Genomic DNA, 43,170 nt, shown 5'->3' on the forward strand with positions numbered 1-43,170 from the left:
CCACCAGCCGGAACCGGTCCTTGCCGACGAGCCCCGCCTCCAGCGTCCCGTCCACGGCGGCCAGCCGTTCGCGCAACCCGGGGAGCCCGGAACCCCCACCCCCGTGAGGGGTTCCGGCCACCCCGTCGTTCTCCACCGTCAGCACCACAGACCCCTCCTGCACCCGCAGCCCCACGGAACAGCGGCCGGCTTCCCCGTGCCGCAGCACGTTGGTGGTCGCCTCGCGCACCACCCAGCCGAGCGCGGACTGCACCTCGGCGGGCAGCCCCGCGGCCTCCGCGCGGACCTCGCAGTCGATCCCGGCCGCCGCCAGCACGCCCTGCGCACCGGCGAGTTCGGTGCCGAGGTCGGCCGCCCGGTAGCCGCGTACGACCTCCCGCACCTCCCGCTGCGACTCCTGGGCGATGCGCTGCACCTCGATCATCTGCTCCACGGCCTCCGGCCGCCCCCGCCGGGCCAGTTGCACGGCCAGCTCGCTCTTCAGGGAGATCACGGACAGGTTCCGCCCCAGCACGTCGTGCAGATCCCGCCCGAACCGCAGCCGCTCCTCGGCGACGGCGAGCCGGGCCTCGATCTCCCGGGCGCGTTCCGCCTCCCAGACCACGGACAAGGTCCAGCCGCCGGTGCGGGCGGCCAGCACGGAGAAGCTGGTGGAGAAGGCGATCACCACGCCCGTGGCGACGATGCCGAGACCGCTGGGGCGCGCGATCGAGAAGGCGGCCGTGATCAGCGCCCCGAGGGCCGCGCTCCGGCGCAGGAACACCTTGACCGGCACGGTGAACGCGTACGGCAGCCCGAACGGCACGAGCACCGCTCCGATCGTGAGCCGGATGGTGACCGGATCGCTCCCGCCGGCCGTGGCGAGCGCCACGATCAGCGCGAGCGCCAGGCCGAGCAGGACGGCAGGAGCGCGCAGGGCGCGTGACGGCAGTTCGGTGCGCCCGAGGTAGTGGTCGACCGAGGGCCGCAGCACCCGGTGTGCGGCCACGCACTGCAGCAGGTCGACGGCGACCAGCAGCCAGCCGAGTGCCAGCGGCACGGGCCGCCGGTCGGCTCCGCCCGCGAGCGGCAGCATCAGCCAGAAGAGCGGGAACGTCCAGAGGGTGGAGTACCAGGTGACCATGGACTGCAGCTCGACCCGTTCGGCCTTGCTGCGGTCCCGCCAGTACCGCTGGTGCCACTGCCGTATCAGCCTCAGCATGCTGCACGCTCCCCCGTACCTCGGCCCCGTGTCTCAGCGCCGTGGCTCCCACCGGAACCACCGCCGTACAGCAAACACCGCCACGACGATCCAGGCCAGCGCGGTCGCCGTCGTGCCCAGCGCCTCGTAGGCGCTCATCTGGCCGGACCAGCCCGCGCGGACGAGCCGGATCGCGGGGGAGAGCGGGAGGAGTTCGCAGACGGAGGCGAGTGTGTGGGGCATGACCTCGGTGGGGATCATGATGCCGGAGCCGGCCATCGAGACGAACACCAGCGGCAGCGCGGTCACCTGCGCACTCTCGGTGGTCCGGGTGAAGGCCGCGGTGAGCGCGGCGAGCGCCGCGCTCAGGACGAGCCCCGCCGCCACCCCCAGCACGGTCAGATACGGCGCCTTCGGCGCGCCGGTGTGCAGCAGCACCGCGCAGCCCACGCACAGCAGCAGGGCCTGGACGAGGCCCAGACCGGCCGCGGGCAGGGCCGTGCCGGTGAGGATCTCGGCGTCGGAGAGTTCGCCGGTGCGCAGCCGCTTGAGGACGAGCTCCTCGCGGCGGGCGACGTAGGCGTTGACCAGCGAGGTGTAGACGGCGAAGAGGAAGGCGAAGCCGACCGCGGCCGTCATCATCGCCGCGCCGACGCTCAGCCCCTCCTTCTTCAGGTCCACGCGGTCGAAGGCCGGCCCCACGCTGAACGGCAGGATGAGCGGCACCGTCACCGCGGTGAAGACGACACCGCGGTTGCGGCCGAGGAGGGCGAGTTCGGCGCGGGCCAGCGCGCGAAGCCGCCGACCCGCCGGTGCCCAGGCGAGAGTGCTCATGCCCTGACCTCCTGCTCCCGTGCGATCCCCAGGAACGCCTCCTCCAGTGAGGCCGAGCGCACCTCGAGGCGGCGCAGCTCGACCCCGCTCCGCTCGGCCCAGGCCAGCACCCCGGCGGCGGTCCGCTGGAGTTCCCGGGTGCGCAGCCGTACGAGCCTGCCGTCGCTCTCGTGCCCGCAGACGCCGAGGTCGGCCAGGGGCGGCAGGTCGCCGAGGAAGTAGCCGCCGGGCAGTTCGAAGGACATCCGGGAGGGCCGGCCCGCGGTGACCTCGGCCGGGGTTCCGGAGACGGCGATGCGTCCCTCGTGCAGGATGGCGAGCCGGTCGGCGAGGCCTTCCGCCTCCTCCAGGTAGTGCGTGGTGAGCAGCACGGTGGTGCCTGCGTCCCGCAGGCGGCGCACCAACTCCCAGGTGTCCCGGCGGCCTTCGGCATCCAGTCCGGTCGTCGGCTCGTCGAGGAAGAGCACCTCGGGATCGCCGAGCAGCGCGAGCGCCAGGTCCAGGCGCCGTCGCTCACCCCCGGAGAGCTGCTTGACCCGTACGTCGGTCTTCCCGGCGAGTCCGACCAGCTCCAGCACCTCGGATTCCGGCCGGGCCCCGCTGGTGCAGCCCGCCCACAGCCGGGCGGTCTCGGCGACGGTCAGGTCGGAAGGGAAGCCGCCTTCCTGGAGCATCACTCCGGTGCGGGGGCGTACGGCGGCCCGCTCCCGGAAGGGGTCGTGGCCGAGGACGCGGACGTGGCCCCCGGCCGGTGCCGCGAGCCCTTCCAGCAGCTCGACCGTCGACGTCTTGCCCGCGCCGTTGGTGCCCAGCAGCGCGAAGACCTCCCCGCGCGCCACGGAGAAGGTGATTCCGCGTACGGCTTCGAACCCGCCCCCGTAGACACGACTGAGGTCTGTGACCTCGATCACGCGCTCGTGTTCGTCGTTGTTCATGACTTCAGCGTCCCGGCGGGCCGGGAGGATCAGCAGTGCGCGGTGTCATCACTCGGCATGACAAATGTCAGAGACGTCGAGGGCGCACGAAAAGACCCCGGTCCAAAGGACCGGGGTCTCATTCCCGAGCGGACGACGAGGCTCGAACTCGCGACCTCAACCTTGGCAAGGTTGCGCTCTACCAACTGAGCTACGTCCGCACTGCTCCCGACCGGCTCCCACCGATCGGTGCGAGCACCAGCCTACCTGATCCACAAGAGTGGTCGTGACCGATGCCAGAGCGGGTGACAGGAATTGCACACTGCGCCTTCCCCCTGGAAGGGGGATGTTCTGCTACTGAACTACACCCGCATGGTCCGTGGGATCCGGCCTTTCGGCCTCGCCCCTCGGCGTGTCCCAGACATTAGCTGATCAGCAGGGGGGTTGCGCAAGTCGGCTCCCCCCAGGCCAAGTGAACGGCTCCCAGGGTCCGCTGACGGACCCTGGGGAGCTGCCCCTTCGCGGGCTCACTGGGCGGCGCTGAACGCCTCGTAGACCCTCTTCGGGATGCGTCCGCGCGCGGGCACGTCCATCTTGTTCGCCTGGGCCCAGGCGCGGACGGCCGCCGGGTCGGGAGCGACCTCCGTCTGCTTGTACGCCTTGCCGGACCGCGATCGCTTGCGGCCGGCCTCCACGTAGGGCGCGAGCGCCTTGCGCAGTTTCTTGGCGTTGGTTTCGTTCAGGTCGATCTCGTACGACTTGCCGTCGAGTCCGAAGGCGATCGTTTCCGCCGCTTCCGAGCCGTCGATGTCGTCAAAGAGAGTGACCACGACCTTTTGCGCCACGAATATCGGTCCCTTCGTGCGGCACGTCGATACAGCTCATCGGCGATGACGTGCCGAGTATCGGCTATTGCCAATTCATTTGTACAGTGCCCGGCAATGCAAAGTGAAGCCCGACTAAATCCGTCCGCGTGTCCCCGCGCAATAGATGTCGTGGGCGGACCTGTGGAACTTTCCCAGAACTTTTCGTGAGGGTGCCTTCCTGTCACCCGATCGTGATGCGCCTCACGTAGTTTCCTACAACTCTACTCGCGTAGAAATTTTGTGCGGGTAGTCTGAAGGAACCTGCTCAGCACCACACACCGGGAGTGCCAGTGGCACGCGTCGTAGTCGACGTCATGCTCAAGCCGGAGATCCTCGACCCCCAGGGCCAGGCGGTCCAGCGTGCGCTGCCGCGCCTGGGATTCGAAGGGATCTCGGACGTACGTCAGGGAAAGCGATTCGAACTGGAAGTTGACGGCCCGGTCGACGAGGCCGCGCTCGCCCGCATCCACGATCTTGCGGAATCCTTCCTCGCCAACACCGTGATCGAGGACTTCACCGTCAAGGTGGAAGAAGTGGCGGAGGCGGCCAAGTGACCGCTCGTATTGGCGTCGTCACTTTCCCGGGAAGCCTTGACGACCGGGACACCCAGCGGGCGATCCGCCTCGCGGGCGCCGAACCGGTCGCTCTCTGGCACAAGGACAAGGACCTCAAGCAGGTCGACGCCGTGGTGCTGCCCGGCGGTTTCTCCTACGGCGACTATCTGCGCGCCGGTGCGATCTCCCGGTTCTCGCCGGTGATGGAGTCCGTCATCGAGCAGGCGAAGGCCGGTCTGCCGGTCCTCGGTATCTGCAACGGCTTCCAGGTCCTCACCGAGGCGCACCTCCTCCCGGGCGCGATGCTCGGCAACGACCACCTCCACTTCATCTGCCGCGACCAGAAGCTGCGGGTGGAGAACGCGGGCACGGCCTGGACCGGCGACTACCGCCAGGGCCAGGAGATCCACATCCCGCTGAAGAACATGGACGGCCGGTACGTCGCCGACGCGTACACGCTCGACAAGCTGGAGGCCGAGGGCCGGGTGGTCTTCCGGTACCTGGACTTCAACCCCAACGGCTCGCAGCGGGACATCGCCGGCATCACCAACGAGGCCGGGAACGTCGTCGGACTCATGCCGCACCCCGAGCACGCCGTCGAGCCGCTGATCGGTACGGGCCGTACCGACGGCCTCCCGTTCTTCACCTCGATCCTCAAGAAGCTGGTCAACGCATGAGCCAGACGCCTCTGGACACGGTCGAGCACGCGGCCGCGACCCCCGACGTCGAGCTGCCCTGGGCCGAACTCGGCCTGAAGAAGGACGAGTACGAGCGGGTGGTGGAGATCCTCGGCCGCCGCCCGACCGGCGCCGAGCTCGCCATGTACTCGGTCATGTGGTCCGAGCACTGCTCGTACAAGTCCTCCAAGGTCCATCTGCGCCAGTTCGGCGAGAAGGCGCCGCAGAGCGACGCGCTGCTCGTCGGCATCGGCGAGAACGCCGGTGTGGTGGACGTCGGCCAGGGCTACGCGGTCACCTTCAAGGTCGAGTCGCACAACCACCCGTCGTACGTCGAGCCCTACCAGGGCGCGGCCACGGGTGTCGGCGGCATCGTCCGCGACATCATCGCGATGGGCGCCCGCCCGGTCGCGGTCGTGGACCCGCTGCGCTTCGGCGCGGCCGACCACCCCGACACCAAGCGTGTCCTGCCGGGCGTGGTCGCCGGCATCGGCGGCTACGGCAACTGCCTGGGCCTGCCCAACATCGGCGGCGAGGTCGTCTTCGACGCCTGCTACCAGGGCAACCCGCTGGTCAACGCCGGTGCCATCGGTGTGATGCGGCACGAGGACATCCACCTCGCCAAGGCCTCCGGCGCGGGCAACAAGGTCATCCTCTACGGCGCCCGGACCGGCGGCGACGGCATCGGCGGCGCCTCGATCCTCGCGTCCGAGACCTTCGACGACGCCAAGCCCTCCAAGCGTCCGGCCGTCCAGGTCGGCGACCCCTTCCAGGAGAAGCTCCTCATCGAGTGCACCCTGGAGGCCTTCCGGGAGAAGCTGGTCGTCGGCATCCAGGACCTGGGTGCGGCCGGCCTGTCGTGTGCGACGAGTGAGCTCGCCTCCAACGGCTCCGGCGGCATGCGCGTCACCCTGGACGACGTACCGCTGCGCGACTCGACGCTCTCGCCCGAGGAAATCCTCATGAGCGAGTCGCAGGAACGCATGTGCGCGGTGGTCGAGCCGGAGAAGGTCGACCGTTTCCTGGAGATCTGCGCGAAGTGGGACGTCATCGCCACCGTCATCGGTGAGGTGACCGACGGCGACCGCCTGGAGATCTACTGGCACGGCGGCAAGATCGTCGACGTCGACCCGCGGACCGTGGCCCACGAGGGCCCGGTGTACGAGCGCCCGTACGCCCGCCCGTCCTGGCAGGACGAGCTCCAGGCCGACGACGCGAACAAGCTCCCGCGGCCGACGACCGCCGAGGAGCTGAAGGACCAGGTCCTGAAGCTGGTGGGCTCGCCCAACCAGGCCTCCAAGAAGTGGATCACCTCGCAGTACGACCACTTCGTACAGGGCAACACCGTCCTCGCCCAGCCCGAGGACTCCGGCATGATCCGCGTGGACGAGGAGACCGGCCTCGGCGTCGCGATCGCCACGGACGGCAACGGCCGGTACGCCAAGCTGGACCCGTACGCGGGCGCCCAGCTGGCGCTGGCGGAGGCCTACCGGAACGTGGCGACCACGGGCGCCAAGCCGCTCGCGGTCTCGGACTGCCTGAACTTCGGCTCGCCCGAGGACCCGGCGGTCATGTGGCAGTTCGCGGAGGCCGTGCGCGGTCTGGCGGACGGCTGCCTCCAGCTCGGCACCCCGGTGACCGGTGGCAACGTCTCGCTCTACAACCAGACGGGCGAGGCGGCCATCCACCCGACCCCGGTGGTCGCCGTCCTCGGCGTCATCGACGACGTCGCGCGCCGCACCCCGGTCGCCTTCCAGGAGGAGGGCCAGCTGATCTACCTCCTCGGCGACACCCGTGAGGAGTTCGGCGGCTCGGCCTGGTCCCAGGTGGTCCACGACCACCTCGGCGGTCTGCCCCCGAAGGTCGACCTGGAGCGCGAGCGGCTGCTGGGCGAGATCCTGATCTCGGCCTCCCGCGACGGCATGATCGACTCCGCGCACGACCTGTCCGACGGCGGTCTGGTCCAGGCGGTCGTGGAGTCGGCGCTGCTCGGCGGCAAGGGCGCGCGTCTGGTCGTACCGGACGGGCTCGACGCCTTCACCTTCCTCTTCTCCGAGTCGGCCGGCCGCGCGATCGTCGCCGTGCCGCGCTCCGAGGAGGTCCGCTTCAACGACATGTGCGGTGCGCGCGGCCTGCCGGCCACCCGTATCGGTGTCGTGGACGGTGACTCGGTGGAGATCCAGGGCGAGTTCGGACTGCCCTTGGCCGAGCTGCGCGAGGCCCACGAGGGGACCATCGAGGCGCTGCTGGCGTAATGCCGTGCCTGCCCTGTGCGGGTGGGGGCCCCGTCCGGATTCCGTTCCGGGCGGGGCCCCGCGCGTTCGGGGCCTACGGGTTGATGCCGTCGAACTGGCGTACCCCGTAGTAGTCCCGCCCGCTCCACTGCGACACCATCAGCGTCAGGGCCGTCGCGCTCGCGCTGCCGGGGTGGATGTAGCCGCCGTAGAGGTTCGGCACCTCGAGGGCGGTGATCTGCGGGACGGGCATGCTCCACGGGGCGTCCGGGCGCGGGGCGGTGCGGGTGACGATCGCACCGAGGACCACGTCGAAGTAGCTCATGCAGTACGTGGCACCGATCCGCTTGACGGAGAACTCGCCGGTGTTGTTGCCGGAGAGGATGACCGACGGGGGTGTCTCCGAGGTGGTCCACTGCCAGGAACCATCGACGTAGGCCCAGTTCTGCTGGGCCCCGAAGTTGCCGGCGCGGAAGTCGTCGGGCTGGATCCGGAATAGCTGGACGGCGCCGCCGTCGGCCGAGTTCCGGTGGGTGCCGTTCCAGCGCTTGGAGAAGATGTACAGCCAGCCGTCCGGGTCGATGCCCGCGAACGACCACATGCCGTACATCGACTGGTTGACGCCCCGGTGGTCGCCGTCCCAGTGGTAGTCGTAGTCGGTCCAGGTCACGCCGTAGTCGTCGGAGTAGGCCACACCCGACATCAGCGAGCCGTCGTGACCGTCCTCCCACGGCGGGTCGCCCTCGACGCCCCAGGTGTACACGGACGTGTACTGGAGGTAGGTGCGGCCGCCGAACTCGATGCAGTCGTTGGGGATCCGGCTGATCTCGAAGCCGTAGCCGTTGTCCGCCCGGGACGTGTAGTCGAACAGCTTGCCCGCCTGGCCTCCGGTCGGCAGCGCCCAGGTGAACGAGATCGGTGCGGCGCCGGAGGAGTCGAAGGTGTCCTGGGCCAGCATCACCGGGGACCCGATGTAGTCGCCCGTCTGGTGGATGCCCGTCCACGCGTCGCCGAAGACGTAGCCCCAGGTGTTGTCGTGCTCCCGGTGGTACGGGATGCAGAGGTCGCCGGAGCCCAGGCCCTGCCGGCTCGCGGAGTCGCCGGGCTGGTCGCACAGCGGGGTACCGCGCTGGGCGGCGAGCGCGGGAGCGGCGCCGAGGGCCAGGCCGGCGCCGGCCAGGGTCATGCCGAGGCCGGCCTTGAGGACCGATCGGCGGTTCGGCCGTAAGTGGCCTGAGATACGGGAGGGGTGTGTCATGCGGCTCACCATAACCACGTCCAGAACCTGTTTCTAGAATCTTTTTCTAGAAATGGGGGGTCTCCGTCGTTTCTTCACCGAGGCTCACACCGCCACCGTCTCCCGTGCGGGCTCCGTCTCCCGCACCGGGCCGCCCTTCGGCAGGCGCAGCGCCAGCAGCAGGCACAGCAGCATCACACCGGCCCCGCACAGGAACACCGTGTCCAGCGCGGAGACGTACGCCGTCACGCCCTGCGCGTGCGCGGCGCCCCGCAGTGCCGCGAGGGAGCCGACGTCGCCGGGGCCGTCGTACAGGCGGTTGATCAGGGTGCCGAAGAGGGCGGCGCCGAGGGCCGTGCCGAGGGTCTGGAAGAAGCGGGCGGCCGTGGTGGCGACGCCGAGCTGATGGCGGGGCGCCGCCTGCTGCACCAGCTGGATCAGCTGGCCGAGGAGCTGGCCGAGGGCGATGCCGACGAGCAGCAGGACGGCACGCAGCTGCCACAGCGAGGTGTGGGTGCCGGTGGTGGCCAGGAGCAGGAAGGCCACCGTGCCCGTGCAGGCGCCGCTGATCGTGAACGTCCGCTCGGACCAGCCGCGTTCGGCGAGCCGGCCGGTGACGAGGCCGACCGCCATGATGCCGGCCGCCATCGGGATGAGGAACAGCCCGGCGGAGGAGCTGGCGATGCCGCGGGCGACCTGGAGGTAGACCAGGACGTAGTACATCGCGCCGGTCATGGCCGCGCCGATCAGTCCCTGGATCGCGAAGCCGAGGCGCAGCTCGGGGACGCGGAACAGCGCGGGCGGCAGGATCGGTTCGGCGGCCGTGAACTGGCGGTGCAGGAAGAGGCCGAGCGCGGCTGCCGAGGCCAGGGCCAGGCCGAGTATCTGCGGGGACGCCCAGGCGTACTGCTTGCCGCCCCACTCGGTGACCAGCAGGAGCGTGGTGGAGAAGGCGGCGGCGAGGGCCGCGCCGGGATAGTCGATCGCGTGGCGGGTGGTGTGCCGGGGGAGCTTGAGTACGACCACGGCGGCGGCCAGCGCGGCGATGCCGAGCGGCAGGTTGAGGTAGAACGCCCAGCGCCAGCTCGCGTGGTCGGCGAGGAAGCCGCCGAGCCACGGGCCGACGGCCATGCCGCCGCCCGCCACGATCCCGCCGGTGCCTGCGCCCTTGTTCTTCTTCTCCCCCGGCCCCTTCAGCTGGGCGATCACGACCATCGTGACGCTCATCAGCCCGCCCGCGCCGACGCCCTGCACGGCCCGGGAGGCGATCAGCCAGCCGAGTGACGGGGCCGCGCCGCACAGTGCCGAGCCGGCCAGGAAGGCGCCGAGAGCGCCGACGAAGACCTGCTTGGCGCCGAGCGCGTCGCACAGCCTGCCGTAGAGCGGGAGCATCGCGGCGGAGGCCAGCGAGAAGGCGCTGACCAGCCAGGGGATCGTGGCGAGGCCGTGTCTGGGATCGAGGTCCGTGACGATCGGGACGGTCGCCGCGGACACGATCTGCATGTCCAGGACCGCCAGGACGATCGTGACGAGACAGACGAGGAGGCTGACTTTGCGCTGGGTCTCGGTCATGGGCCTCACCATGCCCGGTGTTCATGTACCGAGTCAATGTTTTAGCTCGGATGAGAATTGAGCCCAGCTTAAATTTCATCGCGGTAAGGTGTCCGCATGGCTGAACCGATGGGGCTGCGCGAGCGCAAGAAGCTGCAGACGGCGACGCGGATCTACCGGGTGGCCGTCGGCCTGTTCGTGGAGCGGGGCTTCGACCACGTCTCCGTGCAGGAGATCGCCGACGCCGCCGAGGTGTCGAAGATGACCGTCTTCAACTACTTCCGTACCAAGGAGGACCTGGTCTTCCACCCCATGGAGGAGCACTTCTCCGACGCGGCCCGCGCGGTGCGGGAACGGCAGCCCGGAGAGTCCGCCGTGGCCGCCGTACGCCGGCAGTTCCTGGAGCTGGTGGAGAGCCGTGACCCCTCGGTCGGGCTGAACCCCGAGCCGCTCTCCCGGCAGGTCAGGCAACTCGTGATGGGCACCCCGGTCCTGATGGAGCGTGCCTTCCTCACGTTCCAGAAGGGCACCAGGGAACTGGCCGACCTGCTGGCCGCCGAGACGGGCGACCTGATGCTGGCCACGGTCGCCGCCGCCACCCTCAGCGCCGCCCGCAACGCCCTCGTCGAGGAGCACCACCGCCGTATCGCCGAGGGTGAAAGCGCGGACCAGGTCGCCGCCGACGCCGCCGAGCGGGCCCGGAAGGCCTTTGACCTGGTGGAAAAGGGCCTGAAGGACTACGCCGTGAAGGCATAGGCTCACCGCCATGCCCCCGGCCAAGAAGCGCGCCCGCAGCTACGACCCCGCCAAGACCCGCGCCGCGGTCTTCGCCCAGCTCGGCAACGTACGGGAGGCCGTGCGCGGCCTCACCGCCGAGCAACTCGCCCTGCCCACGCGGCTCGGCGAGTGGACCGTACGCGAGCTGGTCGCGCACATCGGCATGGCCGTCACGGCCGTCCACCGGGCCCTGGACCGGCCGGCCCCGCCGAAGCAGGACGTGCAGGTCGTCGAGTGGCCCTTCGCCACCGCCGCGAACTCCGCCGCGATCGCCGACTTCACCCGGAACGTCGCCGCCGAGCACCCCGACCTCGACGCCTACCTCGCCGACGTCGAGCAGAGCCTGCACACCCTGCTCGACGCCCACCCCGGCAGCCGGCTCCTGGAGACCAACGCCGGCGCGCTTCCCCTCGACGACTACCTCGTCACCCGTACCGTCGAACTCGTCGCCCACACCGACGACCTCAACGCCGCGGTCCCCGGCCTGGACGTGCCGTACGACCGCCAGGCCCTCGCCGCCGCCACCCGGCTGCTCGCCGACGCGCTCGCCGTGCAGGCGCCCGGCGGCTCCACCGAGGTGCGCGTGCCGCCGTACGCCGTGGTGCAGTGCATCGAGGGGCCCCGGCACACCCGCGGCACGCCGCCCAACGTCGTGGAGACCGATCCGCTGACCTGGATCCGGCTCGCCACCGGGCGGCTGGCCTGGACGGACGCCGTCGAGGAGGCCAGGGTCAGCGCGAGCGGGGAGCGCGCCGACCTCGGGGATCTGCTGCCGCTGATGGCGTGACGGAACCGGCGGCCCCAGCAGACCGTCGAATCCCCATGAACCGGCACAAGCAGCACATGATTCTGACGATGGCCGCCACGCTCGTCCCGCTCACGCTGGCCTGTGCCAGTGCCCAGGGCGCACCGACGGGGCAGCCCGTGACCGGCGTCGACTGGCGGGTCGACAGCCTCACCACCCAGGGCACCACCCGGCACGCGCCCACCGCCGCACACCTGCGCATCGACACGGACGGGAAGGCGGCCGGCAACCTCGGCTGCAACCAGTTCGGCGCCCGGGCCACCGTGCACGGCGACCGGATCACGTTCGGTGACCTCTACACGACCAGGATGGCCTGCGAAAAGGACCGGATGGACTTCGAGCGGGCCCTCGCCCGCACGCTCACCACCGGCACGCTCACCGCCCGGGCCGACGACGGGAAGCTGACGCTCACCGACGGCGACGGCGACCGCGTCCACCTCAGCCCGCGCGCACCCGAATGATGTGCGACACCTCACTCATGCATACGGCGAGCGGGCCCCGGGCCGGCGCCCACCGGCCCGCCGCCACCCTGCCCGATCGCCTCAGCACCTCGCTGACCAGTGGAAACGCAGAAACCGCCAAGGTGATCGACAAGCCCTGATCCGTTACGGGCGCGTATCCCCAATTCGGACCAGTGGTCGACCTCGCCTACACTCGGTGGCGTGCCACGTGGTGACGGTCGACTCAATCACGATCTGCTCCCCGGCGAGAAAGGCCCCCAGGACGCGTGTGGCGTCTTCGGTGTCTGGGCTCCGGGCGAAGAGGTCGCAAAGCTCACGTACTTCGGGCTCTACGCCCTCCAGCACCGGGGTCAGGAATCCGCGGGAATCGCGGTCAGCAACGGCTCCCAGATCCTCGTCTTCAAGGACATGGGCCTGGTCTCCCAGGTCTTCGACGAAACCTCTCTCGGTTCGCTCCAGGGTCACATCGCGGTCGGACACGCCCGCTACTCGACCACCGGCGCCTCCGTGTGGGAGAACGCCCAGCCGACGTTCCGCGCCACCGCGCACGGCTCGATCGCGCTCGGCCACAACGGCAACCTGGTCAACACGGCGCAGCTCGCCGAGATGGTCGCCGCCCTGCCGAAGGACACCAACGGCCGGTCCACCAGGGTCGCGGCCACCAACGACACCGACCTGCTGACGGCCCTGCTGGCCGCCCAGGTCGACGAGGACGGCAAGCCGCTGACCATCGAGGAGGCCGCACACGCGGTGCTCCCGAAGGTGCGGGGCGCCTTCTCGCTCGTCTTCATGGACGAGCACACCCTCTACGCCGCCCGTGACCCGCAGGGCATCCGCCCGCTGGTCCTCGGCCGCCTGGAGCGCGGCTGGGTGGTCGCCTCCGAGTCCGCCGCCCTGGACATCTGCGGTGCCAGCTTCGTGCGGGAGATCGAGCCGGGCGAGTTCGTCGCCATCGACGAGAACGGCCTGCGCACCTCCCGGTTCGCGGAAGCGAAGCCCAAGGGCTGTGTCTTCGAGTACGTGTACCTGGCCCGCCCGGACACCGACATCGCCGGCCGGAACGTGTACCTCTCCCGGGTGGAGATGGGCCGCCGCCTGGCCAAGGAGGCGCCCGTCGAGGCCGACCTGGTCATAGCGACCCCGGAGTCCGGCACCCCGGCCGCCATCGGCTACGCGGAGGCCTCCGGCATCCCCTTCGGCGCCGGCCTGGTGAAGAACGCCTACGTCGGCCGCACCTTCATCCAGCCCTCGCAGACCATCCGCCAGCTCGGCATCCGCCTGAAGCTGAACCCGCTGAAGGAAGTCATCAAGGGCAAGCGCCTGGTCGTCGTGGACGACTCGATCGTGCGCGGCAACACCCAGCGGGCGCTCGTGCGGATGCTGCGCGAGGCCGGGGCCGCCGAGGTCCACATCCGGATCTCCTCGCCGCCCGTGAAGTGGCCCTGCTTCTTCGGCATCGACTTCGCCACGCGTGCGGAGCTGATCGCCAACGGCATGACCATCGAGGAGATCGGCACCTCGCTCGGCGCCGACTCCCTGGCGTACATCTCCCTCGACGGCATGATCGAGGCGACCGCCATCGCCAAGCCGAACCTGTGCCGCGCCTGCTTCGACGGCGAGTACCCGATGGAGCTGCCGGACCCCGAGCTGCTCGGCAAGCAGCTCCTGGAGACCGAGCTGGCGGCCGGTCCGGCCGGCACGGCCGCGGCCGACGCGATCCGTCGCCCGTAAGCCCCGTAGAACCCAACCCGAAAGATCCCAGGCAATGTCTGAGAGCCGTTCCACCGGTGCTTCCTACGCGGCTGCCGGAGTCGACATCGAGGCGGGCGACCGCGCCGTCGAGCTGATGAAGGAGTGGGTGAAGAAGACCCAGCGGCCCGAGGTCCTGGGCGGCCTCGGCGGCTTCGCCGGGCTCTTCGACGCCTCCGCCCTCAAGCGCTACGAACGTCCCCTGCTCGCCTCCGCGACCGACGGCGTCGGCACGAAGGTCGACATCGCGCGCCGGCTGGGCGTCTACGACACCATCGGCCACGACCTGGTCGCCATGGTCATGGACGACATCGTGGTGTGCGGTGCCGAGCCGCTGTTCATGACGGACTACATCTGCGTCGGCAAGGTCCACCCCGAGCGGGTCGCCGCGATCGTCAAGGGCATCGCGGAGGGCTGTGTGCTGGCCGGCTGCGCCCTGGTGGGCGGCGAGACGGCCGAGCACCCGGGGCTGCTGGGCGAGGACGACTTCGACGTCGCCGGCGCCGGTACGGGCGTCGTGGAGGCCGACCGGCTGCTGGGCGCGGATCGTATCCGTAAGGGTGACACGGTGATCGCCATGGCGGCCTCCGGGCTTCACTCGAACGGGTACTCCCTGGTCCGCCACGTCCTGCTGGACCGGGCGGGCATGGACCTGGAGACGGAGGTCGCGGAGCTCGGCCGCACCCTCGGCGAGGAACTGCTGGAGCCCACCAAGATCTACTCGCTGGACTGCCTGGCGCTGACCCGCACCACCGAGGTGCACGCGTACAGCCACATCACCGGCGGCGGACTCGCGGCCAACCTGGCCCGGGTCATCCCGGACGAGCTGCACGCGACCGTCGACCGTGCCACCTGGACCCCGGGTGCGATCTTCGACCTGGTCGGCAGGACCGGCGACGTCGAGCGCCTGGAGCTGGAGAAGACCCTCAACATGGGCGTCGGCATGATCGCGATCGTGCCGGAGGAGTCCACGGACGTGGCCCTCGCGACCCTGGCCGACCGCGGGGTCGACGCATGGGTGGCGGGAGAGATCACGGACCGCGGCGACAAGGAGACCGGCGCCGAGCTGGTCGGCGACTACCTGGTCTGAACCTGCGGGTAGCACAGAAGCCGGTCGGTGGCAGTGCCACCGACCGGATAAGTGCTCAGTGCAAGGTCAAGCGCCGCGACGGTGTTGTGAGGGACCTTCGTCCTCGTCCTCGTCGTCGTCCTCATAGAGGTCGGCGTACCGAGAGTAAAGATCGTCCTCGTCATGCTCATCGTCCTCGAACGGCTCGCCGTTCGGCGGCTGGCTCGAAGTCGATGCGCCCAGTTCACTGGCCAGACGTGACAGGTCAGTCCCACCGCTGTTGTACTTCAGCTGGCGGGCGACCTTTGTCTGCTTGGCCTTGGCCCGGCCGCGCCCCATGGCTCGACCCCCTCGGTGACGGGGCTTGACAACCCCAGAGTCTGACACGCGTTCATGATCCGGAACGGACCCTCCGCAGAGAGGCCGGTCCGTAGGGCTTCCACGGTACCTGAGCCCGCGCCCATACGGTACGTCGCCCGCAGCACGCGCGTCTGCCCAGGACCCTCGAGGCGCCCTGTCCTCGCTGGTCAGTGGCGATTTTAACCACTTATCGGGGTGCGACCCGCCGGTGGAAGTGAGAGTTCTCTCTAAGTTCCCGCCGGCGGGTACCGGTCATGTGTGCGATCGGACACCCGGCCGGGGTCCGATCGCACCCGGATCAGCGCGCCGCGCGGGCGTCGGCCATGCGCTGCTCGGCGATCCGGTCGGCCGCGGCGGCCGGCGGAATCCCGTCTTCCTTCGCACGTGCGAATATGGCCAGCGTGGTGTCGAAGATCTTCGCCGCCTTCGCCTTGCACCGGTCGAAGTCGAACCCGTGCAACTCGTCGGCCACCTGGATGACCCCGCCGGCGTTCACCACGTAGTCCGGCGCGTAGAGGATCCCGCGGTCGGCGAGGTCCTTCTCCACACCCGGGTGGGCGAGCTGGTTGTTGGCGGCGCCGCACACCACCTGGGCGGCGAGCACCGGCACGGTGTCGTCGTTCAGGGCGCCGCCGAGGGCGCAGGGGGCGTAGATGTCGAGGCCCTCCACCCGGATCAGCGCATCGGTGTCGGCGACGGCCGTCACGCCCTGCGGGTACTGCTCGAGGATCCGCTGGACGGCGTCGGCGCGGACGTCCGTGACGACGACCTCGGCGCCCTCGTCGCGCAGGTGGCGCACCAGGTGGTGGCCGACCTTGCCGACGCCCGCGATGCCGACCTTGCGGCCGCGCAGCGAGGGGTCGCCCCACAGGTGCTGGGCGGAGGCGCGCATGCCCTGGTAGACGCCGAAGGCGGTGAGCACGGAGGAGTCGCCGGCCCCGCCGTTCTCGGGGGAGCGGCCGGTGGTCCAACGGCACTCGCGGGCCACGACGTCCATGTCGGCGACGTAGGTGCCGACGTCGCACGCGGTGACGTAGCGGCCGCCGAGCGAGGCGACCATGCGCCCGTAGGCGAGCAGCAGTTCCTCGGTCTTGTCGCGCTCCGGGTCGCCGATGATCACGGCTTTGCCACCGCCGTGGTCGAGTCCGGCCATGGCGTTCTTGTACGACATCCCGCGCGCGAGGTTGAGGGCGTCGGCGACAGCCTCGGCCTCGGTCGCGTACGGGTAGAAGCGCGTGCCGCCGAGGGCCGGGCCCAGGGCGGTGGAGTGGATGGCGATCACGGCCTTGAGGCCGCTGGCGCGGTCCTGGCAGAGCACGACCTGCTCATGGCCGCCCTGGTCCGAGTGGAACAGGGTGTGCAGGACATCAGCAGGTGCGCCGGTTACGTCGGTCACTGTGGTGACTCCTGTGTAAATAGCGGCGGGTGGGGCTCAGCCCCCGTGCGGGTGGCGGGTGCTGTGGCATGAGCGTAGGCCCTGTGCCCACCAGCCATCCGCGCAGTGTTCAGGATCACTCTCCCGCGCCTCTCGCGCACGCATCTCCGTGGGACGATTTGCAAGGGTTTCGAGCCGGGTCCGATGGGGAGGGAGCAGGCGTGCCCAAGGTGTCCTCCGTGGTCGTCCCCTATGCCACGTACCTGCGTGTCTACGAGCCGCTGGCCGCCTTCCCGGAGCCGGAGCGCACCCACTGGGCGCGCTACGCCCGGCGCCCCGACCGCCCCTCCTACCAGGACGAACTGCGCCGCTCGCTCGCCGATTTGCTGCCCACGCCGCCGATCGCGGTGCCGGTGCACGAGAGCAGCGACGCCTTCGTGCTGGACGTCGACGGGGTCGTCTGCGTCTGCCCCTGGCGCACCCGGCTGCGCGGCTGGCAGGCCCTGGGCGACCTCGCCGAGGAGCTGCCGCCGCCGGTGCTGGACGCGGTGCTGCCGCCGCTGGTGCGCGACCAGGCCGCGCAGGACTACGAGCGCTGGCTCGCCCGCAACCCCGATGCCCGCCCGTGGATCCGTACGGCGACCTGGCAGATCCCGCTGAACTGGTTCGTGCTGGTCTCCGACGAGGAGCGCCGGTACGAGAAGGGGTCCGGCGAGGTGCCGCCGATGCTGCGCTACCGCACCCCGATGGTGCAGGCCCGGCGCCGCGTGGCGCGGGCGCTGCGCACGCTGAAGGACACCATCGAGGAAGGGCCGCTGATCGACGGCCTGGTGGACGTGGGCCGCTGGCTGGAGGAGTTCCACCCGCGCTCGCTGGTGGAGCTGGACTACGGCGGCCTGGTGCACGCAGTGCCGGCCGGTCAGTTGGCGGACGACCACTCGGCGGCGGACGTGGCCGACGGCATCGAGGCGCTGCGCCGGGGCGACGGGATGGCCGCCGGGGAGGCGTACGGGCGGCTCGTGGAGCGGTGGCGGGCGGTACGGGACAGGCGTTCTGCGAACTGAGTGACGCAGGTCACGGTCAAAACGTCACTGAACGGCGTACGGTCTACCGCACTTGACCACCTGACGGGACGTTGGTCCCGATCCGGGCTTTTATCCCTAAGCGTGACGGACGGCACTTACACGGCTCTTGCGCCTGTTGCCGACCCTCGTGCCAAAATAGGACAAGGAGCCCGGGGAGGGCTCCGTCCGTCCAGCTATGCTCCACTGTGGGCGGAATCTCAGCATTGCACGCTTTGGGGGGTCTGGTGACTCCTGATCGCCCTGTGACTGATCGTCACAGCGGTGTGACTGTCCGCTATGGCATGGTCCATCGGCTTCCGTCGCTGATGAACACCTGGGAGGGCAATTCCATCGGTTTGGCCGACGCGGCTGGACAGATGGTGTAGTTGTAGTGCCGAGGACAAGCCGTTCGTCCTATAACCGACTCGGCCCGCGTCCGCCATTTCGGGCAACGCGGGTCAAGGTGCAGAATTTAGAGGAAAGAACCGAGAAGGTTCGGTTCTCCCGAGGAGGCCGCTCATGACCGCTCGCACCCCTGATGCCGAGCCGCTGCTGACCCCGGCTGAGGTCGCCACGATGTTCCGCGTGGACCCGAAGACGGTCACGCGGTGGGCGAAGGCCGGCAAGCTCACTTCGATCCGTACGCTCGGCGGGCACCGCCGCTACCGCGAGGCCGAGGTCCGCGCTCTGCTCGCGGGCATCCCGCAGCAGCGCAGCGAGGCCTGAACAACTGCATAACCGGGCAAAACGGCTGGTCCCCCACTGGTCGAGGCGCCCGAAACCCTAGCTCCAAGCGACGCGGGACCTGCCCCAACAGGGCCCACGCCCAAGCCGAAGAGAACGTTGTAGGCAGCGACACAGGGTGCGTCGTAGATCGCGCTGGACTCCGCCGGGTCCAGCGCGATCTTTTTTGTGCGCTGGTCGGGGGTGGGGTGGCGGCCCTGTGAGCGGCCTTGTCGGAGTCTGGGGAGGGTTGTCGGAACGCCTGTGCGCGGCCCCTGGGCGGGGTGCAATTGCACATATTAAATTGACCAGTTGTAGGACGGGGGTAAGTGCCGCCGTTTCAAAAACTCATGCGGTGACTCCCGTCACACACCGGGACGCTTGTTGCCGTCGGCATGTGTGCGCTAATGGAACCACGTGTTCCAGCGTGCCACGCCCGGGCGGGTGTTGGGCCCGCCGGGGGGTCACGCGCTTCGAGGACTCTCGTCCTCCAGTACCTCGTCGCTCGCGTCCTGGGGCCGTGGGCCGGCGTCCATGGCCAGCCGCAGCAGGTGATGACAGATCGGGCAGTGGCGGGTCAGGTGCCGGTAGGACGTGGCAGCCGCCAGATGCGCCCTCAGCAGCGCCCGCGTCTCGTGCCGCGCCGATGCCGCCATACGCCACCTCCAGGGGCCGTACAGGGGGGACGGGCCCTGGTTTCTGGGTACCGGTGGAATGTGACGTCGTCAAGGGCGCCGACGGCTGCGCAGGGCTTCGGCGGAACAGAAGAAGGGCCCCCGACCGGGGGCCCTTCTTCAACTGCGGTCCTGACGGGATTTGAACCCGCGGCCTCCACCTTGACAGGGTGGCGAGCACTCCAAACTGCTCCACAGGACCAGGTTTCGCGGCGCTTGTTGCTGCGTTGCGCTGCGAGAAGGACTGTACAGGAGGGTGAGCCCGCTGGTCGAACTCACCCTCCGTACGGGAGCGATTACGGGACGGCCGCGTCGATCGCCTTCACGATCCGCTTGTCGGAGACCGGGTACGCCGTGCCCAGCGCGTGCGCGAAGTAGCTGACCCGGAGTTCCTCGATCATCCAGCGGATGTCCAGCACCTGCTGCGGCACCGGCCGGCCCTGCGGCAGCTGTTCCAGGAGCCAGGCGTACTCGTCCTGCATCTCGTGGACCTTCTCCATGCGGGTGGTGTCCCGCTGGACGCCGGTCGGCATCTGCTGCAGGCGCCGGTCGGCGGCCACCAGGTAGCGCATCAGGTCGGGCAGCCGCCGTATGCCCGCCCACGTCACGAAACCGGGCTTCACAAGGGCGTCCAGCTGCTTGCGGACGTCCGTCAGGTTCGCCAGGAGGACGGGGCTCTTCACGGCCTTCAGGCGGCGCTCACAGGCCTGCCAGGCGGCCAGCACCTGCTGCACCTGCGCGACCGTACGGACCGTCGTGTCCACGATCTCCGCGCGCACCTTGTCGTACAGCTTGCGGTACGACTCCTCGTCCCACACCGGCCCGCCGAAGTCCGCGATCAGCTTGTCGGCCGCGGCCATCGCGCAGTCGTCGAACAGGGCCTGGACGGAGCCGTGCGGGTTGGCGGAGAGGGCCAGCTTCTGGGCGTTGGTCAGCTTGTCGGACGCGAACTTCGCCGGGTTCACCGGGATGTTGCGCAGGATGAGCCGCCGGGTGCCCTTCCACATCGCCTCGGCCTGCTCGGCCTCGGTGTCGAAGAGGCGGACCGAGACCGTGTCGCCGTCGTCCACCAGCGCCGGGTACGCCTTCACCGGCTGCCCGGCCCGGCGTGTCTCGAAGACCCGGGTGAGCGTGCCGATCGTCCAGTCGGTGAGGCCCTTGCGCTCCAGGGACTCCCCGCCCTGCCGCTCGGCGGTCGCGGCCGCCGCCTGCGAGAGGGCCTTGCGGGCCTTCGGCTTCAGCCGGAGCTTCAGCGCCTCCAGGTCCTTGTCCTCGGCGACCTTGCGCCGCCGCTCGTCCACGATCCTGAAGGTGATCTTCAGATGGTCGGGGACCTTCGCCCAGTCGAAGTCGTCCGCCTCGAAGGGGACGCCGACCATGCGCTTCAGCTCCCGGGCCATGGTGAGCGTCAGCGGCTCCTGGAGCGGCACCGCACGCTCCAGGAACGCCTTCGCGTAGTTCGGCGCGGGCACGTAGTGGCGGCGGACCGGCTTCGGGAGGGAGCGGATCAGCTCCGTCACCACCTCCTCGCGCAGGCCCGGGATCTGCCAGTCGAAGCCCTCGTCGGTGACCTGGTTGAGTACCTGGAGCGGGATGTGCACGGTGACACCGTCGGCGTCCGCGCCCGGCTCGAACTGGTACGTCACCCGGAACTTGAGCGGACCCTGGCGCCACGAGTCCGGGTAGTCGGCCTTGGTGACCGCCTCCGCCGACTCGCGGATGAGCATCTCGCGTTCGAAGTCGAGGAAGTCGGGCTGCTCGGTCCGTTTCCGCTTCCACCAGGAGTCGAAGTGGGCACCGGAGACGACGTGCTCGGGCACTCGCTGGTCGTAGAAGTCGAACAGCGTGTCGTCGTCCACGACGATGTCCCGGCGCCGCGCCCGGTGCTCCAACTCCTCGACTTCGCTGAGGAGTCTGCGGTTGTCCGCGAAGAACTTGTGGTGCGTGCGCCAGTCGCCCTCGACCAGCGCGTTGCGGATGAACAGTTCCCTGGAGACCTCCGCGTCGATCCGGCCGTAGTTCACCTTCCGCTGGGCGACGATCGGGACGCCGTACAGCGTCACCTTCTCGTACGCCATCACGGCCGCCTGGTCCTTCTCCCAGTGCGGTTCGCTGTACGTCCGCTTGAGGAGGTGCTCGGCGAGCGGCTCGACCCACTCGGGCTCGATCTTCGCGTTGACCCGGGCCCACAGCCGGGAGGTCTCCACGAGTTCGGCGGACATCAGGAACCGGGGCTGCTTCCGGAACAGCGCCGAGCCCGGGAAGACCGCGAACTTGGCGCTGCGGGCGCCCAGGTACTCGTTCTTGTTGCCGTCCTTCACGTCCTTCATCCCGATGTGGGAGAGAAGGCCCGCGAGGAGGGAGACGTGGACGCGGTCGGCCGGGGCGTCAGTACCCGCCGAAGGCTCCCCGAGGTGGATGCCCATCTGCTTGGCCACCGTGCGCAGCTGGCTGTAGATGTCCTGCCATTCGCGAATGCGCAGGAAGTTCAGGTACTCCTGCTTGCACATCCGGCGGAAGGACGACGAGCCGCGCTCCTTCTGCTGCTCGCGGATGTACCGCCACAGGTTCAGGTAGGCGAGGAAGTCGCTCGTATCGTCCTTGAAGCGGGCGTGCTGCTGGTCGGCCTGGGCCTGCTTCTCGGCCGGGCGCTCGCGCGGGTCCTGGATGGACAGTGCGGCCGCGATCACCATGACCTCGCGGACACAGCCGTTCTTGTCGGCCTCCAGGACCATGCGGGCCAGCCGGGGGTCGACGGGCAGCTGGGCCAGCTTGCGGCCGGTGTCGGTGAGGCGTTTGCGCGGGTCCTTCTGCGCGGGGTCCAGCGCGTGCAGCTCCTGGAGCAGCTGGACGCCGTCGCGGATGTTGCGGTGGTCCGGCGGGTCGATGAAGGGGAACTTCTCGATGTCGCCGAGGCCGGCCGCGGTCATCTGGAGGATGACGGAGGCGAGGTTCGTACGGAGGATCTCGGCGTCCGTGAACTCCGGCCGGGCGACGAAGTCGTCCTCGGAGTACAGGCGGATGCAGATGCCGTCGCTCGTACGCCCGCAGCGGCCCTTGCGCTGGTTGGCGCTGGCCTGGGAGACCGGCTCGATGGGCAGCCGCTGGACCTTGGTGCGGTGGCTGTAGCGGCTGATCCGGGCGAAGCCGGGGTCGATGACGTACTTGATGCCCGGGACGGTCAGGGAGGTCTCGGCGACGTTGGTCGCCAGAACGATCCTGCGCCCGGTGTGCGGCTGGAAGACGCGGTGCTGCTCGGCGTGCGAGAGCCGCGCGTAGAGCGGCAGGACCTCGGTGAAGCGGTACTGCTTCCTGGTGAGGGCGTCCGCCGTGTCCCGGATCTCCCGCTCACCGGAGAGGAAGACGAGGATGTCGCCCTTCCCCTCGCCCATCAGCTCCTCGACGGCGTCGGTGATGGCGGTGATCTGGTCCCGGTCGGCGTCCTCGGACTCCTCCTCCAGGAGCGGCCGGTAACGGACCTCCACCGGGTACGTCCGCCCGCTGACCTCGACGATCGGGGCGTCGCCGAAGTGCCGGGAGAAGCGCTCGGGATCGATGGTGGCGGAGGTGATGACGACCTTGAGGTCCGGCCGCTTGGGCAGCAGCTGGGCGAGATAGCCCAGCAGGAAGTCGATGTTGAGGGACCGCTCGTGGGCCTCGTCGATGATGATCGTGTCGTAGGCGCGCAGCTCGCGGTCGGTCTGGATCTCGGCGAGCAGGATGCCGTCCGTCATCAGCTTGACGAAGGTGGCGTCCGGGTTCACCTGGTCGGTGAAGCGGACCTTCCAGCCGACGGCCTCGCCCAGCGGCGTCTTCAGCTCGTCGGCGACGCGCTCGGCGACGGTCCGGGCGGCGATACGGCGGGGCTGGGTGTGCCCGATCATGCCGCGGACGCCACGCCCCAGCTCCATACAGATCTTGGGGATCTGCGTGGTCTTACCGGACCCGGTCTCGCCGGCCACGATGACGACCTGGTGATCGCGGATGGCCTCGGCGATCTGGTCCTTCTTCTGGCTGACCGGGAGCTGCTCCGGATAGGTGACGGCGGGCACACGGGAGCGCCGCTCGTCCATCCGTGCGGCGGCCGTGCCGATCTCGGCCTCGATCTCGGCGAGGACGGCGGCGCGGGCCTCCGGCTTACGGATCTTGCGCGCGCCCTCGAGCCGCCTGCCGAGCCGGTGCGCGTCGCGCAGCGACAGCTCGGTCAGACGGGGGGCGAGGGGGCCGAGGGCGGGGGCTGGATGCGTAGACATACGCGGTCCAGGATCGCACCTCGGGGAAATCACTGGCGAACGATTTGCTCGGGGGCGCTCAGGGCGTGTGCTGATCGGGCGGGGCGGCCTGCGTGCGCTGCCGGCTGAGCCCGTCCCCGAGGGCGATCGACTTCGCGGTGTTGGACACGGCCTTGATGCCCAGGTAGGCGGTGGTCATGCTGCTCACCGCGGTGAATGCGGCGGTCAGCACCCCGACGATCACCGACTTGTCGCCGTTGAGCCGCCACACCCCGATGACCGCGACCGCGGCGATGGCGAGACTGCTGATCACGACCGCGAGCAGCCCGTACCGCGCCCGGACCTTCTCCAGCTCCGTGTCCGGGGTGGTTCTGGTCTCGTTCCGGCTCATCGTCCTCATCCCCTGCTCCGCAGCTGCTCCACGCGTGCGTCCACCTGCGCTCGGTCGTACCCCCGTCGGACGATGTCGAAAACGGGCGGTGCTCCGGATGCCGGGCTTGTGGTCAGGCGGGCCAGATAGGCGTCCACCTGGGCGCGGTCGTAGCCGCGTCGTGCGATGTCGAAACCCCGGAAGTCGTCTTCCATGGCTGCCTCCCCCGGTGCCAAGGGTCGATACGACGAAGGCCCCGTTCTGCTGAACGGGGCCTTCTGAATTGTGGCTGGGGCCGGGGTCGAACCGGCGACCTATCGCTTTTCAGGCGATCGCTCGTACCAACTGAGCTACCCAGCCACGGGGTTTCACGTGAAACCCCAGCGGTCCTGACGGGATTTGAACCCGCGGCCTCCACCTTGACAGGGTGGCGAGCACTCCAAACTGCTCCACAGGACCAAGCTTGTGTGTGCAACAGTGTCGCACACGGTTTTGCGTGCCCCCAACGGGATTCGAACCCGTGCTACCGCCTTGAAAGGGCGGCGTCCTAGGCCGCTAGACGATGAGGGCTATCGGCCCGCCTGGGCGCTTCTCAGCGCGTCGGGGACGTGAGAAGCATATGGGATGGCGGGGGGTATCGCCAAAACGGTTTACGACCTCGATGGCGAAGGCGAGGAGGGGGCCGGGGTCGCACCTGGTTGGTTCTCCTTGGGCAGGTGGCGGCTGACCTCGGCGGTCGTCAGGCCCAGGCCGCCCAGTTTGATCTCGTCCCAGGCCTGGAGGCGGCGGCTGTCACGGTCGAAGTAGAGGATCGAGGCCTCGATCGGGTCCGGGTGCTTCCCCTCCACCGCGCGCAGGCCGCTGCCGCCCGTCGAGCCCTCGATCCGCAGCCGGGTGCCGTACTTCATGACCTCCGTGCCCTCGTGGTGGAGGTGGCCCGCCAGGACCAGGGGTACCTCGCCGTCCGTCTCCCGGGCGGCGGACGGCTCGTGCGCGATGGCCACGTCCACCGGGGTGCCGGCCGCCCGCTGGTCGCGCAGGGCCGTGGCCAGGCGGTCGCCCGCCAGCTGTTCGGCGGCGTTCCCGCCGGGCGTCACCGAGCGGTCGGGGGTGAACTGGGGGTCGCCGATGCCCGCGAAGCGCAGGCCCGCGATCGTCTGGGCCCGGCCGTCGTCCAGGACATGCACGTTCTTCATGCGCTCCAGGTAGCGCTGGGTGACGCGCGAGTCGTGGTTGCCGCGGACCCAGACGTAGGGCGCGCCCAGGTCCTCGACCGGGTCCAGGAAGCCGTTCTCCGCCGCCGTGCCGTGATCCATCGTGTCGCCGGAGTCGACGATCACGTTCACCTTGTACTGCTCCACCAGCGAGGCGATGATCTTCCAGCTCGCCGGGTTGAGGTGGATGTCCGAGACGTGCAGGACCCGGAGGGTGGCGGGGTCCGGCTGGTAGGCCGGGAGCGTGGACGTGACGTCGTACAGCTTCGTCACGTTCGTCACCAGGCGCGCCAACTCCTTCTGGTAGACGTCGAACTCGGTGACGATGTTGCGCGCGTTGCCGACCAGGGACGGTGCCGAGGACAGCAGGCCGGAGAACTTCGGCTCCAGGACCGACTTCGGGTTCCAGGTGGCGTACGCCGTCGCGCCGGAGGCCGCGAGCAGGGTGAGGGCCAGTCCGCCGGCCGCGAGGGCCCGGCGCGGGCGGCGGTAGACGGCGAGGCCGAGGGCGGTCGCCCCGGAGACCACGGCGACCGAGGAGCGTACGGCCAGGTCGAGCGTGCCGTGCTCGACGTCCCGGGCGACCTCGTCCTGGAGACCGGAGAGCCGCTCGGGGTGGTCGACCAGGGCCTGGGAGCGGAGCGGGTCGAGCTGGTCGACGTTCACGTCCAGGCGGACGGGCGCGACATGGCTGTCCAGGGTCAGCGCGCCCAGCGGGGAGACGTTGATCTTCGTGCCGCCGGTGAGGGACGGGCGCAGCGCCATCGTCGTGTTCATCGGGCCGACCGGCGCCCGTACGTTCCCGACGATCAGCAGGCCCAGCCAGGCGCCGACGAGGACCACCGCGGTGAGGCCGAGGGCGCTGAGCCAGGGCCGGGGGCGGGCCGCCGGCTCCAGGGCGGGGAGGGCGGGCGGGGCGCTGGGGGTACGGCGGCTGCGGAGGGCTGCGACGGGGACGCGGACGCGGGCCATTGGTGCCGTATGCCCACGCTCCGGCGCGGATATGCGACGGTTCGCCACACTCGTACGGCCCCTCGTGCCGGACAATGACCAGGTGCTGGAGATGACGCGCGAGGAGTTCGAGGAACTGGTCGGCGAGGCGCTCGACCGGATTCCCCCGGAGCTGATGCGGCTGATGGACAACGTCGCGGTGTTCGTCGAGGACGAACCGCCTGCGGACGATCCGGAGCTGCTCGGGCTGTACGAGGGAACGCCGCTGACCGAGCGGGGCGAGTGGTACGCGGGTGTGCTGCCGGACCGGATCACCGTCTACCGGGGGCCGACGCTCAGGATGTGCGAGAGCCGCGAGGACGTCGTCGCCGAGACCGAGGTCACCGTGGTGCACGAGATCGCCCACCACTTCGGCATCGACGACGCCCGGCTGCATGCGCTCGGCTACGGGTGACCGGCGCGGGGACGCGGGTGACCGGCGGGGCAGGACGACTCGGGCGCGGCGCGTGTCCTCTTGTGGGCGGCGGGAGTTGGGGAGGTTGACTCCCTTTCTTGCCTCCGGAGGTGGCCGCCGTGCGCCCCTTGTACGTACCCGTCCGTCTGGCCGTCACGGTGCTGGCCCTCACGGCCGCCGCCGGCTGTGTGAGCGTGGGTGACGACGCCGGCCGGGCCAGGCCCTCGCACTCGGCGGGGCAGCGGGGCGGTGAGGCGCCCGACGGGGGTCCGGTGGCGGGCCCGGCCGGCCTCGGCTACGGCGGCCGCTCCGGGGACGGAAAGCGCGGGCACGGCGGCAAGGCGAAGCCGGGGGAGTCGGCCTCGCCCTCGGTCACTCCGTCCGCGACGGACAGCGTGCCGGCGCCGCCGCCGAAGCCGGGGAAGCCGGGAAAGACCGCGAATCCGACTCCTACGCACACGGCCGAGCCGACTCCCACACAGACGCCCGAGCCGCAGCCGACGCCGACCGAACAGCCGACGCCCGCCTCGCCCCCGCCGCCGTCCGCCGAACCGTCCTCCTCGGCCCACGAGGAGACGGGAACCCAGCTGGCCCAGCGTGAGCCGGCACCTGAGGCGGGGTCGCCCGCGTAGGCGGTGACCTGGGGATACGGGCTCGGTTTGCGTTAGGGGGTGGTGGGTGCGTATGGTGGTAGATCGTTTGATCCCATTTGCCCGGCGCCACCACAGAGCGCGCCGTGTGGCGCGTACTCTCCCTTGCCGTGGCGGACCGCATTGAGGCGGTCGTGAGCGAATCACGGAGTTGACGGGCGCGTGCCGAAGAGACTCCGGAAGGTTTCGCATTCGCATGTCCGTGTCCAGTACTGATCACATCGTCATGTCCGAGAACACTCAGGACGACGATCTGGTGACCGAGGTCACCGAGACCACTGACACCCCCCAGACCACCTTTGCCGACCTCGGCCTCCCCGAGGGTGTTGTGCGCAAGCTCGCACAGAACGGCGTGACCACCCCCTTCCCGATCCAGGCCGCGACCATCCCGGACGCCCTGACCGGCAAGGACATCCTCGGCCGTGGCCGCACCGGCTCCGGCAAGACCCTCTCCTTCGGTCTGCCCACCCTGGCCACCCTGGCCGGCGGCCGCACCCAGAAGCACAAGCCGCGCGCGGTCATCCTCACCCCGACCCGCGAGCTGGCCATGCAGGTCGCCGACGCCCTCCAGCCGTACGGCGACGTCCTCGGCCTGAAGATGAAGGTCGTCTGCGGCGGTACGTCGATGGGCAACCAGATCTACGCCCTGGAGCGCGGCGTCGACATCCTCGTCGCCACCCCGGGCCGTCTGCGCGACATCATCAACCGCGGCGCCTGCTCCCTGGAGGACGTGCAGATCACCGTCCTCGACGAGGCCGACCAGATGTCCGACCTGGGCTTCCTGCCCGAGGTCACCGAGCTGCTCGACCAGGTCCCGGCGGGCGGCCAGCGCATGCTGTTCTCCGCGACCATGGAGAACGAGATCCAGACCCTCGTCGACCGCTACCTGAACAACCCCGTCTCCCACGAGGTGGACGCGGCCCAGGGCGCGGTGACGACCATGTCCCACCACATCCTCATCGTGAAGCCCAAGGACAAGGCGCCGGTCACCGCGGCCATCGCCTCCCGCAAGGGCCGCACGATCATCTTCGTCCGCACCCAGCTGGGCGCCGACCGTGTCGCCGAGCAGCTGCGTGAGGCGGGCGCGAAGGCCGACGCGCTGCACGGCGGCATGACCCAGGGCGCCCGCACCCGGACGCTGGCGGACTTCAAGGACGGGTACGTCAACGTCCTCGTCGCCACCGACGTCGCCGCGCGCGGTATCCACGTCGACGGCATCGACCTGGTCCTGAACGTCGACCCGGCCGGCGACCACAAGGACTACCTGCACCGCGCAGGCCGCACCGCGCGTGCCGGCCGCACCGGCACGGTCGTCTCCCTCTCCCTGCCGCACCAGCGCCGCCAGATCTTCCGCCTCATGGAGGACGCCGGCGTCGACGCCGCGCGTCACATCATCCAGGGCGCGGGCACCTTCGACCCGGAGGTCGCCGAGATCACCGGCGCCCGCTCCATGACCGAGGTCCAGGCCGAGTCGGCGAACAACGCCGCCCAGCAGGCCGAGCGCGAGGTCTCCCAGCTCACCAAGCAGCTGGAGCGCGCCCAGCGTCGCGCGACCGAGCTGCGCGAGGAGGCCGACCGGCTGGTCGTCCGGGTCGCCCGCGAGCGCGGCGAGGACCCGGAGACGGCGGTCGCCGAGGCCCAGGCGGCCGCGGCGGAGGCCGTGGTCGAGGCGTCCGTGACCGAGGAGCCGGCGGAGCGCGAGACCGAGCGCGAGGAGCGTCCGGCGTCGTACGACCGCCGGGAGCGGCGCGGCTTCGACCGTGACCGTGGCGAGCGGGGCTTCGAGCGCCGTGAGGACCGCGGTGACCGCGGTGGGCGTTCCTTCGAGCGTCGTGACGACCGCCGCCCGTTCGACCGGGACCGCGACCGTGGCTTCGAGCGTCGTGACGACCGCGGCGGCCGTTCCTTCGAGCGCCGTGACGACCGGGGTGACCGCGGTGGCCGTGGCTTCGAGCGCCGTGACGACCGCGGTGGCCGTTCCTTCGAGCGCCGTGACGACCGGGGTGACCGCGGTGGCCGTGGCTTCGAGCGCCGTGACGACCGCGGTGACCGTGGTGGGCGTTCCTTCGAGCGTCGTGACGACCGGGGTGGCCGTGGCTTCGAGCGCCGTGACGACCGCCCGGGCTTCCGCCGCGACGAGCGAGCCGGGCACCGGGGCAGCGACCGTCCGTTCAACCGCGAGCGCCGCGACGACCGCCCGGGCTTCCGCTCGGCCGGTCACGACCGCCCCTACGGCCGTCGTGACGACCACCGCGGCACCGGCGGCTCCTTCGGCCGCCGCGAGGACAAGCCCCGCTGGAAGCGCAACGGCTGACGCAGCCTGAGGCCACCGGCTGACGCCGAGTGATCTGACAAGGGCCCGTACGACTTCGTTCGTACGGGCCCTTTGCGTTGTCTCCGTGGCCCATCTTTTTACCTACCGCTGAAGGTGAAGCGGTTGCTACCATCCGCTCACTTGGCATGGACAGGGCGGCCGAGGGGGAAAACGCCGCCGCCGTGCCGTTCTCGCTTCCCTGGGGAGGGACCCTTGTCTCGGCGTGCACGCGCCCGCTTTTCCACGGTCCGGCGCGGCCGGATCGCCATCGCCCTCGCGGGCCTGGCCGCCCTGGGCGCAGGCTCGCTGACCACCGCGGGCCCGGCGGCCGCGGACACCACGCCCACGCCCGTCCAGACGGACGGTGTGCGGGGCCTCGACTACTCCGGCGGCTTCCTGACCACCGTGGAGCGCACGGCCAGCGGCGTCCAGTGGGTGATCGGGCGGCAGATCTCGCCCGACGGCTCCACGGTGCTGGAGAAGACCTACCGGGGGTTCGCCGGCCCCTTCGGAGACGGCACGCATCTGCAGCAGGTGCCGTGCGACGCCGGGGCCTGCGTACCGCTGCGCTCCACCGGCGACCGGCACGTGGGCTACTTCCAGGTCGACGAGACCGGCAAGGAGCGGGCCCAGATATGGCTGTCCAAGGACACCTACCACTCGGGCGACGAGCCGGCGGTGACCGGCGGCCGCTTCGTGGACGCCACCGGCCGCTACTTCGTCTACGACGCGGCCTCCACCGGCAAGCAGTACGTCGACGCGGTGAACCCCTTCCGGAACGAGGACGTGCGGCTGACCCGCTCCATCACCGCAGCCTCCGTGTGGGGTTCGGTGCTGTGGACGCCGGGTTCGGGCAACGGGACCGTCACCGGGTACGACCTGGAGACGAAGAAGACGGTCCAGACGCTCTCCACCGGCGCGCCCTGCACGGTCAAGGAGCTCCAGGCCGTCGGCCGCTGGATCTACTGGAACTGCGGTCCGGCCGGTGCCGCGGGCGTCTACGACCGTACGGCGAAGAAGGCCGTCACGGTTCCCTCCGGTCCGGCCCTGGTCGGCGACGGCTACCTCGTGCAGCACGACCGCGGCGCGGGCAGGCTGATGCTCACGGACTTCCACACCGGCTCGGCGTCCGCTGCACGCGCGGTGGCCGACCTCCCGGCGGGCGAGAGTGCCGACCAGCGGCGGCTGACCTGGAGCGTGGACAAGTTCGGCGGCGACATCGCCTACGTCGGCCCCGACCAGGCGATCCGGATCGTCCCGAGCGGTGTGCCCACCCAGCCGCTCGTGAAGATCGAGTCGGACCTGGACGACACGTCCCTGGACGCCAAGGGCCGCAACGGCGCGAGCAGCACCTGGGACAGCACCTGGCAGCTGAACAAGCCGGCCGACTGGACCTTCACCGTGAAGGACGAGCAGGGCCGCACGGAACGCACCGTCAAGGGCAGCGGTACGGCCATCGACGTGTCCTGGGACGGAAAGACGGACGCGGGGGCCTACGCGTACAACGGCCGCAAGACCTGGACCCTGACCGCGAGCGCCGCCGAGGGCACCGGCAGCTACTCGACCAGCGGCACGCTCGCGCTCATCGGCGGCCGGCAGGGCTTCCACGACCAGGACGGCTACAGCTACGGCGAGCTGGCCACCCTCAGCTCCTCGGGCGGGCTGACGCTCCACTACACCGAGGGCAAGGGCACCTTCGACTTCAAGCGCACCGGTTCGGGCTGGCCTGCGGGCACCGTCGCCGTGCCCTTCGGCGACATGGGCAGCGACCGCTGCGCCGAGATGCTGATCCGGATGCCGAGCGGCGAGCTGCGCCGCTACACCGGAAAGTGCGACGGCTCGTACACCCCGTCGAGCGGCCACACCTCCCTCGGCACGGGCTGGAACGCGTACGACGTCCTCACCGCGCCCGGCGACCTCACCGGGGACGGCCGGACCGACCTGCTGGCCCGCAAGGCGTCGACCGGGGACGTGTACCTGTTCGCCAACGACGGCGCCGGCAAGCTCAAGGCCGGCGTGAAGATCCGCACCCTGAACGGCTACGCGAAGATCGTGGGCGCCGGCGACCTGACCGGTGACGGCATCGGCGACGTGCTGGCGCTGGACCGGTCCGGCACGCTGTGGCGTTACGACGGCACCGGGACCGGCGGCCTGAAGGACCGGGTCAAGGTCTTCGCCGGCTGGGGCCGCTCCTACAACGCGATCGTGGGCGTCGGCGACATCACCGGCGACGGCAGGAACGACCTGGTCTCCCGGGACACCGCGGGCAACCTCTACCGGAACGCGGGCACGGGGAAGGGGTCGTTCTCGGCGCGCGTGAAGATCGGCAGCGGCTGGGGCGCCTACAAGGGCCTCTTTTAGCCAACTTGTGACGCATGTCACGCCCCCGGCGAGGGAATTGCTGGGGGCATGACAGATGACGCGAGAGTGAGTGGGCTGTCGGACGAGGAACGGCTGGCCCAGCTCGGTTACACCCAGGTCCTCGCCCGCCGTATGTCGGCGTTCTCGAACTACGCCGTCTCCTTCACGATCATCTCGGTCCTGTCCGGCTGCCTGACCCTCTACCTCTTCGGCATGATCACCGGCGGCCCCGCGGTGATCACCTGGGGCTGGGTCGCGGTCGGACTGATGACGCTGTTCGTGGGCCTCTCGATGGCCGAAATCTGCTCCGCCTACCCGACCTCGGCGGGCCTGTACTTCTGGGCCCACCGGCTGGCCCCGCCCCGCTCCGCGGCGGCCTGGGCGTGGTTCACGGGCTGGTTCAACGTGCTGGGCCAGGTGGCCGTGACGGCGGGCATCGACTTCGGCGCGGCCTCCTTCCTCGGCGCCTACCTGAACCTCCAGTTCGACTTCGAGGTGACCCCGGGCCGAACGGTCCTCCTCTTCGCCGCCATCCTGGTCCTGCACGGCCTCCTGAACACCTTCGGCGTCAGGATCGTCGCGTTCCTGAACAGCGTGAGCGTGTGGTGGCACGTGCTGGGCGTCGCAGTGATCGTCGGCGCGCTCGCCCTCGTCCCCGACCACCACCGGTCGACGTCCTTCGTGTTCACGAAGTTCGTCAACGAGACAGGCTGGGGCAGCGGCTTCTACGTGGTCCTCCTGGGCCTCCTCATGGCCCAGTACACCTTCACCGGCTACGACGCCTCCGCCCACATGACGGAGGAGACCCATGACGCGTCGACGGCGGGCCCGAAAGGCATAGTCCGCTCGATCTGGACGTCCTGGATAGCCGGCTTCGTACTCCTGCTCGGCTTCACGTACGCGATCCAGTCGTACGACAAGGAACTGGCGTCCCCGACCGGCGCGCCCCCCGCCCAGATCCTCCTGGACGCGCTGGGAGCGACGACGGGCAAGCTGTTGCTGCTCGTGGTGATCGGCGCCCAGCTCTTCTGCGGCATGGCCTCGGTGACCGCCAACAGCCGCATGATCTACGCCTTTTCCCGCGACGGCGCGCTGCCCTTCTCCCGCGTCTGGCACACCGTCAGCCCCCGCACCCGCACCCCCGTGGCAGCAGTCTGGCTGGCCGCACTCGCGGCTCTCGCGCTGGGCCTGCCCTACCTCATCAACTCGACGGCCTACGCGGCGGTGACATCGATCGCGGTGATCGGCCTCTACATCGCCTACGTCATCCCGACCTTCCTCCGGATCCGCAAGGGCGCCGCCTTCGAACGCGGCCCCTGGCATCTGGGCCGCTGGTCGGGGATCGTCGGCATCGTCTCCGTGACCTGGGTGGCCGTGATCACGGTCCTCTTCATGCTCCCCCAGGTCTCCCCGGTCACCTGGAAGACCTTCAACTACGCCCCGGCCGCCGTCCTGGCCGTCCTGGGCTTCGCGGCCGCCTGGTGGCTGGCCTCGGCCCGCCGCTGGTTCCTCAACCCGGCCCGGACCCCGGCTCCCGAGCCGGTCGAAAAGTAGCCACACCCACCCGCTCCGCCCACCCGACGCGGCCGTGTCCCCGATACCCGATCGGAGACACGGCCCGCTCCGGCTATGCTCAGACAGGCAACATCGCCTGGGCCCTTAGCTCAATTGGCAGAGCAGTGGACTTTTAATCCATTGGTTGTGGGTTCGAGTCCCACAGGGCCTACGGCTGCAGGAGAGGGGAAACCTCCTCTGACCTGCTGTGCAGCGCTCGGGTCGGCTTCGGCTGACCCGAGCGCTGCTTCGTTTTCGGGCCCTTGCGTGAGCGATGCGTGAGCGGGAGTGCTCGCGGCCTGCGGATCGGCTGCGGTCTGAGGTGGACGGTTCGGTGGCTGCTGGACGAGTAGCCACAGGGCCGTAGACGTGGGCTCCTCCGTGTGTTGTCCCCGGTGTTGGAGGGGAGGCAGAACGGCCAGTTACCCTCCGTGCGTTCCCGGTTCGCAAGCATGTACGGTCTCGAGAGGTGGCGGTGACATGGGGGAACGTTGGATCTTCAGCATCAGACGGCGAACTTCGTCAACGCTTCCTGGTCGATGGTGGGGCTGCGTGACCTCATCTACGAGATGCTGGGTCTGCTCTTCACGGAACTCAGCGAAAACGGCGGCATGGCCGGCGACAACGAGGCGGGGCGGGCTTTCGCCAAGGTGTACAAGGAAGCCGTCACGACAGTGTTCGACAAGTCCGGCTTCGCTCACCAGGTGATGGCCAACGGCGCTGGTGCCCTGCTCAAGGCGTCCGAGGAGTTTCTGAGGCACGAGAGCAAGGTCGCGGCGGAACTCCTGGGGAAGAGTCCGCAGGCCATGGGGATCGGTGCGCAGCCGTCCGGCCCGGACTGCGATCCACGTGCCAGTCACAACGCGGAGGACCTGCCCGAGGTCGTCGGCGAGACCAGCGGCATCGACCAGTACCTCTTCAACGAACGCTTCCTCGGACAGCCTCACAAGCTCCGTGCTGTGGCCAAGACATGGCGCCAGGCGGCCAAGATCCTGGAAGACGCCTACTGGGATTCGGAGACCGCGTGGAAGACCGCGACGCTCGACCAGGCTGGTGAGACAGCGAGCGAGGTCGAGAGCTTCTTCAAGAAGTTCGTCGGCAAGAATCCGCCGCCCTGTGAGGTTGGCGAGGATGAGACCCTCATGGCCAACCTTCCTGTGGCCTGCAAGATGCTCGCCAACGCGTGCGACGCTTATGCCGATCACATAGAGACCGCCAAACGGCGGCTGCCGTACGAGGAGACCTCGCCCACCGAGAACCTTTGGCCGTGGGAGCAGCCGAGTCTCGGAGGAGACGGCCACGACGGTGGCCTGCACGAGCTCATAGCGGGAGACATGCGGATCGCCTCCCTTGGCAAGATCCCGGCGGCACTGGACAGCTCCAAGGAGCGGGTGCCGATGCCGCAGCCGGACAACGGTGGCTTCCTGCCCAGCCTGCCGCCGTTCCTGGGTCCGCTGATCCGTGTACCGACCCTGGTGCCGGCCGCGTACCGCCCGGCAAACGGTCCGCGTGTCCAGCCGATCCCTCCGGAGAACCCGCCGGACCCGCGCTTCCCGCTGCTCAAACCCGGGGAACAAAGGAACTTCCAGACCTGGCTGAACTCCCTGCGTGAGGGCGATGTCTCGGGCGGCAAGCCGGCCGAGGTCGCCTACCAACTGCGGGTGGCCGGCTATCCCGAGTACGAAGTGCCGATCCCGTCCGGGTACAGCGTCAACAGCACGCTCATGGTGGACGGATTTCGCGATGCCGACGGGATGGCCGTCGAGGCGAAGTACGTCAACAAGCCGAACCAGCGGTGCTACCGCTCACTCGAGGAACTCCGTATGAACCACGAGAACGGGTACAAGGACTTCCTCTACCGATCGGATCGTGACGAGCTGAAGAAGTACGCCGCCGCGCTCGGCGACCCGCGTAACAAGGAGATGCGCGGAGTGGAGACGGTCACCAACAACCAGGAAGCCGTCCAGTACTGGCGCATCATGATGGCCGCCTACGGCGTCAAGGGTCATGCACGCTACGTCCCCTGACCCCGGACACCCCCCTCGCACAGGAAGCAGACCCCCATGGAACCGGAGCAGATCGCGGAACTGCGCACCATGTACATCTTCACCCCGTCGAACGGGCAGAGCTGGGGACTGACCTACGAGGGCCTGGAATCCCTGCTCCGGGAACGCAACCCTGACGAGTTCATCCGGATCGACGACGGGTCCGACGGTCCCGTCAGCGGGTCGTCGATGCACTTTGGGATCACCCTGGACGACGAGCAGATGGAAGGGATGGCGCTGCTGTCTCCTGAAGGTGTCTCCGTCAAGGACTGCACCGCACAGTCAGCGGCGAGGTTCGTCCTGTGGCTCAGGAATCACGTGGTGCCATCTGGCCTGGCCGTCATGTTCAACACGGAGTGGGGTCTGGAGGCCGACATCCCGGACGCACCCGTCCCGCATGCCACGCGCCCGCGTATCGCCGCCGCTTTTATGGAGCACCTTGTGGGAACGGGCGACCTCGACTGAAGCTGGCGGTGTGGAGATCTCCTTCTTCTGGCTGGCCGACTTGGCCGTGTTCGGTCGCTGCTTCTGCGGTTGCCCTGTCGAAGAGCGAGGAACCAGCTTGGCTGCCTTCTCGGCGATCTCACGGTCCAGCTCAGGCAGCAGGCTCGTGTACGTGTCCGAGGTCAGGGCGATGGTCGATCACGCCAAGCGGATCATCGCCGACCAGGCGTGGCCCGCGCTCGCCACCCTCCTCGCCGACGCTGAGGCCCGCGGCCATCAACCCCACCGCCTCCTCAAGGAAGCCGCAGCTCATCGCGAGCTGACCACCGCCCGCCAACCCGCCCGCGTCCTGATCACCCGCATTCAGCACACCGGCCGAAACCCAGCACCAAACCGCCGCGCTGAAGCCGCCCGCCGACGCTCCACCGTCGCAAGCCCGGTCCTCACGCAGCAGAGCCGCAACTCCCAGACCGCAGTAGCGGTGATGCCCCCTACCGAACAGCAGCACCGACAGCACCGGTAGGCATCAAGCGCTGTACGCCCTGATCACCGTTGCGCTTGGCCGCCGTCCTCCGACCTGGGGGCCTGGGGTTTGCGGTGCTTGCCGGTGCCGGAGCCGAGCGGCTTCGGCACCGGGCTTGCGGGCGGCGGCTCACTGGCTTCCGGGTACAGGATGGCCTTGGCCTCGGCCAGGGTGGCGGCGAAACCGTACGGCTCCCACATGTGCCCGTTCCAGCGCTCGATGGCGCGGGGTGCATCCGGGTTCAGATGGGATGCCCTGGGGCCGTCGCCGGAGACGACGGGTACGGCGCGAAGTCGGCCGATCTTCGCGTCGCGGCGTTCCGCCCAGTCCCTCAGCGGCTCGTCATCCATCCTGGCCTTCTTCGCGTCTGCGGCGGCTGTGTCAGGAGGGTAGCGGCCACTGCGGGCCGTTCGGATTCCCGAGCCAGACGACCTGTTCGCCGCGGGAGACCGTCACACCGAACGCGGCGGTGCTCGGCGAGCCGTACTCCTCCCAGGTGCCCACCGCGGTCTCGACCCCGTCCCACAGGCGGCGCGGGCCACCTTGGCGGACCTGCCAGCCGCCTTTCGTGGGTGCCAGGACGGCGAAGGAATCGGTGACGCTGTCCAGCACGAACGTGCTGACTGGCCCGCCGTCGACCGCCATGGAGAAGAAGCGGGCGTCCGGCGCCGCGAGCTGCGCCATGAAAGCCGGACCGGAGCTGCTGAGGATCTCTGGCCCGTACGTTGCTTTCCGCGTCGTTCCGTCGTCGGGCGCCGGAATCATGCCGAGGCTCCCCGGCGCGTCCTGCTGGCGGGCGATCATGAAGCTCGGATCGTCCTCGCTGAACCAGCCGCTCGCGCTGTCTCCGGTCACGATGAGTTTGACCAGGCCGAGGGAGCGCATCCAGCCGCGCAGGGTGGTGAGGATGACGCCGCCCGGCCGCACCTGGTCCAGCCAGGCGGGCGGGATGTTGCGGAAGCCGCATGTGGCGATCAGCCGGTCGTACGGGGCTCCGTCCGGGTGGCCGACGCGGCCGTCCTCCACCAACAGCCGAGGGGCGTATCCGGCTGTGGTGAGAGCCTCGCGGGCGCGACGGGCCACGCCATCGTCCGTCTCGATCGAGGTCACGCTCTCGCTGCCGAGCCGGTGGCACATGAGTGCTGTGGAGTAGCCGGTGCCGGTGCCGATCTCCAGGATGTTCATGCCGTCCTGCACGTCCAGGTCTTCGAGCATCCGAACCACGAGGCTCGGCAAGGTCGACGATGAGGTGGGGGCGGCATTGCTGACGGGCTTCGGGTCGGCCCAGTCGATGTCCTGGCTGTCGAACTGGGTCATCCATGTCTCGTCGGTGTAGACGAGACGGAGCCACTCCTCCTGGCCGACGGTTTCCGGTGTGACTGGCTCCCAGGTGGTGACGCCGGGAGCGTTGCTCTCCCGGTAGAACCGCGGGATGAACAGGTGGCGAGGAGTGGCCTCGACGGCGGCACGCCAGGCGGGCGACCGCAGCCAGCCGTCCTCCTGCAGTTGTCCGGCGAGGCGGCGCCGGAGATCGACCGCGACCGTTTCGATGTCGGTCTCACTGGCCACGGATGCCTCCTTCCAGGAGATCGGCGAGTGCGGCGGTCATAGGCAGACCGGTCGGCGGCTCCATCCATGCCCACTGTCCGGAAGGGTTGCACTCGATGAAGATCCACTCGCCGGAGTCGGTCAGAGCGAAGTCGAATGCTCCGAAGACGAGCCCGAAGTGCTTCAGGTAGGCACGCATCGACCGCTCCACCGTGGGCGGCGCGGCAAGCGGCGTGTAGGTGTGCGTGCTGTAGTCCGTCCGCCAGTCGAGGAGGCCGGAGTCGATGCGTACGGCGAAGATCTGATCGCCTATGACCGTGACGCGGACGTCGGCGACCTTGTGCACACACTGCTGGAACAGGTGCATGGTGCCGGTGACGGAGTCGTCGATCTCGTCGACGGTCACCTCGGTCACTGGCACGGTCCGGGCCTTGCCGTCGACCAGATAGAGCGGCACAGAGATCGGCTTGAAGATGACGGTGCCGTGCTCCTTGATGAAGGCCCGCGCGTCGTGGGGAACGTTGGTGATCAAGGTCGGCGGCACTGTGAAGCTGACCGCCGCTGCTGCCGCGAGCCCGGCGGGCTTGTACTCGGCGTCGCCGATGCGGTTGGGGTGGTTGACGTAGAGGCAGCCGGGCAGAGAGGTCAGGATGCCGCCGAGGCCGTAGCGGGCCTGAGCCACGGCGAACCGTTCGTCCTGCCTGTCGAGGTGGGGGAACGCAAACCCGGAGGGGCGCCGGTAGTACACGGACCGCACGCCACCCAGCTCGGCGCGTCGGCTCGGGGTCTGCACGCTTCCCCGCCAGCTGTCGGTGCCGCCGATGGCGGCCGAGCACGACAGCGTGGCGGGGAAGTCACCGGAGTCGAACCGCACGACCGGGACACCCCGGTCGTGCAGCTCGGCGATCACGAAGTCCGCGGTCGGGTCGTCGAGGTTGGTGACGACCAGGACCGGACGATCGTCGTTCGTCACCAAAGTCACTGGTCGGTGTCGTTCCCCGTGTCGCTGTCGGGGGCGTCACCGCCGGCGCGGTCTCCCTGACCCGTGGTGCCGGTCGCGGGGTTGGTGCCGGAGGACGTGCCGTGACCCGGGGACATGGTGGGTGCCCCCGAGGCGTCGAAGTACCGGGCGGTCTGCGTCTCCGGGTCCAGCTTCACCGCCGCGTAGTCCGGGCCCTCGACGGGCGGGTACGGGGCGAGGCGCCGCAGCCCCCATGGAGCTGCGGTCAGGTGTCCTTGTGGCAGCGGGCTGCCCGTGGGGAAGCGATCCATGTAGTTGAACACGGTCTTCCTTCCTGTCGGAAGTTCCTGATCCTTCGATGTGACTTGCTCACCCGCTCGGGCGCGTCCGGGACGGAACCGCCCGAGCGGGGGTCTCATGGGCGCCGGAGGCGCCCGGGTTGCGTCGGAACCGAGTCGAGGCGCCGCAGCCCGTCGAGGACTCGGTGGAGAAGACTGACGTCCGCTGGACGCGCCTCTACGGCCAGCTGGCCGTCGCCGTACCAGTGGCCGAGCTGCCGCTGCCACGCGTTCTCGGCACGCTGTGCCTCCGCGTGGATCTCTCCGAGCGCCAGACTCGAGTCGACGTGGAGCCGCAGTAGATCGACTGGAGTTATGCGGAGAGGTTCCGGCACTGTCGCTGCGTCAGGCACGGGGCCGAAGGCGATTTCTACGCACGCGTCCGGGCGCGGGCGGTCGATGAGCTCCTCCGAGGACATGAGCCGTAAGACCACGCGCGGAGTCAGCACGAGGCCGGCACCCGCAGCTCGGCCCAGACGAGCTTGCCCCAGCGATGCAGGTCGTAGCCCCATCGCCAGCTCAGTGACTCCACGAGGAGAAGACCGCGGCCGTCCTCCGAGTCGTTGTCGGGGTCGGCCGGCTCGGGAGTGGCACGGCACTTGTCTGCGACGCCGATCCGAACCACCTCAGCCGTCTCGCGTCGAATCACCACACGGACCACGCGACACCGCGTGTGGTTGACGGCGTTGGTGATCAGTTCCGACACGACCAGCGTCCCAGCCTCTGCCAGCTCGCCTATGCCCCAAGTGCTCAGAGCGGCGGAGACAAGCAGGCGTGCGCGGCACGCGGATTCCGGTTCGCACGGCACGGTCTCGGTGTAGCCCGGAATGCCTGTCGCTGTCGGTTTGGCGGCGGTCATGGTCACGGGGTCATCCCTCCGAGGCTGGGACGCCCGCCCCCGCGACGGGGTGCGCCGGGGCAGGCTTTCCTCCAGGCCGTCATGGGGCGGGTAGGGGGAACCTCGCCCGCTCAACGGCTGATGCCGAGTCAACGACCTTCAGCTGACGAGGAACAGGAAAGGTCGCGTCCCAACCGCCTGCGGAAAACCGGAAGACTTTACGCTCCGGTGACCTGGGGTCTGGATCGGTCAGTGCACGCGGGACTACGGTCGGTTCCATGGGAGCGAACGCCGCCCTCAAGGGCCGGATGGAGGAACTCGGGCTCACCCAGGACGAATTGGCTGGTCAGATGAACGCTGCGCTGGCAGAGATCACCGGTCGGCCTGGCGACGTCTCCTCCCGCACGGTGCGCAATCTCCTGAACGGAACGTCTCGTCGCCCCATCGGACGTACGTGCGCGGCTTTAGAGAGGGTGTTCGGCTGTTCCGTCGAGGACTTAGGGTTCAGCGCACCACGCACCATGCAACATCCGCAGGAGGACCCCGTGCGGCGTCGCACCTTCCTCGGCTCGGCGACCGGTGCCGCAGCCGCCGCTGTTCCGTTGGTGGCCCAGCGCCGTACGGTCGGCATGTCGGATGTGGCCCGGGTCGCCGCCGGCGTGAACGCCCTTGTCGAAGCCGACGACCGCCAGGGCGGCCACTCAGCGTTGGAGAAGGCCGCCGTGCAGGGCCGTAACAAGGTACTGGAACTACAGCAGCGCAACGCCGGCGAACGTGTCCGCCGGGCGCTGTACGCGCTGGCTGCCGAGTACACCACTATCGCCGCCTGGTCGTGCATCGACGTCCGTAACCTCGACCAGGCCCAGGGCTACCTGAACGAATCGGCGACGTTCGCCGGCCTCTCGCAGGACGGTCCGACCGAGATGCGTGTGTGGGTGAACCTCTCGATGCTCGCCTACCAGCGGCAGAACTGGCCGGAGGCATTGGCGGCGGCACAGGCCGCGCAAGCCTCCTCGGCGGCTCGTCACGACCCGTTCTTCGACTCGCTGGGCCGGGTCCGCGTAGCCCTCGCCTACGCGGCTCTCGGCGACGGACGAGCCGGATTGCGGTCCCTCGGATTGGCGCAGGACACCTTCATCAAGGTGGCGGAGTGCGAGCGCCCGCGCTGGACAGCGTTCTACGGCCAGGCCGAACTCAACCACCTGGCCGCGATCGTGCAGTTCAACAGCGGACGCCACGCCCACGCAGAAGCCATGGCCCACCGAGCGCTGGCAAGGATTCCGAGTGCGTTCCGTCGGAACAGGGCTCTTGCCACCGCTCAGCTCGCCCTTGCTCAGCTCCACCAAGGAGAAGCCGAACGGGGCACGGCCACAGCCACCGCCGTGTTCACGATCATGGACAGCGACCCTCTGCCCGGCCGCATGCGCACCCTCATCGGCGACTTCCACCGCGGGCTGTTCACCATGGCCCCCTCCACCTCTTACGCACGAGACTGGGCAGACCGCATGCGAACCGAATGGAGTCGAGCGTGACCGACCTGCGTCACTTCCAGCACGGAGACCTCCCCGAAGGCTTCCGGCAGATGCTCATCGACGTACATGCCGACGCCTACGCCGACCAGATGGACGACCCCTTCCATCAGCGTTTCGCCTGGTTCGTCGACCACTGGACGGGTATGGAGGGCTTCTCCTGCGTGGTGGCGTACGACATCGAAGACCCGACCGGCTTCGCCTATGGCGCACCACTGGCCCCCGGCCGCGAGTGGTGGCGCTCCACCGGCTACGAGCCGAACAACGGCTACACCTCCACCTACGCCGTGTCCGAGGTCATGGTGCGCCCACGCTGGCGCAAGCAGGGCATCTCCGAACGACTCCACGAAGCGCTGCTGAAAGAGCGCACGGAAGACCTCGCCGTACTACTGGTCGACGTGACGCACCCGAAGGTGCAGGCACTCTACGAGTCGTGGGGGTACGTCAAGGTCGGCGAGCAGCAGCCGTTCGCCGACTCGCCGGTATACGCGGTCATGATCAGGGACCTGCGGACATGAGCGTTCGCCAGCAGCCCAAAGGGCTGAAGCCTGCCCTCGGATCCATGACCCTCCTGGTCGCCGCCGTCATCGTCCACGACAAGGCCACCAACCGCGTCGTCCTCCTCCAGCGCAGCGAGCACGCGAAGTTCGCCCAGGGCATGTGGGATCTCCCTGTCGGCAAGAGCGAGCCTGGCGAGCCCATCACGGAAACCGCTGTACGTGAGCTCTACGAGGAGACCGGGCTGACCGTGAAGCCCGAGTCCCTCAAGGTCGCCCACATCATCCACGGCGCCTGGGGCGTCGAAGCCCCCAACGGCTTCCTCACTGTCGTCTTTGTCGCCCACGAATGGACCGGCGAACCCGAGAACCGTGAACCCCGCAAACACGCCCAAGTCTGCTGGGTCGACACCGACTACATCCCAGAGGAGTTCGTGGACACCACGGCCAGCGCCCTCCGCTGCTATCTCCGAGGCGGCCTTCAGGTGTCGCTCGACGGTTGGAAGTAGTCAGAAGAACAGCAGCTAGAGCCAACGTCCCAGAGGTGTCCCTCGAGCAGTAGCTGTGCTGGTCATCGGTCAGGATGCACGCCGAGTCATCCCCAGGGAGGGCGTGCCCGTCATCGCGCCGACGCACAGCGTGAGCTGCCGGCGGAAGCGCTCGACTTTCGCTATGGAGTGGATGGAGCTGTGGAAGCGAGCGTGCGCCTCGCGGCGGTCGTGAACCGCTCGCGAATACCAGCACGGGCTTCCTGGTTGTGCTTAAGCTCATCGACGATCGCAGTCGCTTGGTCAAGGAACGCGGAAAACTCGTCGCCGTCCTGATTCGCCCGAGCGATTGCAGCGGCGACGAGTTCCTGGGCTCGTTCGGCATTCTCGAATATCGCTGCTGTACGCGGGTCCTCATGGAGCGGTCGACCGCTTTGGTTTGCTTCCGTCACGAGCTCTCGCATTTGCCTCGAAGCCTCCTGCATAGCCTCCCGGGCAGCTGCCATCGCTGGCGTTGTTTCGGTGGTTACGCGTTCGGTCGCCTCCGGAACCGTCGACATGGTGAGTTCCTTTAGCTTGGTGGCTATCTTCACGTCACGCCGAATGCTGTCGGCGAGCTCTTCCGCGGCCCGGGCCACCTCGGCCGGTCCTAGGATGTCGATCCTTCGAGCACGTTCTGTCATGCGGCCACTAGCTTCCTTAAGCGGGTTGCCGCCCGACGATCCGGCGTCTCCCGGCAGACCCACGGTGTCAAT

At 69.3% G+C, this 43,170-nt stretch carries 41 protein-coding genes, 7 tRNA genes and 2 pseudogenes (1 of these 50 cut by a window edge); 24 read left to right on the forward strand and 26 right to left on the reverse strand.

What is annotated here, in order from left to right; all coding sequences use genetic code 11:
* From AQI88_RS19735 to AQI88_RS19760, 6 genes are all read right to left on the reverse strand, one after another.
* Positions 1-1,201, reverse strand: partial view of a sensor histidine kinase gene (locus AQI88_RS19735; RefSeq protein ID WP_067000773.1) — the 5' portion only. The gene continues 44 nt to the left of window position 1, outside the view; only the first 1,201 of its 1,245 coding nucleotides appear in the window; its start codon is at positions 1,199-1,201; its stop codon lies beyond the left edge, outside the window.
* 33 nt (positions 1,202-1,234) lie between these two features.
* Complete coding sequence (locus tag AQI88_RS19740) at positions 1,235-2,014, reverse strand: ABC transporter permease (protein ID WP_067000777.1); 780 nt, start codon at positions 2,012-2,014, stop codon at positions 1,235-1,237.
* Positions 2,011-2,949, reverse strand: a complete 939-nt coding sequence (locus AQI88_RS19745; RefSeq protein ID WP_067000780.1) for an ABC transporter ATP-binding protein — start codon at positions 2,947-2,949, stop codon at positions 2,011-2,013. The genes AQI88_RS19740 and AQI88_RS19745 overlap by 4 nt, the downstream gene beginning before the upstream one ends.
* 127 nt (positions 2,950-3,076) lie before the next feature.
* Positions 3,077-3,149, reverse strand: a tRNA-Gly gene (locus AQI88_RS19750).
* A 79-nt stretch (positions 3,150-3,228) separates the two neighbouring features.
* Positions 3,229-3,300, reverse strand: a tRNA-Gly gene (locus AQI88_RS19755).
* A 155-nt stretch (positions 3,301-3,455) separates the two neighbouring features.
* Complete coding sequence (locus tag AQI88_RS19760) at positions 3,456-3,773, reverse strand: histone-like nucleoid-structuring protein Lsr2 (protein ID WP_067000783.1); 318 nt, start codon at positions 3,771-3,773, stop codon at positions 3,456-3,458.
* A gap of 311 nt (positions 3,774-4,084) precedes the next feature.
* Here AQI88_RS19760 and purS point away from each other — a divergent pair, with 311 nt between their 5' ends.
* From purS to purL, 3 genes are read left to right on the forward strand one after another with little or no spacing between them, the layout of a single operon-like run.
* Positions 4,085-4,348, forward strand: coding sequence for a phosphoribosylformylglycinamidine synthase subunit PurS (gene purS, locus AQI88_RS19765; RefSeq protein WP_015659417.1), 264 nt, complete (start codon positions 4,085-4,087; stop codon positions 4,346-4,348).
* Positions 4,345-5,025, forward strand: coding sequence for a phosphoribosylformylglycinamidine synthase subunit PurQ (gene purQ, locus AQI88_RS19770; RefSeq protein ID WP_067000786.1), 681 nt, complete (start codon positions 4,345-4,347; stop codon positions 5,023-5,025). Before purS ends, purQ begins: the two co-directional genes overlap by 4 nt.
* Positions 5,022-7,280 (forward strand): phosphoribosylformylglycinamidine synthase subunit PurL, encoded by a 2,259-nt coding sequence (purL, locus tag AQI88_RS19775; protein WP_067000790.1) that lies wholly within the window; start codon positions 5,022-5,024, stop codon positions 7,278-7,280. Before purQ ends, purL begins: the two co-directional genes overlap by 4 nt.
* A gap of 73 nt (positions 7,281-7,353) precedes the next feature.
* On the opposite strand, the gene AQI88_RS19780 is transcribed toward purL, so the two are convergent.
* Positions 7,354-8,517 carry a DUF4185 domain-containing protein gene (locus AQI88_RS19780; RefSeq protein WP_067000952.1) on the reverse strand — a complete coding sequence of 388 codons (1,164 nt, stop codon included), beginning with the start codon at positions 8,515-8,517 and terminating at the stop codon, positions 7,354-7,356.
* An 84-nt stretch (positions 8,518-8,601) separates the two neighbouring features.
* A complete protein-coding gene (locus AQI88_RS19785) occupies positions 8,602-10,068 on the reverse strand; it encodes an MFS transporter (RefSeq protein ID WP_067000793.1) in 1,467 nt (488 codons plus the stop codon).
* Positions 10,069-10,164: 96 nt separating this feature from the next.
* Here AQI88_RS19785 and AQI88_RS19790 point away from each other — a divergent pair, with 96 nt between their 5' ends.
* From AQI88_RS19790 to purM, 6 genes are all read left to right on the forward strand, one after another.
* Positions 10,165-10,803 (forward strand): TetR/AcrR family transcriptional regulator, encoded by a 639-nt coding sequence (locus tag AQI88_RS19790; RefSeq protein ID WP_067000796.1) that lies wholly within the window; start codon positions 10,165-10,167, stop codon positions 10,801-10,803.
* 10 nt (positions 10,804-10,813) lie between these two features.
* On the forward strand, positions 10,814-11,611 hold the full coding sequence (locus AQI88_RS19795; RefSeq protein WP_067000799.1) for a maleylpyruvate isomerase family mycothiol-dependent enzyme: 798 nt from the start codon (positions 10,814-10,816) through the stop codon (positions 11,609-11,611).
* A gap of 56 nt (positions 11,612-11,667) precedes the next feature.
* A complete protein-coding gene (locus AQI88_RS19800) occupies positions 11,668-12,090 on the forward strand; it encodes an META domain-containing protein (RefSeq protein ID WP_244184226.1) in 423 nt (140 codons plus the stop codon).
* Between the two features lie 17 nt (positions 12,091-12,107).
* The gene (locus AQI88_RS48510) at positions 12,108-12,230 is read left to right on the forward strand and encodes a hypothetical protein (RefSeq protein ID WP_279616557.1); all 123 of its coding nucleotides are present in this window, start codon (positions 12,108-12,110) and stop codon (positions 12,228-12,230) included.
* Positions 12,231-12,291: 61 nt separating this feature from the next.
* The gene (gene purF / locus AQI88_RS19805; RefSeq protein ID WP_067000805.1) at positions 12,292-13,821 is read left to right on the forward strand and encodes an amidophosphoribosyltransferase; all 1,530 of its coding nucleotides are present in this window, start codon (positions 12,292-12,294) and stop codon (positions 13,819-13,821) included.
* A gap of 34 nt (positions 13,822-13,855) precedes the next feature.
* Positions 13,856-14,929 carry a phosphoribosylformylglycinamidine cyclo-ligase gene (gene purM, locus AQI88_RS19810; protein WP_067000807.1) on the forward strand — a complete coding sequence of 358 codons (1,074 nt, stop codon included), beginning with the start codon at positions 13,856-13,858 and terminating at the stop codon, positions 14,927-14,929.
* 66 nt (positions 14,930-14,995) lie between these two features.
* On the opposite strand, the gene AQI88_RS19815 is transcribed toward purM, so the two are convergent.
* Both AQI88_RS19815 and AQI88_RS19820 read right to left on the reverse strand, forming a co-directional pair.
* Complete coding sequence (locus AQI88_RS19815; protein WP_067000810.1) at positions 14,996-15,247, reverse strand: DUF3073 domain-containing protein; 252 nt, start codon at positions 15,245-15,247, stop codon at positions 14,996-14,998.
* A gap of 319 nt (positions 15,248-15,566) precedes the next feature.
* The gene (locus tag AQI88_RS19820) at positions 15,567-16,664 is read right to left on the reverse strand and encodes a Leu/Phe/Val dehydrogenase (protein WP_067000813.1); all 1,098 of its coding nucleotides are present in this window, start codon (positions 16,662-16,664) and stop codon (positions 15,567-15,569) included.
* A 200-nt stretch (positions 16,665-16,864) separates the two neighbouring features.
* On the opposite strand from AQI88_RS19820, the gene AQI88_RS19825 reads away from it, so the two are divergent.
* Together AQI88_RS19825 and bldC are read left to right on the forward strand one after the other, a co-directional pair.
* On the forward strand, positions 16,865-17,707 hold the full coding sequence (locus tag AQI88_RS19825; protein ID WP_067000816.1) for a DUF8083 family protein: 843 nt from the start codon (positions 16,865-16,867) through the stop codon (positions 17,705-17,707).
* 519 nt (positions 17,708-18,226) lie between these two features.
* On the forward strand, positions 18,227-18,433 hold the full coding sequence (gene bldC, locus AQI88_RS19830) for a developmental transcriptional regulator BldC (protein WP_003949541.1): 207 nt from the start codon (positions 18,227-18,229) through the stop codon (positions 18,431-18,433).
* A gap of 461 nt (positions 18,434-18,894) precedes the next feature.
* Here the strand turns inward: bldC and AQI88_RS19835 are convergent, their stop codons facing one another.
* The 9 genes from AQI88_RS19835 to AQI88_RS19875 form a co-directional block, all read right to left on the reverse strand.
* On the reverse strand, positions 18,895-19,086 hold the full coding sequence (locus AQI88_RS19835; protein ID WP_067000820.1) for a DUF6274 family protein: 192 nt from the start codon (positions 19,084-19,086) through the stop codon (positions 18,895-18,897).
* A gap of 145 nt (positions 19,087-19,231) precedes the next feature.
* Positions 19,232-19,306: transfer RNA gene (locus tag AQI88_RS19840), tRNA-Asp, on the reverse strand.
* A 94-nt stretch (positions 19,307-19,400) separates the two neighbouring features.
* The gene (gene hrpA / locus AQI88_RS19845) at positions 19,401-23,357 is read right to left on the reverse strand and encodes an ATP-dependent RNA helicase HrpA (protein ID WP_067000823.1); all 3,957 of its coding nucleotides are present in this window, start codon (positions 23,355-23,357) and stop codon (positions 19,401-19,403) included.
* Between the two features lie 58 nt (positions 23,358-23,415).
* Positions 23,416-23,727, reverse strand: a complete 312-nt coding sequence (locus AQI88_RS19850; RefSeq protein WP_067000826.1) for a hypothetical protein — start codon at positions 23,725-23,727, stop codon at positions 23,416-23,418.
* A gap of 5 nt (positions 23,728-23,732) precedes the next feature.
* Positions 23,733-23,921 carry a DivIVA domain-containing protein gene (locus AQI88_RS19855; protein WP_067000829.1) on the reverse strand — a complete coding sequence of 63 codons (189 nt, stop codon included), beginning with the start codon at positions 23,919-23,921 and terminating at the stop codon, positions 23,733-23,735.
* Positions 23,922-23,992: 71 nt separating this feature from the next.
* Positions 23,993-24,066 (reverse strand) — tRNA-Phe (locus AQI88_RS19860).
* A 24-nt stretch (positions 24,067-24,090) separates the two neighbouring features.
* Positions 24,091-24,165 (reverse strand) — tRNA-Asp (locus AQI88_RS19865).
* A 38-nt stretch (positions 24,166-24,203) separates the two neighbouring features.
* A tRNA-Glu gene (locus tag AQI88_RS19870) sits at positions 24,204-24,276 on the reverse strand.
* An 80-nt stretch (positions 24,277-24,356) separates the two neighbouring features.
* Positions 24,357-25,892 carry a metallophosphoesterase family protein gene (locus AQI88_RS19875; protein WP_067000832.1) on the reverse strand — a complete coding sequence of 512 codons (1,536 nt, stop codon included), beginning with the start codon at positions 25,890-25,892 and terminating at the stop codon, positions 24,357-24,359.
* A gap of 82 nt (positions 25,893-25,974) precedes the next feature.
* Between AQI88_RS19875 and AQI88_RS19880 the strand changes: the two genes are divergently transcribed.
* From AQI88_RS19880 to AQI88_RS19915, 8 genes are all read left to right on the forward strand, one after another.
* Positions 25,975-26,325, forward strand: a complete 351-nt coding sequence (locus AQI88_RS19880) for a metallopeptidase family protein (RefSeq protein WP_067000955.1) — start codon at positions 25,975-25,977, stop codon at positions 26,323-26,325.
* A 119-nt stretch (positions 26,326-26,444) separates the two neighbouring features.
* The gene (locus AQI88_RS19885; RefSeq protein ID WP_067000958.1) at positions 26,445-26,957 is read left to right on the forward strand and encodes a hypothetical protein; all 513 of its coding nucleotides are present in this window, start codon (positions 26,445-26,447) and stop codon (positions 26,955-26,957) included.
* 214 nt (positions 26,958-27,171) lie between these two features.
* Positions 27,172-29,289: a DEAD/DEAH box helicase gene (locus tag AQI88_RS19890; RefSeq protein ID WP_067000835.1), complete on the forward strand. Its 2,118-nt coding sequence runs from the start codon at positions 27,172-27,174 to the stop codon at positions 29,287-29,289.
* Positions 29,290-29,502: 213 nt separating this feature from the next.
* The gene (locus AQI88_RS19895) at positions 29,503-31,650 is read left to right on the forward strand and encodes an FG-GAP repeat domain-containing protein (RefSeq protein WP_067000838.1); all 2,148 of its coding nucleotides are present in this window, start codon (positions 29,503-29,505) and stop codon (positions 31,648-31,650) included.
* 48 nt (positions 31,651-31,698) lie between these two features.
* Positions 31,699-33,204 carry an amino acid permease gene (locus tag AQI88_RS19900; protein ID WP_067000841.1) on the forward strand — a complete coding sequence of 502 codons (1,506 nt, stop codon included), beginning with the start codon at positions 31,699-31,701 and terminating at the stop codon, positions 33,202-33,204.
* Between the two features lie 99 nt (positions 33,205-33,303).
* A tRNA-Lys gene (locus AQI88_RS19905) sits at positions 33,304-33,376 on the forward strand.
* A gap of 319 nt (positions 33,377-33,695) precedes the next feature.
* Positions 33,696-35,231 (forward strand): restriction endonuclease fold toxin-2 domain-containing protein, encoded by a 1,536-nt coding sequence (locus AQI88_RS43270; RefSeq protein ID WP_244184227.1) that lies wholly within the window; start codon positions 33,696-33,698, stop codon positions 35,229-35,231.
* Positions 35,232-35,267: 36 nt separating this feature from the next.
* Entirely contained in the window at positions 35,268-35,714 is a 447-nt protein-coding gene (locus tag AQI88_RS19915; RefSeq protein ID WP_067000844.1) for a hypothetical protein, read from the forward strand.
* 81 nt (positions 35,715-35,795) lie between these two features.
* Here the strand turns inward: AQI88_RS19915 and AQI88_RS47795 are convergent.
* Positions 35,796-35,891: pseudogene (locus AQI88_RS47795) on the reverse strand (tyrosine-type recombinase/integrase); the annotation flags it as partial.
* On the opposite strand from AQI88_RS47795, the pseudogene AQI88_RS19920 reads away from it, so the two are divergent.
* Positions 35,851-36,216: pseudogene (locus tag AQI88_RS19920) on the forward strand (mobilization protein); the annotation flags it as partial. The pseudogenes AQI88_RS47795 and AQI88_RS19920 overlap by 41 nt on opposite strands.
* Before the next feature lie 23 nt (positions 36,217-36,239).
* Here AQI88_RS19920 and AQI88_RS19925 read toward each other — a convergent pair.
* From AQI88_RS19925 to tgmA, 4 genes are read right to left on the reverse strand one after another with little or no spacing between them, the layout of a single operon-like run.
* Positions 36,240-36,566 (reverse strand): DUF6087 family protein, encoded by a 327-nt coding sequence (locus tag AQI88_RS19925; protein WP_067000850.1) that lies wholly within the window; start codon positions 36,564-36,566, stop codon positions 36,240-36,242.
* A gap of 31 nt (positions 36,567-36,597) precedes the next feature.
* Positions 36,598-37,785, reverse strand: a complete 1,188-nt coding sequence (tgmC, locus tag AQI88_RS19930; protein ID WP_067000852.1) for an ATP-grasp peptide maturase system methyltransferase — start codon at positions 37,783-37,785, stop codon at positions 36,598-36,600.
* The gene (gene tgmB, locus AQI88_RS19935) at positions 37,775-38,737 is read right to left on the reverse strand and encodes an ATP-grasp ribosomal peptide maturase (RefSeq protein WP_067000964.1); all 963 of its coding nucleotides are present in this window, start codon (positions 38,735-38,737) and stop codon (positions 37,775-37,777) included. Before tgmB ends, tgmC begins: the two co-directional genes overlap by 11 nt.
* A gap of 5 nt (positions 38,738-38,742) precedes the next feature.
* Positions 38,743-39,048 (reverse strand): putative ATP-grasp-modified RiPP, encoded by a 306-nt coding sequence (tgmA, locus tag AQI88_RS19940; protein ID WP_067000855.1) that lies wholly within the window; start codon positions 39,046-39,048, stop codon positions 38,743-38,745.
* A gap of 116 nt (positions 39,049-39,164) precedes the next feature.
* On the opposite strand from tgmA, the gene AQI88_RS45985 reads away from it, so the two are divergent.
* Positions 39,165-39,365, forward strand: a complete 201-nt coding sequence (locus tag AQI88_RS45985) for a hypothetical protein (protein WP_067000858.1) — start codon at positions 39,165-39,167, stop codon at positions 39,363-39,365.
* A 140-nt stretch (positions 39,366-39,505) separates the two neighbouring features.
* Here AQI88_RS45985 and AQI88_RS19950 read toward each other — a convergent pair whose 3' ends face one another.
* On the reverse strand, positions 39,506-39,922 hold the full coding sequence (locus AQI88_RS19950; RefSeq protein WP_067000967.1) for an ATP-binding protein: 417 nt from the start codon (positions 39,920-39,922) through the stop codon (positions 39,506-39,508).
* A gap of 257 nt (positions 39,923-40,179) precedes the next feature.
* On the opposite strand from AQI88_RS19950, the gene AQI88_RS19955 reads away from it, so the two are divergent.
* From AQI88_RS19955 to AQI88_RS19965, 3 genes are read left to right on the forward strand one after another with little or no spacing between them, the layout of a single operon-like run.
* On the forward strand, positions 40,180-41,433 hold the full coding sequence (locus AQI88_RS19955) for a helix-turn-helix domain-containing protein (RefSeq protein ID WP_067000861.1): 1,254 nt from the start codon (positions 40,180-40,182) through the stop codon (positions 41,431-41,433).
* Positions 41,418-41,948, forward strand: a complete 531-nt coding sequence (locus tag AQI88_RS19960) for a GNAT family N-acetyltransferase (protein WP_067000864.1) — start codon at positions 41,418-41,420, stop codon at positions 41,946-41,948. The genes AQI88_RS19955 and AQI88_RS19960 overlap by 16 nt, the downstream gene beginning before the upstream one ends.
* Positions 41,945-42,436 (forward strand): NUDIX domain-containing protein, encoded by a 492-nt coding sequence (locus AQI88_RS19965; protein ID WP_067000867.1) that lies wholly within the window; start codon positions 41,945-41,947, stop codon positions 42,434-42,436. The genes AQI88_RS19960 and AQI88_RS19965 overlap by 4 nt, the downstream gene beginning before the upstream one ends.
* Positions 42,437-42,597: 161 nt before the next feature.
* Here AQI88_RS19965 and AQI88_RS45990 read toward each other — a convergent pair.
* On the reverse strand, positions 42,598-43,170 hold a 573-nt coding region (locus tag AQI88_RS45990; protein WP_208615835.1), incomplete at its 5' end, for a hypothetical protein.

Origin of the sequence: Streptomyces cellostaticus (genome assembly GCF_001513965.1) — a bacterium.
Taxonomy (GTDB): Bacteria; Actinomycetota; Actinomycetes; order Streptomycetales; family Streptomycetaceae; genus Streptomyces; species Streptomyces cellostaticus.

Excerpts from the sequence above, each read along its gene's own strand:
- AQI88_RS19795 (WP_067000799.1), top strand. The coding sequence starts at position 10,814 with ATGCCCCCGGCCAAGAAGCGCGCCCGCAGCTACGACCCCGCCAAGACC.
- AQI88_RS19815 (WP_067000810.1), bottom strand. The coding sequence starts at position 15,247 with ATGGGGCGCGGCCGGGCCAAGGCCAAGCAGACAAAGGTCGCCCGCCAG.
- AQI88_RS19955 (WP_067000861.1), top strand. The coding sequence starts at position 40,180 with ATGGGAGCGAACGCCGCCCTCAAGGGCCGGATGGAGGAACTCGGGCTC.
- AQI88_RS19875 (WP_067000832.1), bottom strand. The coding sequence starts at position 25,892 with ATGGCCCGCGTCCGCGTCCCCGTCGCAGCCCTCCGCAGCCGCCGTACC.
- AQI88_RS19890 (WP_067000835.1), top strand. The coding sequence starts at position 27,172 with ATGTCCGTGTCCAGTACTGATCACATCGTCATGTCCGAGAACACTCAG.
- AQI88_RS19835 (WP_067000820.1), bottom strand. The coding sequence starts at position 19,086 with ATGGCGGCATCGGCGCGGCACGAGACGCGGGCGCTGCTGAGGGCGCAT.
- AQI88_RS19900 (WP_067000841.1), top strand. The coding sequence starts at position 31,699 with ATGACAGATGACGCGAGAGTGAGTGGGCTGTCGGACGAGGAACGGCTG.
- AQI88_RS19855 (WP_067000829.1), bottom strand. The coding sequence starts at position 23,921 with ATGGAAGACGACTTCCGGGGTTTCGACATCGCACGACGCGGCTACGAC.
- AQI88_RS19740 (WP_067000777.1), bottom strand. The coding sequence starts at position 2,014 with ATGAGCACTCTCGCCTGGGCACCGGCGGGTCGGCGGCTTCGCGCGCTG.
- hrpA (WP_067000823.1), bottom strand. The coding sequence starts at position 23,357 with ATGTCTACGCATCCAGCCCCCGCCCTCGGCCCCCTCGCCCCCCGTCTG.
- AQI88_RS19965 (WP_067000867.1), top strand. The coding sequence starts at position 41,945 with ATGAGCGTTCGCCAGCAGCCCAAAGGGCTGAAGCCTGCCCTCGGATCC.
- AQI88_RS19790 (WP_067000796.1), top strand. The coding sequence starts at position 10,165 with ATGGCTGAACCGATGGGGCTGCGCGAGCGCAAGAAGCTGCAGACGGCG.
- bldC (WP_003949541.1), top strand. The coding sequence starts at position 18,227 with ATGACCGCTCGCACCCCTGATGCCGAGCCGCTGCTGACCCCGGCTGAG.
- AQI88_RS19925 (WP_067000850.1), bottom strand. The coding sequence starts at position 36,566 with ATGGATGACGAGCCGCTGAGGGACTGGGCGGAACGCCGCGACGCGAAG.
- AQI88_RS19915 (WP_067000844.1), top strand. The coding sequence starts at position 35,268 with ATGGAACCGGAGCAGATCGCGGAACTGCGCACCATGTACATCTTCACC.
- AQI88_RS48510 (WP_279616557.1), top strand. The coding sequence starts at position 12,108 with ATGCATACGGCGAGCGGGCCCCGGGCCGGCGCCCACCGGCCCGCCGCC.
- AQI88_RS19960 (WP_067000864.1), top strand. The coding sequence starts at position 41,418 with ATGGAGTCGAGCGTGACCGACCTGCGTCACTTCCAGCACGGAGACCTC.
- AQI88_RS19950 (WP_067000967.1), bottom strand. The coding sequence starts at position 39,922 with ATGACCGCCGCCAAACCGACAGCGACAGGCATTCCGGGCTACACCGAG.
- purM (WP_067000807.1), top strand. The coding sequence starts at position 13,856 with ATGTCTGAGAGCCGTTCCACCGGTGCTTCCTACGCGGCTGCCGGAGTC.
- AQI88_RS19850 (WP_067000826.1), bottom strand. The coding sequence starts at position 23,727 with ATGAGCCGGAACGAGACCAGAACCACCCCGGACACGGAGCTGGAGAAG.
- purL (WP_067000790.1), top strand. The coding sequence starts at position 5,022 with ATGAGCCAGACGCCTCTGGACACGGTCGAGCACGCGGCCGCGACCCCC.
- AQI88_RS19780 (WP_067000952.1), bottom strand. The coding sequence starts at position 8,517 with ATGACACACCCCTCCCGTATCTCAGGCCACTTACGGCCGAACCGCCGA.
- AQI88_RS19800 (WP_244184226.1), top strand. The coding sequence starts at position 11,668 with ATGATTCTGACGATGGCCGCCACGCTCGTCCCGCTCACGCTGGCCTGT.
- AQI88_RS19745 (WP_067000780.1), bottom strand. The coding sequence starts at position 2,949 with ATGAACAACGACGAACACGAGCGCGTGATCGAGGTCACAGACCTCAGT.
- AQI88_RS19785 (WP_067000793.1), bottom strand. The coding sequence starts at position 10,068 with ATGACCGAGACCCAGCGCAAAGTCAGCCTCCTCGTCTGTCTCGTCACG.